At 68.3% G+C, this 50,915-nt stretch carries 51 protein-coding genes, 1 tRNA gene and 1 pseudogene; 22 read left to right on the top strand and 31 right to left on the bottom strand.

The window, feature by feature from the left end; genetic code table 11:
* Window positions 1-881 (bottom strand): annotated as a pseudogene (locus tag JO236_RS08590) (adenylate/guanylate cyclase domain-containing protein); the annotation flags it as partial.
* 341 nt (window positions 882-1,222) lie between these two features.
* Here JO236_RS08590 and JO236_RS08585 point away from each other — a divergent pair.
* Complete coding sequence (locus JO236_RS08585; RefSeq protein WP_293327340.1) at window positions 1,223-2,449, top strand: cytochrome P450; 1,227 nt, start codon at window positions 1,223-1,225, stop codon at window positions 2,447-2,449.
* Window positions 2,450-2,514: 65 nt separating this feature from the next.
* Here JO236_RS08585 and JO236_RS08580 read toward each other — a convergent pair whose 3' ends face one another.
* Window positions 2,515-3,966 (bottom strand): amidase, encoded by a 1,452-nt coding sequence (locus JO236_RS08580; RefSeq protein WP_293327299.1) that lies wholly within the window; start codon window positions 3,964-3,966, stop codon window positions 2,515-2,517.
* Between the two features lie 148 nt (window positions 3,967-4,114).
* Here JO236_RS08580 and JO236_RS08575 point away from each other — a divergent pair, with 148 nt between their 5' ends.
* Complete coding sequence (locus JO236_RS08575; protein ID WP_293327297.1) at window positions 4,115-4,918, top strand: mycofactocin-coupled SDR family oxidoreductase; 804 nt, start codon at window positions 4,115-4,117, stop codon at window positions 4,916-4,918.
* Here the strand turns inward: JO236_RS08575 and JO236_RS08570 are convergent, their stop codons facing one another.
* Entirely contained in the window at window positions 4,919-5,629 is a 711-nt protein-coding gene (locus JO236_RS08570; protein ID WP_293327295.1) for a C39 family peptidase, read from the bottom strand. It abuts the gene before it with no gap.
* 237 nt (window positions 5,630-5,866) lie between these two features.
* Window positions 5,867-5,950 (bottom strand) — tRNA-Tyr (locus JO236_RS08565).
* A gap of 69 nt (window positions 5,951-6,019) precedes the next feature.
* Here JO236_RS08565 and JO236_RS08560 point away from each other — a divergent pair.
* The 3 genes from JO236_RS08560 (at window position 6,020) to JO236_RS08550 (ending at window position 9,197) form a co-directional block, all read left to right on the top strand.
* Window positions 6,020-6,511 carry a YajQ family cyclic di-GMP-binding protein gene (locus JO236_RS08560; protein ID WP_293327293.1) on the top strand — a complete coding sequence of 164 codons (492 nt, stop codon included), beginning with the start codon at window positions 6,020-6,022 and terminating at the stop codon, window positions 6,509-6,511.
* Window positions 6,512-6,632: 121 nt separating this feature from the next.
* Complete coding sequence (locus JO236_RS08555) at window positions 6,633-8,120, top strand: flavin-containing monooxygenase (protein WP_293327291.1); 1,488 nt, start codon at window positions 6,633-6,635, stop codon at window positions 8,118-8,120.
* A 51-nt stretch (window positions 8,121-8,171) separates the two neighbouring features.
* Window positions 8,172-9,197, top strand: coding sequence for an NAD(P)H-dependent glycerol-3-phosphate dehydrogenase (locus JO236_RS08550; protein WP_293327289.1), 1,026 nt, complete (start codon window positions 8,172-8,174; stop codon window positions 9,195-9,197).
* A 16-nt stretch (window positions 9,198-9,213) separates the two neighbouring features.
* Here the strand turns inward: JO236_RS08550 and JO236_RS08545 are convergent, their stop codons facing one another.
* From JO236_RS08545 to grcC1, 3 genes are all read right to left on the bottom strand, one after another.
* Window positions 9,214-9,570, bottom strand: a complete 357-nt coding sequence (locus tag JO236_RS08545) for a type II toxin-antitoxin system HicB family antitoxin (RefSeq protein WP_293327287.1) — start codon at window positions 9,568-9,570, stop codon at window positions 9,214-9,216.
* A gap of 191 nt (window positions 9,571-9,761) precedes the next feature.
* The gene (gene htpX, locus JO236_RS08540) at window positions 9,762-10,622 is read right to left on the bottom strand and encodes a zinc metalloprotease HtpX (protein ID WP_293327285.1); all 861 of its coding nucleotides are present in this window, start codon (window positions 10,620-10,622) and stop codon (window positions 9,762-9,764) included.
* A gap of 95 nt (window positions 10,623-10,717) precedes the next feature.
* Window positions 10,718-11,734, bottom strand: coding sequence for a nonaprenyl/(2E,6E)-farnesyl/geranylgeranyl diphosphat synthase (gene grcC1, locus JO236_RS08535; protein ID WP_293327283.1), 1,017 nt, complete (start codon window positions 11,732-11,734; stop codon window positions 10,718-10,720).
* A 15-nt stretch (window positions 11,735-11,749) separates the two neighbouring features.
* On the opposite strand from grcC1, the gene menJ reads away from it, so the two are divergent.
* Both menJ and JO236_RS08525 read left to right on the top strand, forming a co-directional pair.
* Window positions 11,750-12,976, top strand: coding sequence for a menaquinone reductase (gene menJ, locus JO236_RS08530; RefSeq protein ID WP_293327281.1), 1,227 nt, complete (start codon window positions 11,750-11,752; stop codon window positions 12,974-12,976).
* A gap of 73 nt (window positions 12,977-13,049) precedes the next feature.
* A complete protein-coding gene (locus JO236_RS08525; protein WP_293327279.1) occupies window positions 13,050-13,385 on the top strand; it encodes a DUF732 domain-containing protein in 336 nt (111 codons plus the stop codon).
* A 4-nt stretch (window positions 13,386-13,389) separates the two neighbouring features.
* Here the strand turns inward: JO236_RS08525 and JO236_RS08520 are convergent, their stop codons facing one another.
* The 7 genes from JO236_RS08520 to JO236_RS08490 form a co-directional block, all read right to left on the bottom strand.
* Window positions 13,390-14,082 carry a demethylmenaquinone methyltransferase gene (locus JO236_RS08520; protein ID WP_293327277.1) on the bottom strand — a complete coding sequence of 231 codons (693 nt, stop codon included), beginning with the start codon at window positions 14,080-14,082 and terminating at the stop codon, window positions 13,390-13,392.
* Window positions 14,083-14,177: 95 nt separating this feature from the next.
* Window positions 14,178-15,323, bottom strand: a complete 1,146-nt coding sequence (locus tag JO236_RS08515) for a glycosyltransferase family 4 protein (protein ID WP_293327275.1) — start codon at window positions 15,321-15,323, stop codon at window positions 14,178-14,180.
* Between the two features lie 78 nt (window positions 15,324-15,401).
* Complete coding sequence (locus JO236_RS08510; protein WP_293327358.1) at window positions 15,402-15,950, bottom strand: DUF3592 domain-containing protein; 549 nt, start codon at window positions 15,948-15,950, stop codon at window positions 15,402-15,404.
* Between the two features lie 2 nt (window positions 15,951-15,952).
* The gene (gene menD / locus JO236_RS08505; RefSeq protein ID WP_293327273.1) at window positions 15,953-17,590 is read right to left on the bottom strand and encodes a 2-succinyl-5-enolpyruvyl-6-hydroxy-3-cyclohexene-1-carboxylic-acid synthase; all 1,638 of its coding nucleotides are present in this window, start codon (window positions 17,588-17,590) and stop codon (window positions 15,953-15,955) included.
* 159 nt (window positions 17,591-17,749) lie between these two features.
* A complete protein-coding gene (locus JO236_RS08500) occupies window positions 17,750-18,538 on the bottom strand; it encodes an alpha/beta fold hydrolase (RefSeq protein WP_293327271.1) in 789 nt (262 codons plus the stop codon).
* Window positions 18,535-19,452 carry an o-succinylbenzoate synthase gene (locus JO236_RS08495; protein ID WP_416362194.1) on the bottom strand — a complete coding sequence of 306 codons (918 nt, stop codon included), beginning with the start codon at window positions 19,450-19,452 and terminating at the stop codon, window positions 18,535-18,537. The genes JO236_RS08500 and JO236_RS08495 overlap by 4 nt, the downstream gene beginning before the upstream one ends.
* A 50-nt stretch (window positions 19,453-19,502) precedes the next feature.
* Window positions 19,503-21,107 carry an amidohydrolase gene (locus JO236_RS08490; protein ID WP_293327267.1) on the bottom strand — a complete coding sequence of 535 codons (1,605 nt, stop codon included), beginning with the start codon at window positions 21,105-21,107 and terminating at the stop codon, window positions 19,503-19,505.
* A 79-nt stretch (window positions 21,108-21,186) separates the two neighbouring features.
* Between JO236_RS08490 and fadD8 the strand changes: the two genes are divergently transcribed.
* From fadD8 to JO236_RS08435, 11 genes are all read left to right on the top strand, one after another.
* Complete coding sequence (fadD8, locus tag JO236_RS08485; RefSeq protein ID WP_293327264.1) at window positions 21,187-22,788, top strand: fatty-acid--CoA ligase FadD8; 1,602 nt, start codon at window positions 21,187-21,189, stop codon at window positions 22,786-22,788.
* A gap of 127 nt (window positions 22,789-22,915) precedes the next feature.
* The gene (locus JO236_RS08480) at window positions 22,916-23,371 is read left to right on the top strand and encodes a nitroreductase family deazaflavin-dependent oxidoreductase (protein ID WP_293327261.1); all 456 of its coding nucleotides are present in this window, start codon (window positions 22,916-22,918) and stop codon (window positions 23,369-23,371) included.
* A 4-nt stretch (window positions 23,372-23,375) separates the two neighbouring features.
* Window positions 23,376-24,062, top strand: a complete 687-nt coding sequence (locus JO236_RS08475; RefSeq protein WP_293327259.1) for a hypothetical protein — start codon at window positions 23,376-23,378, stop codon at window positions 24,060-24,062.
* Window positions 24,059-24,961, top strand: coding sequence for a 1,4-dihydroxy-2-naphthoyl-CoA synthase (locus JO236_RS08470; RefSeq protein ID WP_293327256.1), 903 nt, complete (start codon window positions 24,059-24,061; stop codon window positions 24,959-24,961). Before JO236_RS08475 ends, JO236_RS08470 begins: the two co-directional genes overlap by 4 nt.
* Window positions 24,962-25,068: 107 nt before the next feature.
* A complete protein-coding gene (locus JO236_RS08465; protein ID WP_293327254.1) occupies window positions 25,069-25,476 on the top strand; it encodes a VOC family protein in 408 nt (135 codons plus the stop codon).
* A 119-nt stretch (window positions 25,477-25,595) separates the two neighbouring features.
* On the top strand, window positions 25,596-26,828 hold the full coding sequence (locus JO236_RS08460; protein ID WP_293327252.1) for an inorganic phosphate transporter: 1,233 nt from the start codon (window positions 25,596-25,598) through the stop codon (window positions 26,826-26,828).
* Entirely contained in the window at window positions 26,825-27,124 is a 300-nt protein-coding gene (locus JO236_RS08455) for a hypothetical protein (RefSeq protein ID WP_293327250.1), read from the top strand. The genes JO236_RS08460 and JO236_RS08455 overlap by 4 nt, the downstream gene beginning before the upstream one ends.
* Window positions 27,125-27,179: 55 nt before the next feature.
* Complete coding sequence (locus tag JO236_RS08450; protein WP_293327247.1) at window positions 27,180-27,482, top strand: DUF3349 domain-containing protein; 303 nt, start codon at window positions 27,180-27,182, stop codon at window positions 27,480-27,482.
* 59 nt (window positions 27,483-27,541) lie between these two features.
* Window positions 27,542-28,627, top strand: a complete 1,086-nt coding sequence (gene menE / locus JO236_RS08445) for an o-succinylbenzoate--CoA ligase (protein ID WP_293327355.1) — start codon at window positions 27,542-27,544, stop codon at window positions 28,625-28,627.
* A 5-nt stretch (window positions 28,628-28,632) separates the two neighbouring features.
* Window positions 28,633-29,985 carry a hypothetical protein gene (locus JO236_RS08440; protein WP_293327244.1) on the top strand — a complete coding sequence of 451 codons (1,353 nt, stop codon included), beginning with the start codon at window positions 28,633-28,635 and terminating at the stop codon, window positions 29,983-29,985.
* 6 nt (window positions 29,986-29,991) lie between these two features.
* Window positions 29,992-31,248, top strand: a complete 1,257-nt coding sequence (locus JO236_RS08435; RefSeq protein WP_293327242.1) for an APC family permease — start codon at window positions 29,992-29,994, stop codon at window positions 31,246-31,248.
* Between the two features lie 50 nt (window positions 31,249-31,298).
* Here JO236_RS08435 and JO236_RS08430 read toward each other — a convergent pair whose 3' ends face one another.
* Genes JO236_RS08430 through JO236_RS08420 form a run of 3 tightly spaced genes read right to left on the bottom strand, consistent with a single transcriptional unit; the run spans window position 31,299 to window position 34,275 of the window.
* Window positions 31,299-31,973: a TIGR04282 family arsenosugar biosynthesis glycosyltransferase gene (locus JO236_RS08430; RefSeq protein WP_293327239.1), complete on the bottom strand. Its 675-nt coding sequence runs from the start codon at window positions 31,971-31,973 to the stop codon at window positions 31,299-31,301.
* The gene (locus JO236_RS08425; protein WP_293327352.1) at window positions 31,970-32,638 is read right to left on the bottom strand and encodes a glycosyltransferase family 2 protein; all 669 of its coding nucleotides are present in this window, start codon (window positions 32,636-32,638) and stop codon (window positions 31,970-31,972) included. Before JO236_RS08425 ends, JO236_RS08430 begins: the two co-directional genes overlap by 4 nt.
* Complete coding sequence (locus JO236_RS08420) at window positions 32,635-34,275, bottom strand: hypothetical protein (protein ID WP_293327236.1); 1,641 nt, start codon at window positions 34,273-34,275, stop codon at window positions 32,635-32,637. Before JO236_RS08420 ends, JO236_RS08425 begins: the two co-directional genes overlap by 4 nt.
* 304 nt (window positions 34,276-34,579) lie before the next feature.
* On the opposite strand from JO236_RS08420, the gene JO236_RS08415 reads away from it, so the two are divergent.
* Window positions 34,580-36,202, top strand: a complete 1,623-nt coding sequence (locus JO236_RS08415) for a hypothetical protein (RefSeq protein WP_416362193.1) — start codon at window positions 34,580-34,582, stop codon at window positions 36,200-36,202.
* Between the two features lie 13 nt (window positions 36,203-36,215).
* Here the strand turns inward: JO236_RS08415 and JO236_RS08410 are convergent, their stop codons facing one another.
* From JO236_RS08410 to JO236_RS08400, 3 genes are read right to left on the bottom strand one after another with little or no spacing between them, the layout of a single operon-like run.
* Window positions 36,216-36,596, bottom strand: a complete 381-nt coding sequence (locus JO236_RS08410) for a hypothetical protein (protein WP_293327233.1) — start codon at window positions 36,594-36,596, stop codon at window positions 36,216-36,218.
* 11 nt (window positions 36,597-36,607) lie between these two features.
* On the bottom strand, window positions 36,608-37,684 hold the full coding sequence (locus tag JO236_RS08405) for an NAD-dependent epimerase/dehydratase family protein (RefSeq protein WP_293327230.1): 1,077 nt from the start codon (window positions 37,682-37,684) through the stop codon (window positions 36,608-36,610).
* Window positions 37,681-38,457: an S-methyl-5'-thioadenosine phosphorylase gene (locus JO236_RS08400; RefSeq protein ID WP_293327226.1), complete on the bottom strand. Its 777-nt coding sequence runs from the start codon at window positions 38,455-38,457 to the stop codon at window positions 37,681-37,683. Before JO236_RS08400 ends, JO236_RS08405 begins: the two co-directional genes overlap by 4 nt.
* Window positions 38,458-38,491: 34 nt before the next feature.
* Between JO236_RS08400 and JO236_RS08395 the strand changes: the two genes are divergently transcribed.
* Window positions 38,492-39,358: a 1,4-dihydroxy-2-naphthoate polyprenyltransferase gene (locus tag JO236_RS08395; protein ID WP_293327223.1), complete on the top strand. Its 867-nt coding sequence runs from the start codon at window positions 38,492-38,494 to the stop codon at window positions 39,356-39,358.
* A 13-nt stretch (window positions 39,359-39,371) separates the two neighbouring features.
* On the opposite strand, the gene JO236_RS08390 is transcribed toward JO236_RS08395, so the two are convergent.
* From JO236_RS08390 to JO236_RS08380, 3 genes are all read right to left on the bottom strand, one after another.
* Complete coding sequence (locus JO236_RS08390; RefSeq protein ID WP_293327220.1) at window positions 39,372-40,646, bottom strand: HNH endonuclease; 1,275 nt, start codon at window positions 40,644-40,646, stop codon at window positions 39,372-39,374.
* A gap of 70 nt (window positions 40,647-40,716) precedes the next feature.
* Window positions 40,717-41,292 carry a Clp protease N-terminal domain-containing protein gene (locus tag JO236_RS08385; protein WP_293327217.1) on the bottom strand — a complete coding sequence of 192 codons (576 nt, stop codon included), beginning with the start codon at window positions 41,290-41,292 and terminating at the stop codon, window positions 40,717-40,719.
* A gap of 4 nt (window positions 41,293-41,296) precedes the next feature.
* The gene (locus tag JO236_RS08380; protein WP_293327215.1) at window positions 41,297-41,524 is read right to left on the bottom strand and encodes a helix-turn-helix domain-containing protein; all 228 of its coding nucleotides are present in this window, start codon (window positions 41,522-41,524) and stop codon (window positions 41,297-41,299) included.
* A gap of 148 nt (window positions 41,525-41,672) precedes the next feature.
* Between JO236_RS08380 and fabH the strand changes: the two genes are divergently transcribed.
* Complete coding sequence (gene fabH, locus JO236_RS08375) at window positions 41,673-42,689, top strand: beta-ketoacyl-ACP synthase III (protein ID WP_293327211.1); 1,017 nt, start codon at window positions 41,673-41,675, stop codon at window positions 42,687-42,689.
* Here fabH and JO236_RS08370 read toward each other — a convergent pair.
* A complete protein-coding gene (locus tag JO236_RS08370) occupies window positions 42,686-43,063 on the bottom strand; it encodes a DUF4229 domain-containing protein (RefSeq protein ID WP_293327209.1) in 378 nt (125 codons plus the stop codon). The two genes, fabH and JO236_RS08370, sit on opposite strands and share 4 nt — an antisense overlap.
* 47 nt (window positions 43,064-43,110) lie before the next feature.
* On the opposite strand from JO236_RS08370, the gene JO236_RS08365 reads away from it, so the two are divergent.
* A complete protein-coding gene (locus JO236_RS08365; protein WP_293327207.1) occupies window positions 43,111-43,263 on the top strand; it encodes a hypothetical protein in 153 nt (50 codons plus the stop codon).
* A 24-nt stretch (window positions 43,264-43,287) separates the two neighbouring features.
* Here the strand turns inward: JO236_RS08365 and JO236_RS08360 are convergent, their stop codons facing one another.
* The 7 genes from JO236_RS08360 to hemL all read right to left on the bottom strand — a co-directional run bounded on the left by JO236_RS08360 (window position 43,288) and on the right by hemL (window position 50,666).
* Window positions 43,288-44,622 carry a MinD/ParA family ATP-binding protein gene (locus tag JO236_RS08360; protein WP_293327204.1) on the bottom strand — a complete coding sequence of 445 codons (1,335 nt, stop codon included), beginning with the start codon at window positions 44,620-44,622 and terminating at the stop codon, window positions 43,288-43,290.
* Window positions 44,623-44,677: 55 nt separating this feature from the next.
* On the bottom strand, window positions 44,678-45,652 hold the full coding sequence (gene ccsB / locus JO236_RS08355) for a c-type cytochrome biogenesis protein CcsB (protein WP_293327201.1): 975 nt from the start codon (window positions 45,650-45,652) through the stop codon (window positions 44,678-44,680).
* Window positions 45,649-47,208: a cytochrome c biogenesis protein ResB gene (resB, locus tag JO236_RS08350; protein WP_293327346.1), complete on the bottom strand. Its 1,560-nt coding sequence runs from the start codon at window positions 47,206-47,208 to the stop codon at window positions 45,649-45,651. The genes ccsB and resB overlap by 4 nt, the downstream gene beginning before the upstream one ends.
* A gap of 125 nt (window positions 47,209-47,333) precedes the next feature.
* On the bottom strand, window positions 47,334-48,104 hold the full coding sequence (locus JO236_RS08345; RefSeq protein WP_293327199.1) for a cytochrome c biogenesis CcdA family protein: 771 nt from the start codon (window positions 48,102-48,104) through the stop codon (window positions 47,334-47,336).
* Window positions 48,101-48,727, bottom strand: a complete 627-nt coding sequence (locus tag JO236_RS08340; RefSeq protein WP_293327196.1) for a TlpA disulfide reductase family protein — start codon at window positions 48,725-48,727, stop codon at window positions 48,101-48,103. Before JO236_RS08340 ends, JO236_RS08345 begins: the two co-directional genes overlap by 4 nt.
* On the bottom strand, window positions 48,724-49,332 hold the full coding sequence (locus JO236_RS08335; RefSeq protein ID WP_293327193.1) for a histidine phosphatase family protein: 609 nt from the start codon (window positions 49,330-49,332) through the stop codon (window positions 48,724-48,726). The genes JO236_RS08340 and JO236_RS08335 overlap by 4 nt, the downstream gene beginning before the upstream one ends.
* A complete protein-coding gene (hemL, locus tag JO236_RS08330) occupies window positions 49,332-50,666 on the bottom strand; it encodes a glutamate-1-semialdehyde 2,1-aminomutase (protein WP_293327190.1) in 1,335 nt (444 codons plus the stop codon). Before hemL ends, JO236_RS08335 begins: the two co-directional genes overlap by 1 nt.
* Window positions 50,667-50,915: the final 249 nt, after the last annotated feature.

The following is a 50,915-nucleotide window of genomic DNA, read 5'->3' as shown; positions in this document are numbered from 1 at the left end:
AGGACGTGTTCGCAGTTGTCGACCACGAGCAGCCGCACTCTGCCTTCCAGCGCCGCGGCCACACTCTCGCGCACACTCATGCCGGCCTGTTGGGTGATGCCCAGGACCGATGCCACGGCATCGGGCACCGCCTCCGGGTCAGTTACCGCGGCCAGCTCGAAAAGCCATATCCCGTCGGGGAATTCATCGGCCAGACGCGCAGCGGCCTCGATCGCCAGGCGGGTCTTGCCCACTCCGCCCACCCCTGTCAACGTCACCAGCCGATGTGTGCGCACCGCCGTCTGCACCTCGGCGACCGCCGCGGCACGCCCCACAAAGCTCGTCTGCTGCGGCCGCAGATTTCCCGGATTGGAATCGGGCGCGCGCAGCGGGGGAAAGTCGGTCCGCAAGCCGGGCGCGCAAACCTGGTATAGCCCAACCGCGCCCGGCACATCGCGCAGCCGTCGAGATCCCATCCCAAGCAGGTCTACTCCGCTGAGCAGGCGAGCCGTCGAGTCGGCTAGCAGGACCTGACCGCCATGTCCGGCCGCCATCACCCGGGCGGCGCGGTTGAGCACCGGACCGAAATAGTCTGCCTCCCGCAGCTCCGCCTCCCCGGTCGCCAATCCCATCCGAACCGGCAACTCCAGCGCGCGCTGGGCGGTCACGGCGGCATCGACCGCACCCTTTGGCGATGCGAACGCTGCACACACGCCGTCACCGGTGTGCTTGAACAACCAACCGCCGTGTGCCTCGATCACGCTGCGCAACAGCTCGTCATGAGCGGCCAGTGCAGTCCGCATGCCATCGGCGTCGGCCTCCCACCGCCGGGTCGAGCCTTCGATGTCGGTGAACAGAAACGTCACGACACCCGAGGGCGCACCCGCCGCGGACACTCGCACAGAATCTCACAAAGATCGGCGCGTAGGCGCCCAAACCATCGCGACAAGACATACCAACACCTCACAGGCTCGGATGTTGAGAGAGCTCGGCGCGCTTCGTTGACACCCCGTGGCGGTGGCCATACATTGTTGAACAGTTGTCAGCGGCTCAAGTCCCGCGTGGCTGCACTGCAATGAGGCAGGTGAGCGATTGAGTCTGGAACCCTTCGCCGCGGCCATCGTTGCTTTCTGTGTCTTTCGAACCCGGCGCAATCCACTGGGCCATCACACCTGCCGGACTGTCACGCCCGATGGCCGGCACCACGCAGCCCGCGGCGTAGCTCAAGACTGAGGAGACCGCCATGGTTGTGAGCACCGCTCCCCCAAGCGTTTTCGACGCCGAGCTGCCGACGCTGGCCTACCAGCACACCGAGACTCCCGCGGAAGTTTATCCGAGGATTCAGGCGGCGCAGAAGCTGGCCCCCATCGCGATGGGCCCGTTCGGGCCCGAGGTGCTCTCCTACCAATTAGTCCGTTCCGTCTTGCGCGACAACCGTTTCCAGATCTCGCCGGGCATGAATCTCGCCGTGCAGGGCGTCACCTCGGGCCCACTGTGGGACAAGGTCACCAACAGTCTGCTGTGTCTGGAAGGGCCCGCCCACCAACGGCTGCGCGCCCTGGTATCCAAGGCATTCACACCGCGCGCCACCGCACGGTTGCACGACACGATAGACACCGTGTTGAACGATCTGATCGATCGTGTCGCCGAGGCGGGACACTGCGATGTCGTCGCCGACATCGCACGCCCCTACCCGGTACCGATCATCTGCGCGCTGCTCGGGGCGCCCCGCGAGGATTGGCAGCGGTTTTCACGGTGGGCCGATGACGTGTTCAAGGCGTTCAACTTCAATTTCGTTGCCGCCACAGAAGAGTCGATCGTCATGCGCGCATGGGGCGAGCTCGACGAGTATGTCGACGACATGGTCGCCCGGCGTCGAGACACCCTGACCGACGATCTGCTTTCCGACCTCATCCGCGCCGAGGATGACGGCGATCGTCTCACCCACGCGGAACTCCGCATGCTCGCGGCGGGCCTGCTGCTGGCGGGGACGGACACCACGCGTAACCAGGTCGCCGCATCGATTCAGGTGTTGTGCGAGCATCCGGACCAGTGGGAGCTCCTCAAGGCGCGCCCGGAATTGGCGTTCCGGGCGGTCGAGGAAACCATGCGTCATTCGCCGATAGCCGGGGGCACCATGCGCGTCTTGGCCGAGGACGTCGAACTAGGCGGTTGCCTATTCCCGGTCGGAACGATGGTGCTGGTGAATACCGCTGCGGCCAACCGGGATCCAGCGGTCTACGATCACCCGAACCGCGTGGACATCACGCGCGAGGGAGCGCCGGCCATATTGACGTTCGGCGGCGGCGTGCACTACTGCCTGGGCGCCAACCTGGCCAGGCTCGAGATCGCCGAAGCCTTGCGGATTGTCGCGCAGCGGCTGGTCAACCCACGAATCGCGGGGCCGGCGCCATGGAAGCCGATGGTCACTCTGAGCGGACCGATAAGTCTGCCCATCAGGTTCGGCTAGGCCGCTTCGGGCGGCCGCGGTGTTGCTCGTCGGTCGGCAGCAGGACGGCGGTCACCACCTGCATGTCAGGATCGGATAGGCGGCGGAGGCTGATACGACGCCCAGGGGTGCGCCGATTCCAGTTGGGCGGCAACGCGAATCAGCACGTCTTCCCGACCGTAGGCGGCGGCGAGCTGAACACCGATCGGCAGACCTTCGGCGTTGCGGTGCAGGGGCAGGCTGATCGCCGGCTGGCCGCTCATGTTGAACGGCGGTGTGAACGCGGCGAACTGCCCGGCGCGACGCATCGGTGCGGTCGGATGCTCGGGGTCGTTCTCGAATTCGGTTAGCGGCAAAGGCGGTTCGGCCACCGTCGGGGTTAGCAGCAGGTCCCAGCCGCCGGCCCACCACTGCTGCAGCGCACGCCGGAAGGCCCAACCTTCGGCCTGGGCGATGGCATAGTCGACGGCGGTCAACCGCCGCGCCTGCTCGACGAGCGCCCAGTTCACCGGCTCGATCTCCGCTGCGGTTACCTCACGCCCGATCGTCTCGCCGATCCCGCGCGCCGCCAGCGCCATCTGCGTCGCCCACTGGGCCATGAACTTGTACGGCAGCGTCGTGTCGGCAAGACATGCCGGCCACGCTGGCTCGACGACGTGTCCAAGGCCCTCAAGCATCGACGCCGCGGAGCGAACCGCCGCGATGCAGTCATCGTGCAGGAACTCACCGCGCGGGTGGACGTCGAGCAACCCGACGCGCAACCGACCGGGGTCGGCACCGACTTCATCGAGGTAGGGCCGCTGCGGCGGCGGCGCGATCACGCTGTCGCCCACGCCGGGGCCGCGGACCGCGTCGAGCAACCCCGCCGTGTCGCGCACGGTGCGGCTCAGGCCCAGTTCGACCCCGAGCCCGGCCTCGGAGCGCGTCGGCCCGACCGTGATCCTGCCCTGGCTCGGCTTGAGTCCCACCAGCCCGCAGCACGATGCCGGGATGCGGATGCTGCCACCGCCGTCGGACGCGTTGGCGAACGGCACCATTCCGGCGGCGACGGCGGCTGCGGCGCCCCCACTCGACCCGCCGGGTGTGCGCGCCAGCGCCCACGGGTTGCGGGTAGGTCCCCAGGCCAGCGGTTGTGTGGTCGGCAGGCTGCCCAGTTCGGGACTGTTCGTCCGTCCGGCTATCACCAGACCGGCCGCTTTGAACCTGGCCACCAGGGTGGTATCGGTGGTGTCGATCTTGGCCGCCTCTTTCAGCGCGATGTTGCCGTTCGACAGGGTCTGACCGGCGAAGCTCGTATAGAGGTCCTTGAGCAGGAATGGGACGCCGCGGAACGGCCCGTCAGGCAGGTCCGGATCGGCGGCGATCAACCGGGCATGCTCGAACCACTCGATCACCACGGCGTTCAGCGCGGGGTTCGATTGTTCGATCCGCTCGATCGCGGCGTCGAGGAGTTCGCTCGGCGCGACCTCGCCCTTGGCCACCAGCGCCGCCTGGTCGATGGCATCCATCCAGCGTGTCTCGTCGGCAAGCGCGGTCATGGCTCCCGGTTTACCACGACCGCTCCTCGGTCCGAGGCGGGCGTTGCGGTGGTGCCCGGTACGGCTGAAGACCCCGGCGGCCGGTCCGTCCTGGCCGCGGTCGCGGGTGTGATCGGGTGACGCGGCACGGCTGCTAACGTCGCCGTTCATGGGAGCCTTGGACGGACGGGTCGCCTTGATCACCGGAGGCGGTCGAGGTCAGGGACGCGCACATGCGTTGACACTGGCGGCCGAAGGGGCGGACATCGCCGTCGCCGATGCGCCCGGTCCGATGACGGACCTGACCTACCCGCTGGGTACCGAGGACGACCTACGTGAGACTGCCAAGCTGGTCGAAGAGCTGGGCCGGCGCTGCCTGCCGCTGGGCCTCGACGTGCGCGATCCGGCCCAAGTCGGCACCGCGGTCGAGCGGACGGTGCAGGACCTGGGCAGCCTCGACATCGTTGTGGCCAATGCGGGCATCGTCAGCACCGGTCCGCTGGTCGACGTCAGCGACCAGGTTTGGCAGCAGCTGCTGGATACCAACCTGAGCGGCGTTTTCCATACTTTGCGGGCAGCGATACCGGTGATGCAGCGCCAGCGCTTCGGCAGGATCGTCGTCACCTCCTCGATGGGCGGCCGGATGGGAATCCCCGAGTTGGCGGCGTACAACGCAACCAAGTGGGGGGTGATCGGGCTGGCGAAATCCGTCGCGTTGGAGGTCGCCAAAGAGGGCATCACGGTCAACGTCGTTTGCCCGACGACCACCCAGACACCGATGGTGCAGCCCGCCGACACCGACGACGTTCCCGACGATTTGGTGCGCCGCATGATGCGGGCCAACCCGATACCTCTGCCGTGGCTGCAACCCGAGGACGTCAGCCGCGGAGTGCTCTACCTGGTTTCCGACCCCGGGGTGATCACCGGCAGCGTCCTCGAGATAGGCCTCGGCGGCAGCGCCCGCATCCACTGACTATTTAACTTTGACGGTGTCGGCGGTGACAACGAGCATGTTGTTGCTTGTGGCCCAAGCCTTTTCGAAGGTGGCGAGGGGGACCTGCTCGTCGCGGCCCGTGTCGATGCCGCTGTCGTTGAGGTGCACCACACCGGCCTGGGTGTCGATGCCGGTCACCACAACCGCGTGGTCGGGGTCGGTGGTGTCCCCGGACATGTTCCAGATCGTTTCGGCGTTGACGCCGGCGATTACAGCGTGGCCCTGGGCCAGGTACTGCTCGAGCGCCGTCAGCCCGGTCGCCAGGCCGGTCTGGCTCTGCGTCTTGCTGTCGGTGAGTGTCGCCTTGACGTTGTAGTGCGCCAGCAGCTTGGGCAGGTCCTCGGGTGAGATGCCCATGCCGATCGAGATGGGGCCCGAATGGACGGTGCTGCGCATGGTGGCCGACGCCGCCCAGATGGCCGTCTCAGAGGGTTCGCTGCCCGTCATCTGCCCGACCACATCAGCCGCGGACATCGGCCCGCAGTCTTCGAGGTGCTGGTGGCGCCACCACTGGGCGGCCTCGGTCGGGTTGCCGTACAACGTGGAGCCTTGGGTGGCGTTCGGGGCCGGGCTCTGCGGGGCGGCATGGGCCGCGCCGGCGAATCCGACCAGTGCAGCGGCGGCTGCCGCGGCCAGCAGCCCGGTTTGGCCGGCCTTGCGGGCCGCGGCGACGATCTTGTTGTTGATCATGGTTTTCGGTCCTTTTCTCGAGCCGCGCGGCGGCGTGTCGGTGCGTCAAGAAAAGGTTCTGCGGCGGCCCTTAAAGGATCATCGGCGGAAACTTGGCGCGCAGCTCACGGACGTTTTTGTCGGGGTCCGCCGGTGGTCCTCGCTCGGCGTCGCCGACGTAACGGCACTGCGAAAAAATCGCTTGAGATTCGCGGTGCGGTTACGCTCGCGCACCGGTGATCACACTCTCTGACGTGGTGGTGGCAGGTACTGGATTCGAACCAGTGAAGCTTTCGCGACGGATTTACAGTCCGCTCCCATTGGCCGCTCGGGCAACCTGCCGCCTAGCAGGGTACAACGAGCGGGTAGACAGGGCACAAACCGCTGGCACGCGAAGAAGGGACGGATCTAGTGGCGGATTCATCGTTCGACATCGTCAGCAAGGTCGAGCATCAGGAGGTCGACAACGCGCTCAACCAGGCCGCCAAGGAGCTGGCCACGCGCTTCGACTTCCGCGGCACCGACACCAAGATCGCGTGGAAGGGCGACGAGGCCGTCGAGCTGACATCGTCCACGGAGGAGCGGGTCAAGGCCGCCGTCGACGTGTTCAAGGAAAAACTGATCCGCCGCGACATTTCGATGAAGGCCTTCGACGCCGGCGAGCCGCAGGCCTCCGGCAAGACCTACAAGGTCACCGGCACCATCAAGCAGGGCATCAGCAGCGAGAACGCCAAGAAGATCACCAAGCTCATCCGTGACGAGGGGCCCAAAACCGTCAAGACCCAGATCCAGGGCGACGAAGTGCGCGTCACCAGCAAGAAGCGCGACGACCTGCAGGCCGTCATCGCCATGCTGAAGCAGGCCGACCTGGACGTCGCACTGCAGTTCGTCAACTACCGGTAGGCCGCGCCCAGCGTGAACTGAGGGTGAAAATCCGCGGCGATTCTCGCCCTCACATCACGTTCGGCGCACGTTCGGGCCGCGCGGCCGAACCGGGTTCCCAGCGCCGGATAAATTCGATGACATGAGCCATCAGAACCCCGCCAGCGACTCCCTCGATGTCCTCATCGTCGGGGCCGGCATTTCCGGCATCGACGCGGCGTATCGAATCACTGAGCGCAACCCGCAGCTCACCTACACCATCCTGGAGCGGCGCGCGCGGATCGGCGGCACCTGGGATCTGTTCCGCTATCCCGGCGTGCGTTCGGACAGCAGCATCTTCTCGCTGTCCTTTCCGTTCGAGCCGTGGACCCGCAGGGAAGGCGTCGCTGACGGGGTCCACATCCGCGAGTACTTGACCGCCACCGCGCACAAGCACGGCATCGACCGCCACATCCAGTTCAAAAGCCTTGTGCGCTCGGCGGACTGGGATTCATCGACCGACACCTGGACGGTCACGGCCGAGGAAGAAGGCACCTGGCGCCGCTACCGCAGCCGGTTCTTGTTTTTCGGCAGCGGCTACTACAACTACGACGAGGGGTACACCCCCGACCTCCCCGGCATCGAGCGGTTCGCAGGCACCGTCGTGCATCCGCAGCATTGGCCGGAAGAGCTGGATTACGCCGGCAAGAAGGTGGTCGTGATCGGCAGCGGCGCGACCGCGGTCACGCTGATCCCGTCGATGGCAGAACGCGCCGAAAAGGTGACCATGCTGCAGCGCTCGCCGACCTATCTCATGGCGGCCTCCAAGTACAGCAAGGTCGCCGCCGTCGCCCGTAAAGTGTTGCCTCGCAGGGCCGCCCACGAGGCCATCCGGACCTACGCGGCATTTACGGAGGCGGCGTTCTGGTTCCTGTCCCGCAAGATACCCGGGTTCGTGAAGTGGCTGCTGCGACGCGTTGCCACCAACAACCTGCCCGACGGCTACGACATCGACACCCACTTCAAGCCGCGGTACAACCCCTGGGACCAACGGATGTGCCTCATCCCCGACGCCGACTTTTACACCGCGATCACCCAGGGCCGCGCCGACGTGGCCACCGACCACATCGACCATTTCGACGCCACCGGCATCGCGCTTAAATCGGGTGCGCACCTCGACGCCGACATCGTCGTCACCGCGACCGGCTTGCAACTGCAGGCCCTCGGCGGCGCCACGATCAGCATCGACGGCACCCAGATCAATCCCGCCGACCGGTTCGTCTACAAGGCGCACATGCTCGACGACGTGCCCAACCTGTTCTGGTGCGTCGGGTATACGAACGCGTCCTGGACCCTGCGCGCCGACATCACCGCCCGGGCGACGGCAAAGCTGTTGGCACACATGGCCGCTCACGGCTATACGCACGCCTATCCGCATCTCGGTGACCAGGCGATGGCCGAGAAGCCGTCCTGGGACATCCAGGCGGGATACGTCAAACGGGCGCTGCATGCGCTGCCCAAGTCAGGCACCAAGCGGCCGTGGAATGTGCGACAGAACTATTTCGCCGATGCGATCGACTACCGCTTCGACCGCATCGAAGAGGCGATGGTGTTCGGTCGCGCCGCCGACCGCGCGCCGTTGGCCGGGTAGCTCCGGGTGAATCGCTACTAAATCTCGAATCTCGGCAATAGGGTGACTTCCATGGCAGCTGAGAAGCGCGAACCCAACGTCGTGGTCCTCGGTGGCGGTTCGTGGGGCACCACCGTGGCATCCATCTGCGCGCGGCGCGGGCCAACCCTGCAGTGGGTGCGCTCCGAGGCCACCGCCAAGGACATCAACGAAAACCACCGCAACTCCCGCTATCTGGGCAACGACGTCATCCTGAGCGAGACGCTGCGCTCCACCACCGATTTTTCCGAGGCCGCCAGCCGTGCCGACGTCCTGGTCATGGCTGTGCCGTCGCACGGATTCCGCGGTGTGCTCACCGAACTCAGTAAGGAACTGCGGCCGTGGGTCCCGGTGGTGTCGCTGGTCAAAGGGCTTGAACAGGGCACCAACATGCGGATGTCCCAGATCAGCGAAGAGCTGCTGCCCGGCCATCCTGCGGGCATCCTGGCCGGGCCGAACATCGCGCGCGAGGTGGCCGAGGGGTATGCCGCCGCGGCGGTGTTGGCAATGCCGGACCAGCATCTGGCCACCCGGCTGGCGGCGTTCTTCCGGACCCGGCGCTTCAGGGTGTACACCAGCGACGACGTCGTCGGCGTCGAGATGGCGGGCGCGCTTAAGAACGTGTACGCGATCGCGGTCGGAATGGGCTACTCGCTGGGGATCGGCGAAAACACCCGCGCCCTGGTGATCGCCCGCGCCCTGCGCGAGATGACCAAGCTCGGCGTGGCGATGGGCGGCAATACCGAAACCTTCCCCGGATTGGCGGGCCTGGGCGACCTGATCGTCACCTGCACCAGCCAGCGCAGCCGCAATCGCCACGTCGGCGAACAGCTGGGCACCGGCAAGGCGATCGACGAGATCATCGCATCGATGAATCAGGTAGCCGAGGGTGTCAAGGCCGCCAGCGTGATCATGGAGTTCGCCAACGAGTTCGGGCTGAACATGCCAATCGCACGCGAAGTTGACGGCGTGGTCAACCACGGCTCGACCGTCGAGCAGGCCTACGCCGGCCTGGCCGCCGAGGTCCCGGGCCATGAGGTGCACGGCTCGGGGTTCTGATGGCGGCGCGACTCGCCTAGTCGTACGGGAACGTCCCCAGGCCGCCGCCCAGTTGGCGATCGGCAAGCTTTTGAACCACCAAGTGATTCATCGAAATTCGTTGTTCGGCAGCTTCGCTGGCCAGCCGCGCGTGCAACTGTGGTGACGTTCTGACGACGATTGTGCCGCTATAGTTTCGTTCGGCGAACGGTTGGGGAGGTGTTTCACCGCACGCTTGCATGGCATCGACGAATTCGTCGACGGCTGTTTCAATCTCGGTGATGGCTCCCTGCCTCGTGGGCGCTTGCCGAACCACAGTGGGCAACTCGATACATCTCGCGAAATATTCCTCGTACTCCGGCGACCATTCCACGCGGTAGGTGTAGTGGTTCACGGGGGACTTGATAACACGCAGCGCAGCGTACTCGAAAGTCAGTCGCGCCGGGACCATGCGGTGTTTTGCAAACTCGATAGCACATCCGCTAGCAGATCTGAGAACGCACGCATGGTCGACAGACCGGAAAGCTGGTGTCCGCCCGCATCGCGCGTCAACCAGGGCACCGTGCTAGCTCCGAAAGCGCTCCCTTACCCCCGAGCCATCGCCTCCAAGCGCCGAATGCGGTCCTCGATCGGCGGATGCGTCGAGAACAGCGATCCGATGCGCTCGCCGGCGCGGAACGGGTTGGCAATCATCAGGTGAGCCTGGCTGGCCAACTGGGGCTCTGGCGGCAGCGGCGCGGCCTGCACTCCACCGGAGATCTTGCGCAGCGCCGACGCCAAGGCCAGCGGGTCGCCGGTCAGCACCGCGCCGGACTCGTCGGCCTGGTATTCGCGGGAGCGCGACACCGCCAGCCGCACCACGGTCGCGGCGACAGGGCCGAGCAAGGAAACCAGAAGCAGCGCAAAGGGATTCTCGTTGTCCCGGTCGTTGCCGAACATCCCGGCGAACATCGCTATGTTGGCCAGCGCGGTGATCACCCCGGCCAGCGCGCCCGCCACACACGAGATCAGGATGTCGCGGTTGTACACGTGCGAGAGCTCGTGGCCCAACACGGCGCGCAACTCACGTTCGTTGAGCAACTGCAGGATGCCGGTGGTGCAGCAGACCGCGGCATTGCGCGGATTGCGGCCGGTGGCGAAAGCGTTCGGCGCGGCGGTGTCGCTGATGTACAGCCGCGGCATCGGCTGATGTGCACCGGTGGCCAGCTCCCGCACGATCCGGTGCATCACCGGGGCCTGCAGCTCGGAGACTGGTTGCGCATGCATGGCGCGCAGCGCCAGCTTGTCGCTGTTGAAGTAGACGTAGACGTTCATCCCGACGGCGAACAGCGCCGCCAGAACCACGGCCGTCCGGCCGAACAACGCCCCGACCAACACGATCATCGCGGACATACCAACCAGCAGGACGAAGGTCTTGAGCCTGTTGGCATGGGGATGCCAGGTCATCAGCTGTGTCCTCCTACGAACACCCGGTCTGCGGGATTATCGCCACTTCAACGCCTCGGAGGGCGCTTAAGGTTCCACAGCGGTTCCGCCGGACGTTATCCCTGTCGGCTGACCGTGTAATCGACGAGGGCCGCAAGCGCGCGCCGGCCCGGGACGTCGGGCAATAAGTCCAGCTCCTGCTGCGCTTGTTCGGCGTATTGCGCCAGGACGTCTTTGGCTTTGGCCATGCCCGGTGACGCCCGCAGCAAGGTCAGCGCCTCGAGCACCGCATCGTCGTCCTCGACAGGGCCGCCCAGCAGCTCGCGCAGCCGCACACCGTCGGGCCCGGTTTCCCGCAGCGCATACAGCATCGGCAGGGTAAGCACCCCTTCCCGCACGTCCGTGCCGGGCAACTTGCCCGACTCGTCGGGTTCGCTGTCGATGTCGATGATGTCGTCGGAGATCTGAAACGCCGTGCCCACCAGGCCGCCGATCCGGCTCAGCCGGGCAACCTGCTCCTCGTCGGCGCCGGAGAACATCCCACCGAATTGCCCGGCCGCAGCGATCAGGCAGGCCGTCTTCTCGTACACCACCTTCAAGTAGTGCTCCACCGAATCGACCCCTTCGGCTCCTCCTGCTAAGCCTCGGGTCTCGCGCATCTGACCGGTGACCAGCTGCCCGAACGTCTCGGCGATCAGCCGCACCGCTTCCGGCCCGAGCCGGGCAACCAGCCGTGACGCCGTGGCGAACAGGTAGTCGCCGGCCAGAATGGCGACGTTGTTGCTCCACCGCACGTTGGCGGTCGGCGCACCGCGGCGCACTTCCGCCTCGTCCATCACGTCGTCGTGGTAGAGCGTCGCCAGGTGCACCAGCTCGATGACGGCGCCGGCGATGGTGACCTCGATGGCGTCCGGCTTCGGTCCGATCTGCGCGGACAACACCGTGTACAGCGGCCGGAACCGCTTGCCGCCGGCCATGAACAGGTGCAGTAGCGATTCGGTCATCACATCGTCAGCGCTGCGCAGCTCCGTGTCCATGAGCTGCTCGATCCGCGCGACGCCCGCACGCACGGTCGCAGCAAGCGCGGCATCGCCGAAGTCGACGCCCGCGACCACCGTCGCCGGAGTACCCACCCGACCAACATACTGGTGAACGTGAAGACCGGAGCTGACCTGGTGGTGGTGGGCGCGGGCCCAGCGGGTGCGGCCGCCGCCGCGTGGGCGGCCCGAGCGGGCCGCGACGTGCTCGTCATCGACTCGGCCAGCTTCCCCCGCGACAAAGCCTGCGGTGACGGGCTGACGCCGCGCGCGGTGGCCGAGTTGCAACGGCTGGGGCTGGGTGACTGGCTGGACGGCCGCATTCAGCATCGGGGCTTGCGGATGAGCGGATTCGGCGGCGAGCTGGAGGTGGACTGGCCGGGCCCCTCGTTCCCGCCGTACAGCAGCGCGGTGGCCCGCCTGGAGTTGGACGACCGGATCCGCAAGGTGGCGGAGGAGTCCGGGGCGCGCATGCTGCTCGGAACCAAAGTCATTGCCGTTAACCATGATTCATCGCGACGGGTCGCATCGCTGACGCTGGCCGACGGCACCGAAGTGGGCTGTCGCCAGCTGATCGTCGCCGACGGCGCCCGGTCGTCGCTGGGCCGCAAGCTGGGCCGGCGATGGCATCAGGAGACCGTGTACGGAGTCGCCGCCCGCGGTTATCTCGCCACCGCACGCAGCGACGACCCCTGGCTGACGTCGCACCTCGAACTGCGCTCCCCCGACGGCGCGGTATTGCCCGGCTACGGCTGGATTTTTCCGCTTGGCAACGGCGAGGTGAACATCGGCGTGGGAGCGTTGTCCACAACGCGGCGCCAAGCGGATCTGGCGCTGCGACCACTCATCTCCTACTACACCGACCTGCGCCGCGACGAGTGGGGCTTTGCGGGGCCGCCCAAGGCGGTGGCATCGGCGCTGCTGCCGATGGGCGGCGCGGTCTCGGGGGTGGCCGGGCCGAACTGGATGCTGATCGGCGACGCCGCCGCCTGTGTCAACCCGCTCAACGGCGAAGGCATCGACTACGGGCTGGAGACGGGCCGGCTGGCCGCCGAGCTACTGGACTGCCGAGACCCGTCGCACGTGTGGCCGTCGCTGCTGCAGGACCATTACGCCCGCGGATTTTCGGTGGCGCGCAGGCTGGCGTTGCTGTTGACCTTCCAACGGTTTCTGCCCGCGACCGGACCGATTGCGATGCGCTCCACGACGCTGATGACCGTCGCCGTGCGCGTGATGGCCAACCTGGTCACCGATGACGATGCCGACTGGGTGGCACGGGTCTGGCGCGGCGGGGGGCGGGTGTCCCGGCTGATCGATCGCCGACCGCCATTCAGCTGACCCGACCTCGCACCAGCAACTGAGCGAAATCTTGACCGGATATCTAGCTGTACTAAGTGGTATAGTCCCACGAATGATGGCAAAGAGGCTGGCTCCTATCCTCACCATGGCGGCCGCCGCTGTGGCGCTGGCCGCACCGGCGCAGGCCGACGACTACGACGCCCCGTTCAACGCCCAGCTGCATACCTACGGCATCTACGGCCCGCAGGACTACAACGCCTGGCTGGCCAAGATCAGCTGTGAACGGATCACCCGCGGCGTGGACCACGACGCGTACAAATCTGCGACGTTCATCCAGCGCAACCTGCCGCTGGGCTCGACTCAAGGCCAGGCGTTCCAGTTCCTGGGCGCGGCGATCAACCATTACTGCCCCGACCAGGTCGCCTTCATCCAGCGGGCCGGCACTTAACCCGTCAGCGGCCTGGCTTATAGGCCGCGTGCAACGCCACTATGCCGCCGGTGAGGTTGCGCCAGCGCACGGCCGACCATCCCGCCCGTGAAATCTGTTGAGCCAGCGTCGCCTGGTCGGGCCAGGCTCTGATCGATTCGGCAAGGTAGACGTAGGCCTCTGGATTGCTGGACACCGCTTGCGCCAATCGGGGCAGGGCCCGCATCAGGTATTCCTTGTAGACCGTGGCGAACGCTGCGTTGGTGGGCGTGGAGAATTCGCACACCACAAGTCGACCGCCTGGCCGCGTCACGCGGGCCATCTCGCGCAGCGCCGCCTGCGTGTCGACGACATTGCGCAGGCCGAAACTGATTGTCACACCGTCAAATACATCGTCGCCGAAGGGCAGCCGGGTGGCGTCGCCGGCAACCTTGGGCACCGTGCGCGCAACGCCGGCGGCAAGCATGCCCACCGAGAAGTCGGCCGCCACACACCACGCCCCGGACTTCGTCAGCTCCGCCGTGGAAACCGCCGTGCCGGCGGCCAGGTCCAGCACCTTGTCACCCGGTCCGATTCGCAGCGCCGAGCGGGTGGCCCGCCGCCAGTACCGGTCCTGGCCGGCCGAGAGCACGGTGTTGGTGAGGTCATAACGGCGGGCGACGCCGTCGAACATCGACGCGACGTCTCGGGGGTCCTTGTCCAGGGCCGCGCGATTCACGACGTCGACGCTACCTGCCCCGCGACGAAGCGGCCCGCAGGGTGTGTGGCCCTCATCAGCGCCAGCTCGGCGAATCGGGTCGGCTAAGGCTCGCGTTACGCCCGGCGCCGCCAGGTGGTGCGTGCCCGCTTGGCGGGCGACAGCACCGCCTCGTAGTGGCCAAGCAGTTCGTCACAGATGACGGCCCAGCTGCGACCCAACACGCTGCGCCGAGCCGCCAGCGAATAGCGATGGCGCTCCGAGAGCAGGTGCACGACCGCGTTGGGCAACTGCGCCTCGAACTCGTCGACGGGCAGCAGCAATCCGGTGCGGCACGGGGTGACCAGATCGCGTGGCCCTCCGGCGTCGGGCGCAATTACGGGCAGCCCCGACGCCAGCGCCTCCTGCACGACCTGGCAGAACGTCTCGTGCTCACCGGAATGCACGAACACGTCCATGCTGGCGTAAGCCTGTGCGAGCTCGTCGCCGTACAGGGCACCGGTGAAAAGCGCTGTAGGCATTGCCGATTGCAGCTTCGCCCGGTCGACGCCGTCGCCCACGATGACGATCTGCAGCTCGCTGTTGTGCGCCAGTACCGCCAGCCGCTCGACATGCTTTTCCGGGGCGAGCCGACCGACAAAGCCCACGATCGGCTTGCCCTGTGGCGACCACTGTCGACGCAACGCCTCGTTGCGTGCCGACGGCGCATAACGGATGACGTCGACTCCACGCGCCCAGCGGTAGACACGTGGGATACGCTGTGCAGCAAGCGATTCCATGGTCGCGGTCGACGGCGCGAGGGTGCGGTCGGCGAGACCGTGCAAGTGCCTAAACCATGCCCACGCAACCCGAGTCGTCGTCCCGATGCCGTAGCTGGACGCGAAACCCGGTACGTCGGTTTGGTATACGGCCACCGTCGGCACGCCAAGACGACGGGCCGCGCGGACCCCGCCGTAGCCGAGCAGTGCGGGCGAAGCCAAATGCACCACGTCGGGATCGAATCCGCGCAGCACGTTGAGCATGCGGGGGGTTGGCACTCCGAGTGGCAGGGTGGTTACCTTCGGGAAAATGCGTGACGGCACCCGATGCACTCGGATGCCGTCGTGAATTCGGTCGGCGCGGGGTTCACCCGGTGGGTTGTCGGGTGCGATCACCAAGGCCTCGTGACCGGTTCGACGCAGGTGTTCAAGTAGCCGGACGACGGAGTTGCTGACGCCGTTGACTTGCGGCAGGAAAGATTCCGCGACAATCGCAACGCGCACAACGCCACAGTGCCAGCGAAGGCTGTCGCAAAGGTTGCCTACGGGCATACGGGACACGAAATCTGCAGGTTGGCGCGCTCAGGACGCCGATTCGGCCGCAGCGTTTTCCGACGTAGCGCGCCGGTACAGGCGCTTGTCCAGCCCAGCCAGCACGAGCAGCACGATCGCTGCCGCCAGCCACGCCACCACCGCGATCGAACCCGCCGGGATGATTGCCAATCCCGCGTTGCGGTGCTGCACTCGGACCAGGTTGGGATCCCTCTTGTTGTATTCGACGTAAATCCGCATGCCCTCGACCAATTCAGACGGGTACAGCACGCCGAGTTCGGGCCGATAGGTGACGCGTTCGGGGGTGACGAACTCGATGGTCGAACGCCGCGGCCCGGCACTGAGCACTTCGGCCTGTGCCACACCCATATTCCGTTGGATCGCAAGGTCGTCGCGCCAGGCTCCGGCCACCAATAACACCGACTGCAACGTCACCAGGGCCGCCACGACAAGGACGGCGATTCGCGCCCAACGCAGCGCAATTCGCCCCCGGGTGTTCGGCAGGTCTGCACTGGTGCCACGAATCAACAACCGCCACAGTGCCTTTGGTGTCTTTGAAGTCTTTGGCGTCTTTGGCAGAGTCACAGCGCTGCCTTGATGGCGGCGTGCAACTGCCGTAATGACGATCGGTCCGCCTTGACCTCCAACACCCGCATGCCGGCACCGGGCTCGTCGAGCGCCGCGCCGAGTTCGTCGACCTCGATCTGGCGGCTTTCCACGTGGTACGCGCGACACAATGCGCCCACGTCGACGTCGTGTGGGGTGCCGAAGATTCGCGACGACACGTCGGAGAATCTGGGGTCGCCCTGCTCGAGCAGCTCGAAGATGCCACCGCCGTTGTCGTTGGACACCACGATCGTCAGCTGTTGGGGCGTCGGCTCGGTGGGGCCGATCAGCAGGCCGGAACTGTCGTGCACGAACGTCAGGTCGCCGATCAGCGCGATGGTGCGGCCGCGGTGCGCACCCTCGTGGGCCAGAGCGGCCCCGATGGCGGTGGATACGGTGCCGTCGATCCCGGCCACCCCGCGGTTTGATCGCACCCGAATGCCGCGCGGGTTCAGGCCGACCAGAGCGACATCACGGACCGGGTTGGATGCCCCGAGGACCAATTGGTCGCCGGGCCGCAGCGCGTCGGACACCGCCGCCGCGACGTGCAGGCCGGTGGTGAGTGGGTGGGCGCCGAGTTGACTGCGGACCGCAGCGTTGGCGTGCCGGTTCATTTCTGCGCAGCGGCGCAGCCAGGCGGGATGCGGCGTCCCGGCAGTGACCGCCCTAGTGCCGGTGGCCTGCGAGTTGCCGGACACGTCGGGCCAGCGCGGCCCGGTCGTCAGCGCGTACACCGGGACTTCCGCGTCGGCCAGCAGCGCCGATACCGGGCGGTGCAGTGTGGGGCGGCCGAGCATAATCACCTGCTTGGGCCGCAGCAGCGGCAACGCCAGCGGGTGCAGGGGGTTTTCTGGTGCCGGCGCGGTGGGCTCGGCGACAGTCGGCAACTCGGCCAGGGGGGGGTGCACGCCGGCGCCGTGCCCGGCGATGACGACGGTGTCGGCCGACACGTCGATGTCCAACGGCTGGTCGAAGGTGACCGGCGGCGTGTAGGTCCACGGTTTCCCGTCGGGCCGGCCGTGCGGGACAACCGCGTCGTCGCGCTCGGGGTCGGGCACCAGGGGCTCGCGCAGCGGGATGTCGAAGTGCACCGGACCGGCGTTGGCGGTCCGAGACCCCTTGGCCGCCACTAATACTCGGCAGGTGACCGAACGCCAGGTCGCGTTGAGGGCGGCCACTCGTTCCGGGGTATCCTCGGCCAGACCCAGACTGATGGTGGCCCGCACCTGGGTGCCGAAGTAGCCCAGTTGTTCCATGGTCTGGTTGGCCCCGGTGCCCAGCAATTCGTACGGCCGGTTGGCCGAGAGGACGATCAGCGGCACCCGGGCGTAGTTGGCCTCCACCACCGCCGGACCCAGGTTGGCCACGGCGGTGCCCGACGTCATCGCGACACACACCGGCGCTTCGGCCGCGATGGCCAGCCCGATGGCCAGGTAGCCGGCGGTGCGCTCGTCGATGCGAACATGCAGCCTGAGCCGGCGTTGGCGGTCGGCGTCCTGCAGGGCGAACGCCAGCGGGGCGTTCCGCGAACCCGGGCACAACACCACGTCGCGAACGCCGCCGCGGATCAGCTCGTCGACGACCACGCGGGCCTGCGTCGTCGAGGGGTTCATCTGTACAGGGTGTCACAGCCCCGCGGCCGGTGGTGTCGTGTTACATCCGCCACGACGGGGTCCGGGCCCCGGCGTGGCCGCAGGGGGATGTCTCCTCTTGGCCCGGCTGGGAGCGACAAGCAACGGGGCGACGCGGAAGGCCTCTCGCCGCTGCACGCATTAGGCCCGTGCGCCGGAGAAGAACTGCAGCGCCGCGGCGTTGACGGCCTGCGGCCGTTCGAAGAATCCGAGGTGGCCGGCGTCCGGTATCTGCAGGTAGCGGCCGTTAGGCAGGGCATCGGCGACCTCGCGCCCCAGGTATGGCGGGGTGACCACGTCGTCGGAGAAGCCGATCACCAGCACCGACGCGGCGATGCTGCGGTACGCCGGCAGCCGGTTGGTCAGCGGCGCCACGTCCAGCTGGCAGCGCAGTCCCGGGGTCTGCTTGATCGGCCACATGGAGAACATCGCGATCCAGTCGCCGACGGCCGTGTCGTCGTTGAGTGTCTTGCGTGAAAAGCTTTCCAGCAAGCGGTTTTTCGCGTCGTTGGTAAGCGGAAGGCGGGTGCCGGAGTCGTAGAGATCGGCTTCCGACTGGTGGAAGAACTGGCGGGCCCGGTCCAGCCGGCCACGGGTGGCCATCAACACGGCGGAGCTGACCAGCTCGGGCCGCACCACCATGAGCTCCTGGGCGATGAACGAGCCCATCGACACGCCGACGATGCGAACGGGGCCGGCGCCGAGCGATTCGATCAGCGCCGCGGTGTCGGCGACCATGGTCTGCGTGGTGAAACCTTCGGCGTTCTCGCTCGCCCCGATCCCGCGATTGTCGAAGGTGACGCAGCGATATCCCGCCGCCAGGAAGGCCGGGACCTGATGGGGGTGCCAGGTACGTCCGGCGCCGCCGCGGCCGGCGATGAAGACAACCGGCTCACCGGTCCCCTTGTCGTCGTAAGCCAGGTTGATCACCCGAACGACGCTACAAGCAGCGGGTAGCAAACCTTGATTCGGTCGATCCACCACTGCCGCCGCTGCGTCGGCGCGGCCAGGGCCTGCAGCCGCGCCGGATCGGGCGCCACCGAGACGACGGGCAGGCAGCCGTCGACCGGCACCGAGGGCTCGGCCACGTCCTCGACGAACAGCCCGCCGGTGCCCAGCCCACAGGCGTGCTGCAGCTCGGGCAGCGCTGCGGCGGCGATCAGACCGCGGCCTATACCCACGGCCGAGTCGAGCGCGCTCGACACCACGACGGGGATGTCGATCTGCGCGGCGATGTGAAGCATCGCCGAAACCCCGCCCAGCGGGGCAACTTTCAGCACCGCGACGTCGGCGGCGCGGGCGCGCACCACGGCCAGCGGGTCGGTGGCCTTGCGGATGCTCTCGTCGGCCGCGATCGGCACGTCCACCCGGCGGCGAAGCACGGCGAGTTCGTCGACGGTCGCGCAGGGTTGTTCGATGTACTCCAGCGGGCCGTCGGCGGTCAGGGCGGCCGCGGCGTCGGCGGCCTCCTGGACGCTCCAGCCGCCGTTGGCGTCCACCCGCACCGTCGGGACCAGTTCGCGCACCGCGTTGACCCGGTCGACGTCGTCGGCCAGGCTCTGCCCGGGTTCGGCGACCTTGACCTTGGCGGTGCGGGCGCCGGGAAAGCGGGCCAGCACCTCGGGCACCTGGGCCGGTGTGACGGCCGGGACCGTGGCGTTGATCGGGATGCCGTCGCGTCGCACCGGCGGCGGCCGCTGGTATGCGGCCTCGATGCCCGATGCCAGCCAGTGGGCCGACTCGTGCGGCCCGTATTCGACGAAGGCGCCGAACTCCCCCCAGCCGGCCGGGCCCTCGATCAGCGCGACCTCGCGGATGGTGATGCCGCGGAAGCGCACCCGCATGGGCAGCGCCACCACGCGCAGACGCTCGAGCAACTCCTGCAGATCGGGCGTCACCGCTGGTAAACCCGCTGCCCAGCCAGGAAGGTCGCGCGGACGTCGAGATCGGCGATCTGTTCGGGTGGCACCGTGCGGGGATCCGCAGACAGCACCACCATGTCGGCGTACTTGCCGATCTCCAGGGAGCCGATGACGTCGTCGGCGAACAGCTGCCAGGCGGCGTCGATCGTTTGCGCACGGACGGCCTGCTCGACCGTCAACCGTTCCTCGGGGGCCAGCACCCGCCCGCTTGGCGCCACCCGCGTCGTGGCGACGCTGATGTTGCGCAGCGGTTCCTCGGGCGTGACCGGCGGATCGTTGTGCAACGAGATGCGCATGCCGGTGGCGACCGCGGATCCCGCCGGCATCCAACGGGATCCGCGTTCCGGCCCGAACAGTCCGTCCACAATGATGTCGCCCCAATAGTGGATCTGGTCGACGAAAATGCTGCAGGTAACGCCCATATCGGCGGCTCGCTGGAGTTGGTCGGGGCGGATCGCACCGACATGCTCCAGCCTCAGACGATGGTCGTGGCGCGGATTACGTTGCAGCGCTTCTTGATACACGTCAAGGATGGTGTCGACGCCGGCGTCGCCTTGCACGTGACACGCCATCTGCCAACCCAACGGGTAATAGGCGCCGACGATTTCGCTGAGCTGCTCGCGGGTGTAGTTGGCGCATCCACAGGAGCCGGGTTGTACCCCGATGGCGCGGGTGGCCGCCGTGTCCAGGTAGGGAAAGGACAGTGCGATATTGCCGACCCACGGCGAGCCGTCCACCCAGATCTTGATGCCGACCTGGCGCAGGATGTCGTCACCCTGGCCGGGCGTGGCGGTGGTGGACATCTGCGCGTTGGAGATCTCGTAGGTGCGCAGGCGGACCGTCAAGTGCTCGCGCAGCTGCTCGATCACCGGCCCGAAGGCTGGGTCAAACGCCATCTCCGAACACGTCGTCAGGCCGGCACGGTTGAGCCGGGCGCACTCCGCGAGCAGCATCGCCGGGTAGTCGCTGGGCTGGATCGCGCCGCGCAGCAGCGGGAACACCGCGCCGATTTCCTCGGCCGTGCCGTCCAATTCGCCACTGGCGTCGCGGCCGTAGCTGGCCCCCTTGGGATCCGGCGTGTCGCGGTTCAGCCCGTTGAGCCGGGCGGCGTGCGAGTTGAAATACGCTTTGTGCCCGGAGTTGTGGATGATCACCAAGGGCCCGTCGGGCGCGATGTCGTCGAGCCAGGCCAGCGTCGGCTGCGGAAGCCCGGCCTGCAACAGCGGATCCCATCCGTTGAGGTAAGCCCCGACCGGGCCGCTGTGCACGGCCTCGCGGCGGACCGCGTCGACAACGTCGGCGGCCGCGCTCAAAGTGACGGGTCGGATGTCGACGATCCGGTCGGACAGGGCGACCGCCTCCATCAGTGGATGACCATGTGCCTCAACGAATCCCGGCATGAGGCAGCCATCACCGATGTCGATCGTCCGCGTGTGAGCCCCGATGAGTTGTGCGACGTCGGAGCGGTCACCGAGGGCAACGATGCGTCCGTCGGCCACGGCGAGTGCCTGGGCAGTGGGCCGTGCGTCGTCGACGGTGAGAACGGTTCCCGTGATGACGAGATCAGCCGCTGCCATACGCCAAAACACTAGCCGGGCGACGCGTGGCGCCGAGGGTGCACCCGAGCCGAATTGCAACACGTTCTAGTCTTGCCACATGAGTGACGAGCTGTTGCGCAACCCGACCCATAACGGCCACCTGTTGGTGGGGGCGCTCAAGAGGCACAAGAACAGGCCGGTGCTGTTCCTCGGCGACACCACGCTGACCGGTGGTCAGCTGGCCGAGCGGATCAGCCAGTACATCCAGGCGTTCGAGGCGCTGGGTGCCGGCACTGGTGTCACAGTCGGCCTGCTGTCGCTCAACCGTCCAGAAGTGCTGATGATCCTGGGTGCCGGCCAGACCCAGGGTTATCGCCGGACCGCCCTGCACCCACTCGGCTCGCTGGACGATCACGCCTACGTGCTTTCCGACGCCGGGGTCACCTCGCTGATCATCGACCCCAACCCGATGTTCGTCGAGCGCGCGCTGGGGCTGCTGGAGAAGGTGGACTCGCTCAAGCAGATCCTGACAATCGGCCAAGTGCCGGAAGCGTTGAAAGACGTGGCTGTCGACTTGTCGGCCGAGGCGGCAAAGTACGAGCCGCGCCCGCTGGTCGTCGCGGACCTGCCGCCGGACCACATCGGCGGCCTCACCTACACCGGCGGCACCACCGGCAAGCCCAAGGGCGTGATCGGTACAGCCGGGAACATCGCCAGCATGACGTCGATTCAGCTTGCCGAGTGGGAATGGCCCGAGCACCCGCGGTTTTTGATGTGCACGCCACTCTCGCACGCCGGTGCGGCCTTCTTCACGCCCACGGTGGTCAAGGGCGGCGAGATGGTGGTGCTGAGCAAGTTCGACCCGGCCGAGGTACTGAAAACCATTGAGGAACAACGTATTACGGCTACCATGCTGGTGCCGTCGATGCTGTACGCGCTGATGGACCACCCGGATTCGCACACCCGGGACCTGTCGTCGCTGGAGACGGTCTATTACGGCGCGTCGGCGATCAACCCGGTGCGGCTGGCCGAGGCGATCCGGCGGTTCGGCCCGATTTTCGCCCAGTACTACGGGCAGTCCGAGGCGCCGATGGTGATCACGTACCTGGCCAAGGCCGATCACGACGAGAAGCGGCTGACGTCCTGCGGCCGGCCGACCCTCTTTGCACGCGTCGCGCTGCTCGGCGAGGACGGCAAGCCGGTGCCGCAGGGCGAACCCGGCGAAATCTGCGTCAGCGGGCCACTTTTGGCCGGCGGCTACTGGAACCTGCCGGAGGCGACGGCCAGCACATTCAAAGACGGCTGGCTGCATACCGGCGACATGGCCCGCGAGGATGAGGATGGCTTCTACTTCATCGTCGACCGCGTCAAGGACATGATCGTCACCGGCGGCTTCAACGTCTTCCCCCGCGAGGTCGAGGACGTGATCGCCGAGCACGCTTCGGTTGCCCAGGTGTGCGTGGTCGGCGCGCCCGACGAGAAGTGGGGAGAGGCCGTCACGGCGGTGGTGGTGCTGCGCGCCGACGCCGCGCGCGACGAGGCCGCGGTCGAGGCGATGACGGCCGAGATCCAGGCCGCGGTCAAGGACCGTAAGGGTTCGGTGCAGTCGCCGAAGCGGGTGGTGGTCGTCGACGCGCTGCCCCTGACCGGGCTGGGCAAGCCGGACAAGAAGGCCGTGCGCGCGCAGTTCTGGGAGGGCGCCGGCCGCTCCGTCGGCTGACGGTCCGCCGAACGTGACGCTGTGGTCGCCTTCTGCCGGTCCGGACTGTGGGGACGACATCCCTCCCACACGGCAACGAACCGTTCCCGCAGGAGCGCTCGGGGCACTGACGGGTAACGTCGCCGGTATGGCCAGTGGCAAACCAATCAAGCCACCGTGGTGGCTGAAGCCGGCGAACAAGGTCTTCATCCAGCTGACTCGCCTCGGCATGAGTTTCGGGGGCGAGAGCCCGGTCGTGTTGACGGTCCCGGGCCGCAACAGCGGCGCCCCTCGGTCGACGCCGGTGACGCCGATGACGCTGGATGGTCAGCGGTACGTCGTCGCGGGCTTCCCGGGCGCCGACTGGGTGCGAAACGTCAGGGCCGCAACCGAAGTCACGCTGAGCCGCGGCCGCAAACGCGAGCGCGTGCGGATGGTCGAGCTGTCCGCCGAGGAGGCCAAGCCGGTGCTGCGGGCATTTCCGACCGAGGTTCCCACCGGCGTCGGCTTCATGAAGCGGTCCGGGCTGGTCTCCGACGGCCGTCCCGACGAATTCGAAGCGCTGGCCGGCACCTGTGCGGTGTTCCGTTTCGACCCGGCGTAGTCGCATGGTCCGGGTGCTGCTGGCCGCGGCGCTGGCCGCGTGCGCAAGCCTGATACCCGCGGTGCGGTCGTCCGCTGCCGCGGGTTGCGCGCCGGGCGGCACACCCCCGCCGTCCGGCGCCGCACAGCGCCAGGTTGGCGATCTCGACGGCGACGGCCAGCCGGACACGTTGTGGGTCGGACAGTTGCGGACCGACGACGGCGCGATCAAACGACTCGTCGGGGTCACCACGGCCAGCGGCGCGAACTCCGACGTCCGCATCACCACGGCCAGTCCAATGCCGTTGTCCGCCTTGGCTGTTGACGCGCAGCAGGACGGCCAGCACCAGATCATCGTCAGCGACGGCCGCGGCGCGCGGCTGTATGTGTTCGCCGACTGCCGGCTGCAGACTGCCGTCGACAGTCAGGACGTGCCTTTCCTGTTCGACCTGCAGAATCTGCGGGGCCACGGCACCGGGGTCGGCTGCAGCGACCTCGGTAGCGGTCCCCGTCTGGTCGGCCTGCAAGCCCTGGAAACCAGGGACCAATGGACAGTGCGCCGCACCGAGATCGACCTGAGCGGCACCCTGGCCACCATCGGGCGATCCGATACCCTGACCGCCACTTCCGCGCAGGACCCGGTGGTGACATCGGCGCAGACGATCAGCTGCGGCGACCTCACCATGAGCCAGGACGGAGTTCAACAGCCTTGAGTGACAACCCCTTTGACGCCTCGGCATGGCGGCCCGTCGACGGCTTCGCCGAGCTGACCGACATCACCTATCACCGTCATGTCACCGACGCGACCGTGCGGGTGGCATTCGACCGGCCCGAGGTGCGCAACGCGTTTCGGCCACACACCGTCGATGAGCTGTACCGGGTACTCGACCACGCCCGGATGTCACCCGACGTCGGCGCGGTGCTGCTGACCGGCAACGGGCCGTCGCCCAAAGACGGCGGCTGGGCGTTTTGCTCGGGCGGCGATCAACGCATCCGGGGGCGCACCGGCTATCAGTACGCGAGCGGAGACACCGCGGACACGGTTGACGTGGCGCGCGCCGGGCGGTTGCACATCCTCGAGGTGCAGCGCCTGATCCGGTTCATGCCCAAGGTCGTCATCTGCCTGGTCAACGGATGGGCCGCCGGCGGTGGGCACAGCCTGCACGTGGTGTGCGACCTGACGCTGGCCAGCCGTGAGCATGCCCGCTTCAAGCAGACCGACGCCGACGTCGGCAGCTTCGACGGCGGGTACGGCAGCGCATATCTGGCGCGCCAGGTTGGTCAGAAGTTCGCCCGCGAGATCTTCTTTCTGGGCCGCACCTATACCGCCGAGCAGATGCACCACATGGGCGCGGTCAACGAGGTGGTCCCGCACGCCGAGCTGGAGCGGGTGGCCGCGCAGTGGGCAGCCGAAATCAATGCGAAATCGCCTCAGGCACAACGGATGTTGAAGTTCGCCTTCAACCTGCTGGACGACGGGCTGGTGGGCCAGCAACTGTTCGCCGGTGAGGCCACCCGGCTGGCGTACATGACCGACGAGGCCGTCGAGGGCCGAGACGCCTTCCTACAGAAGCGCCCCCCCGATTGGAGCCCGTTCCCGCGCTACTTCTGAGGCCGGCCGCCGAGCCGGGGGCACCGCCGACAAGCGGCACTGACCCGAGCCCGCCCGGCGGGCCAACCCTGCGCAGCCGTTGCGGCCGGGCGTGATAGACACGAGCGATGGAAATTCTGGCCAGCCGGACGCTGCTCCGGCCGGCGGACTACGAGCGGTCACTGAGCTTCTACCGGGACCAGATCGGGCTGGCGATCGCCCGAGAATACGGAGCAGGCACAGTGTTTTTCGCCGGGCAGTCACTGCTCGAGCTGGCCGGCTATGTCACCGAAGCCACACCGGACCATTCCCGCGGCCCCTTCCCCGGCGCGCTGTGGCTGCAGGTGCGCGACATCGCGGCGACCCAGGCCGAGTTGCGGGGACGGGGGGTGTCGATCGCGCGGGAGGCGCGGCGCGAACCGTGGGGTCTGCACGAGATGCACGTGACCGATCCCGACGGAATCACGCTGATTTTTGTCCAGGTCCCCGGCGACCATCCGCTGCGCCGGGACACCCGCGGCGACCGCCCCAAGTGAACCCCGCCGAACGCCAGGTTAACGGCTAGGTAACATCTGGCGACGACTCTCGTTTCACCTGCATTTCGCCTACTCCTGCATTCGACAACCTAATCCTCAGACGACCAGAATCAGGGCCTGTGAACATAGACTTGTTCCTCTTGATCATTGTCGTAATCACGGCACTCGCATTCGATTTCACCAACGGATTTCACGACACCGGCAACGCCATGGCGACCTCCATCGCCAGTGGCGCGCTGGCGCCCAAGGCGGCCGTCGCGCTGTCCGCGGTGCTCAACCTCGTGGGCGCGTTCCTGTCCACCGCGGTTGCTGCCACGATCGCCAAGGGTTTGATCGACGGGCACGTCGTCACGCTGGAACTGGTGTTCGCCGGCCTCGTCGGCGGCGTCGTCTGGAATCTGCTGACCTGGCTCCTCGGCATCCCCTCGAGTTCCTCACACGCGCTGATCGGCGGCATCGTCGGTGCCACCATCGCCGCCGTCGGCGCGCACGGGGTGATCTGGAAGGGCATCACCTCCAAGGCGATCATCCCGGCTGTCGTGTCCGCCATCCTGGCCATCGCGGTCGGGGCGGTGGCCACCTGGCTGGTCTACCGGATCACCCGCGGCCTGCAGGAAACGCGCACCGAGGCCGGGTTCCGGCGCGGCCAGATCGGTTCGGCGTCGCTGGTGTCGCTGGCACATGGCACCAACGACGCACAGAAGACGATGGGCATCATCTTCCTGGCCCTGATGTCCTACGGCGCGATCCCCAAGAACACCGCCGCACCCCCACTATGGGTGATCGTGGCCTGCGCGCTGGCGATGGCGACGGGCACCTACCTAGGTGGGTGGCGGATCATTCGCACCCTGGGTAAGGGCCTGGTCGAGATCAAGTCGCCGCAGGGCATGGCTGCCGAATCATCTTCGGCCGCAATCATTCTGCTGTCCGCGCACTTCGGCTACGCGCTGTCCACGACGCAGGTCTGCACCGGCTCGGTGATGGGCAGCGGCCTGGGCAAGCCGGGCGGCGAGGTGCGCTGGGGCGTGGCCGGCCGGATGGGGGTTGCCTGGCTGGTCACCCTTCCGCTGTCCGGACTGGTCGGCGCGATCACCTACTGGATCGTGCACCTCATCGGCGGCTACCCGGGCGCGATCATCGGGTTCTCGCTGTTGATCGCGGTGGCCGCCACCATCTACATCCGGTCGCGCAAGGTCAAGGTCGACCACAACAACGTCAACGAGGAGTGGGAAGGCAGCCTCACGGCCGGCCTCGACGGGACAGCCGACGCGAAAACACCGTCCGGTCCCGGCAGCGGGTCGCCCCGGTCGGGCTCCGATGACGACTCTGTGACCGCGGGGAGTTCCTCATGAGTCACTTCAGCGAATGGTTCAACTACCAGGCCTCCCTGAAGATCCTGCTCTTCAGCATGCTGGCCGGTGCCGCGCTGCCCGGGCTGTTCGCCCTCGGGATCCGGTTCCAGGCCGTGGGGACGGGACACGCCGGCCCCGACGGCTCCGCATCGCAGAAAAACCCGGTGCTGCTCGCGCTGGCCTGGGCGATCTACGGGCTGGTATTCGTCGTAATCCTGTTCGCGTTGCTGTACATCGCGCGCGACTTCATCGCGCATCAGACGGGCTATCCCTTCCTCGGAGCCAAAGTTAAGTAGCATTGGATCGTCGTCCACCGCAGTGCCGATCCCCCCTCGTGGAGCGGAGAGCCTAGTGAACCGATTCCTGAATTCGGTCGTCTCGTGGTTGCGCGCGGGGTATCCCGAGGGCATCCCGCCGACCGACACGTTCGCGGTGCTCGCGTTGCTGTCGCGCCGGCTGACCAACGACGAGGTCAAACTCGTGGCCCGTGACCTGATGCAGCAGGGCGATTTCGACGACGTCGACATCGGCGTGTTGATCAGCAAGCTCACCGACGAGCTGCCGGCACCGCAGGACATCGACCGGGTGCGCACCCGGCTGGCCGCCAAGGGCTGGCCGTTAGACGAGGTGCGCGACAACGGAGAGCACGCATAGCTGTCCTGCGTGCGCTGAGCGTCACCCCTGGCTGCGCCGCCGGACCACTGCTGTCCGCCCTGGAAGGCGTCCTGGCTGGCCGCGATCCCGCGCTGGTCGCGCTGCCCCCCGCTGACCGGGAATCCGCAGCCGCCTTGCGGGTGGGCGAGGCGATCGACGACGACGTGGCCCTGGTGGTGGCGACGTCGGGCACCACCGGCACGCCGAAGGGGGCCTTGCTGACCGCTGCCGCGCTGACCGCCAGCGCGGCCGCCACCCACGAACGGCTCGGCGGGCCGGGCAACTGGCTGTTGGCGTTGCCGCCACATCACATCGCCGGGCTGCAGGTGCTGGTCCGCGGCGTGCTCGCCGGTGGTGTCCCGGCGGAGCTGGACCTCAGCGCGGGATTCGACGTCACCGCGCTGCCGGACGCCGTGCGCAGGCTGGGCGCCGGTCGCCGATACACCTCACTGGTCGCGGTCCAGCTGGCCAAGGCGCTGGCCGACCGGGCCGCCGCGGGCGCGCTGGCCGAGCTGGATGCCGTGCTGCTCGGCGGCGGCCCGCCACCGCGACCCGTCCTGGACGCCGCCGCGGCCGCCGGGATCAGGGTGGTGTGCACCTACGGGATGAGCGAGACCGCCGGCGGCTGCGTGTACGACGGGCTGCCGCTGGACGGTGTACGGCTACGGGTGTCGGCCGACGGCCGCATTGTGCTGGGCGGCGCGACGCTGGCCAAGGGCTACCGCAACCCGGTTGACCCCGACCCTTTCGCCGAGCCCGGCTGGTTTGTCACCGACGACATCGGCGCCCTGGACTCCTCCGGCGCGCTGACCGTGCTGGGCCGCGTCGACGACGGGATCAGCACCGGTGGATTGACCGTGCTGCCGCAGGCCGTCGAAGCCGCGCTGGGCAGCCACCCGGCGGTCAGTGACTGCGTCGTCTTCGGCGTTGCCGACGACCGGTTGGGCCAGCGGGTAGTCGCCGCGGTTGTCCTGCGCGACGGTTGGGATGAGCCCACGCTGGAGGCGTTGCGCGCACATGCCGCGACCGCCGTGGACCTCACCGCCGCGCCCCGCGAGCTACATATCGTCGACGCGCTGCCGCGCCGCGGCATCGGAAAGGTCGATCGCGCGACCCTGGCGCATCGGTTCGGTTCAATAGGCTGAGCATCGTGACGGTTGCGCGTCGGGAGGTGCCGGCGGTTGCGGTCGCGGCTGTCCTGGTGGCGGCCGCGTTCGTACTGCCGCGCATGCACTGGGGAGTCGATCCGCGGCGCGATGTCGGCCTGGAGCAGTTCGGCACGCGTGCCGGCGCCGCGCCGATCTTCGGCTATTGGGACGCCCACGCCGGCTGGGGCACCGCCCCGGCGATTCTGCTTGCGGCGGCCGCAGTGCTCTGGGGATCCGCGATGGCGCGACGGCTTCCGTGGCGGATGCTGACGTTGGCCAGCTGGGCCACCGCCGGTGCGTGGGCGTTTTCGCTGGCGATGATCGACGGTTGGCAACGTGGCTTCGCCGGCCGGCTCACCACCAAGGACGAGTACCTGTGGGAGGTGCCCCACATCGCCGACATCCCGGCCACCCTGCGCACATTCGCCGGCCGGATCGTCGACTTCCAGCCCAACTCCTGGGTCACCCATGTGTCGGGACACCCGCCGGGCGCATTGCTGACCTTCGTGTGGCTGGACAGGATCGGGCTGCACGGCGGCGCGTGGGCCGGGCTGCTGTGCCTGCTGGTCGGATCCAGCGCGGCGGCGGCCATGCTGATCGCCGTTCGCGCGCTTGCGGACGAGTCGACCGCGCGCCGCGCCGCGCCGTTCGTCGCCGTCGCGCCGACGGCAATCTGGATCGCGGTCTCGGCCGACGGCTACTTCGCCGGGGTCGCCGCATGGGGTATCGCGTTGTTGGCATTGGCGGTACACGCCGGGGTTCGGTTTCCGGCGCTCGCGGGGGCCGGCGCGGGCCTGCTGCTGGGCTGGGGCGTCTTCCTCAGCTACGGCCTGATGCTGATCGGGCTGCCGGCGTTGGCGGTATTGATGTCGGCACCCGGCTGGCGGGCGGCGCTGCGGGCAGTGGGCCCCGCGGTGCTGGCCGCGGTGACTGTGGCGGTGGTCTTCGCCGTCGGGGGGTTCTCTTGGTTCGAGGGCTATCATCTTGTGCAACAACGCTATTGGCAGGGGGTCGCCAAGGACCGACCCTTCCAGTACTGGTCATGGGCCAACTTGGCGTGCGTGGTATGCGCGATCGGATTGGGTGCCGTGGCCGGTCTGAGCCGGGTATTCGACGTTGCGGCTCTGCGTCGGCGGTCCGGTTTGCATCTGCTGCTGCTCGCGATGCTGGCGGCCATCGCCTGTGCGGACCTGAGCATGCTGAGCAAGGCTGAGACAGAGCGCATCTGGCTGCCGTTCACCATCTGGCTGACCGTCGCACCCGCCCTGCTGCCATCGTGGTCGCACCGGATATGGCTGGCCGTCAACGCCGTTGGAGCGCTGGTGCTCAACAGCATCATCTTCACGAACTGGTAGGCGGGGATGGAAGACCAGCCGGGACTGGTACGTCGGCTCGGCATGACCGACGCGGTGGTACTCGGGCTCGGATCGATGATCGGGGCCGGTGTGTTCTCGGTGTTCGGCCCGGCCGCGCGGGCGGCCGGCGCCGGCCTGCTGATCGGACTGGGGGTTGCCGCGGCGATCGCTTACTGCAACGCCATCGCGTCGGCGCAGCTGGCCGCGGTCTATCCGACGTCGGGCGGCACATACATCTACGGGCGCGAGCGCCTCGGCCCATGGTGGGGCTTCATCGCCGGGTGGGGGTTTGTGGTCGGCAAGGGCGCCTCGTGCGCGGCGATGGCGCTGACCGTCGCCAGCTACGCGGTTCCGGAACCGCAGTGGGCGCGACGAACCGTCGCGCTGGGTACGGTAATACTGCTGCTCGCACTGAACTACCGCGGCATCACCAAGACCGCGATCCTGGCGCGAATATTGTTGGCGTGCACGCTAATTGCGCTCGCCGCGGTGGTCATCGGAATCGCGCTAGCCAAGCCGGAGCCGGCGCAGCTGATGCACTGGTCTACGGGCACCGGCTATGGCGTCTTGCAGTCAGCCGGGTTGCTGTTTTTTGCCTTCGCTGGTTATGCGCGGCTGGCAACGATGGGTGAAGAGGTCCGTGATCCGGTCCGCACCATCCCAAGAGGTATAACTCTCGCCTTGGCGATCACGGTTGCGATTTACCTGGTCGTCGGGATGGCCGCGCTGCTGGCCGCGGGACCCGATCGGCTCGCGCGTGCCGCGGCACCGCTGGCCGAGGCCGTCCGCGCCGTAGACGCCCCGGCGCTGGTGCCGGTGATAACCGTCGGTGCCGTGGTGGCCAGCCTCGGGGCGCTGCTGGCCCTCATCGCGGGGCTAGGGCGCACCGTGCTGGCGATGGCTCGTCATCGGGATCTCCCCGGCTGGCTGGCGGCAGTTCATCCGCGCTTCCGGGTGCCGCACCACGCCGAGGTCGCAGTGGGGGTGGTCGTGTGCATCCTGGTGGCCACCGTCGACCTGCGCGGGACGATCGGCTTCTCGTCGTTCGGGGTGTTGATCTACTACGCGGTCGCCAACGCGGCCGCCTTCACGCTGCCCGCTGCCGATGGAACGTGGTGGCGCCGCATCCTGAACATCTGCGGCCTGGGCGGCTGCCTGCTGCTGATCGCCACCTTGCCGTGGCAATCGGTGATTGCCGGGCTGGCGGTGTTCGTCGTCGGGATCACCGGGCGTGCCGTGGTATTGCGCCGACGCACAAGGTAGGGCAACCGAGGGGCGCTGACGGGCTGCATATGCGCGTATGGCTTGCGTGCCTAGAGTCCAGCAGCGCGGGTGGCCCGCGCGAACCGACTCCGCGGATCGCAGGCACTACGGACCGCGGCGACGTCGTCGGCCACATCGAAGTCTGCCAGTCGCGGTGCCAGCGTGACTTCAATCCCGTTGTCGTTCAACGCCTTCAATGTCAGTTCCCCCGTTTCGGGGTGGGACATCCTGACGGTGCGCAAACACTCGGCCGCCGAGGGGGTCCGCACCCCGAGCACCCACCAGCCGCCGTCGTCGGCCAGGCCGAGCACTGCGGGCGCCCCGTCGAGCAACGGCCGCGCGCACTCGGCCAGCAGCTCACCGGTCACCTGCGGGGTGTCCATTCCGATTTGCAGTATCGGTTGACTCGCGAAGGACTGGCCTGTGTCGGCGTACGCGTTGGCCAACCGCTCGGCGAAGTCGTTGCCGCGCTGCGCGATTACCGTGAAGGCCTCCAGTCGCCGCCGGATCTCGGCACCGCGGGAAGCACGGTTCAAGTCGCCGGTAAGCGCCACAACCCGCGCGGCCACGCGCGCAGCGGCCACGGCGTCCAGCGTGTCGAGCAGCGCGGCCGAGGCGATATCCGCGCCGGCCCGATCGCCGACCGTCGCGGCAAGCCGCGTCTTGGCCCGGCCGGGCTCCGGCGCCTTGGCGACCACCAGCACGCTCACCGACAACGGACTCACGAGATCACCTTCCAGAAGTCCAGGATCGCGGTGATGCTGCCCCGCAGCGAACCGCTGACCTTGGACCTGCCGCCGGTTCGTGGGCCATAGCTGATGTCGAGTTCGACCACGCGCCAGCCCGCCGCCGCGGCGCGGACCAGGAGCTCGAGCGGATAACCCGAGCGCCGGTCGGCGACGCCCAGGTTCAGCAAATCGTCGCGGCGGGCCACCCGCATGGGTGCGATGTCGTGCACCGGCAGCCGGTGCCGGGTGCGTAGCCGCCAACTCATCACGATGGTGCCCACCCGGGCGACCCATGGCCAATGCAGCCCGGCTACCGGCCGCCGCCGACCCACCACCAGATCGGCGCCACGGTCGAGGGCGGCCACCAGCCGGGTCAGGTCACCCGCATCCATCGAGCCGTCCGCATCGATCACCGCGACGATCGGCGTGGTCGCCGCGACCACGCCCGCGTGAACCGCCGCGCCGTATCCCGCGCGGCCTTCGGCAACCACCCGGGCGCCGTGGCGGGCGGCGACCCCGGCTGTGTCGTCGGTGCTGTTGTTGTCCACCACCAGCGCCTGATAGCCCGACGGGATCGCCGCCAGCACCGCGGGTAGCGACTCCTCCTCGTCAAGACAGGGCAGCACCACGGTCACAGCCTCACCGGGCGCCGAGCTCGTCAGTGGTGGCCGCCGTGCGTCGGCTGCGGGTTCGCCGGCTGCTGCGGAGTCGCCGGCTTGGGGGCCGCCGTCTGCGTCGGTATCTGCTGCGTGTATGTCGGCTGCGGGGCCGCCGTCGTCTGCTGCGTCGGCGGATTCGTGTGCGTCGTCGGCGGGGCGGCCGTGGTCGGCTGCGTGGTGGGGGTGACGGCCTGCGTGGTCGGCGGGGTGGTCGCCTGGGTCGTTTGTTGTGTGGTGGGTGGCGTCGTTGTAGGCGGAGTCGTCGTCGGTGCAGTGGTCGTGGGTGGCGTCGTCGTCGGTGGCGTCGTGGTGGGTGGGGTCGTCGTGGGCGTCGTGTACGTGGGCACCGTCTCAGTCGGCTGCCCGGGCTGCCAGCCCGGGAACGGGACCGGAATGGGGACCGGCACACCCGGCGCGGCCGGCGTGGGAACGGGAACCTCCGGTATCCCCCCGGGCGATACCTGCTGCGGAACCGGCGTCTGCACCGCCGGAACGGTACCGCCCTGGAAACCCAGAGTGGGCTCATCGGCCGGGGGCGCTGGCACCGGCGCCTGTTGCTGCGTCGGCAGCAGCGGCATGAACTTCCCCGGCTGCGCGTTCTGGTGGCCCTGCACCGGCACGGACGCAGCGGTGGGCCGAACGGTGACCGCCACCGCGACCGCCAACGTAGAGAACCCGAGGACGGCAAAGGCGATCACGGCGTTTTTGATGAGCACGGAGCGTGAGCTGAGCCGCACGGGGCCGGTCACGGCCTCGTCGTCGTCAAACTCGCCGAAGTCGTCGAACTCGGCGCCTGCCAGGCCGTAATCGTCCGAGCCCTCGAGCGGGAGCAGTTGGTAGTCGCCGGACTCCGAATACGCCAGCTGGGGTTCCTGCTGAGCCCCCGTATGCAACTCGTCCGGCGGGATCAACCCGGTTGCATCGCCGGCGGGCACGGCCGGAGCTAGCGCAGTGAAGTCACCGGCCGACGCGGCGCCGGCCAGCCCCAACGACGCGGCGGCGGCTCCGGCCGCCAGCGCGGCACCGCGGGCGAGCGCAAAAGTAGGGTCCTCGGCAACCTCGACCCGCATCGTCTGCTCGGAACGCAGCTGATCGGCAATGTTGGTCGTCGCCTCCGACGAGGTGTCCACCAGGTAGATGTCTCCCGCGCCGCCGACCTCCCCACCCAGCCGCGCCATCATGGTGTCCAGCGTGGCGGTCGCGTCGGCGCCCACTGCCGGCCCCGCGGCCAGCACCGTCGGTGGCGCGTCCGGGTCGTCAACGGCCGGCGCCAACAGCGTCGCGTTCTCGTCGCTGACCAACAGCACCCTGGTGTCGCGCGCCGCGGGCCCCAGCAGGGCCGTCGCCGCCTCCGATTCCGACAGCGCCTGGACGTTCTGCACGCCGGAGTCTTCCAAAGCCCGCCGTAGCTCGTCGACCTTGACCTCGTCGGACCAGCACAACCGGGTGGCGACCAGCCGGTGGTTTTCTCCGGCGAGCAGTTGATTCGTTCCGGCGACGGTCTCGGTCAGGATTCCGACCGGGTTCTCCCCCAGCTCGATCACCGATTGATCGATCACGCCGCTACCAGCCCCGGCCGGCTCGATGAGCGCCAGGCGGCCGACCTCGCCCTCGATCGCAACCCCCAGTGCGACGTCCATCCGTTGCTCTCCTTCGCTTGGCGACCCCGCAGCCAGCAATGTCCAAGCATCATTACACTGCTATGAGCGCAGCGTAACCGCGTTTCCTAAGCGGCGGGACGCCCGTCGGGCAGCATTTCGATGGAATGCCTGTTCCCTGCCCCTGCCGCGCGGCCCGAACGGAGAATATGGTCGCAACCGAGCAGTGCCGTCAGCGCCGCGGGGTGCATCCTGGATGCAGAACCCAATCCGCGTCGACAACAACCGTCCTTGATCTCCGGGGGGCTTCGTGAGCCAGAACAGCGACGACACACCGACGGGGCCGATCGGCGCACGGGCCGCGCCGACGCAGCAGCTGCCTGCGCGCGCGCCCACCGCACCCACACCGCGATGGAACGGCGTGCGCGATCTCGTCACCGCCGCCCTGATTGTCGCCGCGGCGTTGTTGCCATGGAACCTGTATTTCGGCATCGGAATCCCCGGCAGCAACACCGCCCTGTTCGCGCTGCTCATCGCCGTGTCGGTGCTCGCCCTGGGCGCCCTCGTGGGTCCCTGGAAGTCGTCCAGCCGTGTTCGCTTGGTCCTCAACGCCCCCTACGTGCTGCTGGTGCTCGCCTTCGTGGCGTTCGACGTGTTCGAGACGATCCGTTCCGGGGGCACCGTGCACGTGCCGGGTGGTGTGGGGCCGGGGGCGTGGCTGGGGATCGCGGGGGCCCTGTCGGGCGCGCAACCGGCGATCACCGGCCTGGGCACAGAACATGAGGCGGACGATCGCAGCTTCAGCAGATGGCTGCGGGCCGCCCAGATCACCGGCTACGCCTCGATAATCGGCGCGGCGCTGAGCTTCGGTTTCAACCTGGCCTGGAGGATCACGTTCGCAATCCGCGGCTCGAACGGTTCGTCCGGATTCGGCAAGGAGAATGTGGCGGTCATCCTCACCGCGGTGGTGTACGGCGCGGTGGCGTTCGTCGCCGTGTTCGTCGCCTCGCGGTGGCTGCTTCGCGGCACCAAGGCCGGCCGCCTGGCGACCAGCGCGCTCGGGTTGTCGACGCTGGCCGCCGGGGTCATCGTGTGGCTCCTTCCCGTCGGCCGTGAGATCGACGCGTTCCATGGCATCGCGCAGAACACCTCGACGGCGGGGGTCGGATACGAGGGTTACCTGGCGTGGGCGGCGGGCGCGGCGATCTTCGCGCCGCGGACGCTGTTCGGTGCCTGGAGCGCGCCGCCGTCCGACCGGAGCGCGTGGGGGGAGGCGGCCCGAAAAGGCTTGGCGCTCATCGCCATCTGGTGCTTTGGGTCGGTGCTGATGAGGATCACCGACCTGGTCGTCGCGGTGCTGCTGAATTACCCGTACTCGCGGTATGACACCGTGACGCTGGCCGTGTTCGACGGGGCCACCGGGGTGCTGGCGATCTGGCTTCGAAGGACGCTGGCCAACACGAGTGGGTCCGCCAGACCGATCGCGTCGCTGTGCGGAGCGCTGGCCACCCTCACCATCGCCCGCGTGATCGTGGGCATCATGCTGGCGCCGCGGTTCGAGGCGTCCTCGGTGCCGCCAAACCCCGTCTACGGAAACAACCTCGCCCAGCAGATCACCAGCACGTTCGACGTCGTGCTGTGCGGGCTGGCGCTGGGCATCTTCGTCGCCGCCGTTATCGTCGGTCGCCGCAGACGCCGACCCGCGCGACGGCGCCCCGCTGCCCACGGCCGCGGCGGGACCGGACCCGCCAGGGCCGGTCAGGCGCAGCCGGGCGCTCGCGTCGCGCCGGCCGCAGCACCAACCACGAACTTTGCGGTCGCCGCCGGCGGCGAGGCACCGACCACGGTATTGTCCGCCCCGGGCGCCTCACCCCGCATCTTCCGCGCCGGTGAGTCCGCCACGCGGCAGATGCCCGCGCAAACGCCTGGCGCCGCGCCGAAGATCTATCGGCGGCCGGACGGCCCGTGAATTGCCCGGGCCGCTACCAGGGCATCGATTGATTGGCCAAGCTGAGCAACAGGTAGGCGCCGCAGACCAGGAAGTTCAACGCGACCAGCACCATGCCCGCGAAGATGAGCGAGTGGGTGCCGCGGCGCCGTAACCGCCGATATCTGGAGACCCGCATCTCGCCGGTAAGCCGGGTCGCGATCAACGCGAAGTTGACCCGCGTCCACTCCTCGTCCGCGACGTCCGCTCCGGCCGCGAGCTGCCGAAGACGTTCCGGTGAGGTTTGGACACCGACGCAGGCGAAGCTCCGGCACAGCTGTCGGGCTCGCCGACGACCAAGGGTCTGATCCCGCATCAGCAGCTGACGCGAAAGTCTTCCTCGTTCGTGACCCCAAGGGTTCGACGGGGTTGCCACATCGGGGGAGTTTAGTGGGCTGACTCTCGTTTGTCTCCGCTTACACGGCCCCGCAACGGTGCAAATGCAAACTCGCGCAGACCCTCGCGCGGAGCCACTTCCGCGCGGAAACCCAGCACCTCGGCGGCCCGCCCCGGATCGGCCACAATGTGGCGCACATCCCCGGCGCGGTACTGCCCGGTGACCACCGGTTGCATCTCGGGGCCCCGTGTTTCGCACAGCGCGCTGGCCACCTCCAGGATCGAGATCGGCCGCCCCGAGCAGACGTTGACGGCGGTAAAACTGTCGTGGCCGCCCGCTAGCAGGTCCGCGGCGGCGAGGTTGGCCGCGGCCACGTCGTCGACGTGTACGAAGTCGCGCATCTGACCGCCGTCTTCGAAGACCTTCGGCGGCTCACCCTTTTCCAATGCCGATCGGAAGATCGCGGCCACCCCGGAGTACGGGGTGTCGCTCGGCATGCCCGGGCCGTAGACGTTGTGGTAGCGCAACGCCACCACCGAGCCGCTAGTCGCCTCCGACCACGCCAGTGCGTAGTGCTCCTGCGCGGTCTTGCCGGCCGCATAGAGGCTGCGCGGCCGTAACGGGGCGTCCTCGTCGACCAACCGCCACGACAGCTCCTCGCCGCCGACCGGGCAACGGTGCTCGAAAGCCCCGGCCTCCAGGTCGGCGCGCCGCCGCGGCAGCGGGTCCACCTCGCCGTGTTCGGCGCAGTGATAACGGCCCTGCCCGTAGACGACCATCGACGACGCCAGGACCAGGCGGTCGACCCCTGCGGCGAACATCTGTGCCAACAGCACCGTGGTGGCGAAGTCGTTGTGGCCCGCGTAGACGGGCGCGTCGGCGGCGTCCACCCCGGCACCCACCATCGCCGCCTGATGACACACCAGATCCACGCCCTTGAGCAGGGGAGCCAGGGCGTCGGCGTCGCGGACGTCGACCCGGCGACACCCTTCCGGCAGCTGGGGGTTGGGGCCGTGCGCGGCGGGCAGCATCGCGTCGACGCCGACCACCTCGTGGCCCGCCTTGAGCAGCGCCTCGCTGATCCGGGTCCCGATGAACCCGGCCGCGCCCGTCAACAGCACCCTCACGGCAGCTCGATCGGTAACGCGACGCCCGTGTGCGCCTGGCAGTGCGTGCATGTGCGCTCGGCCGCGACCCGGCCGAGCGCGGTCCGCACCAGCGTCTTGAACGGCTCGATGTTCTGCTCGAACTGGGCGAACACGTCGACGGCTTTAACGCCCTCGCCCGCTTCGATGCCCGCGTCCAGATCTGTCACCAAAGCGATTGCTGCATAACATAATTCGAGTTCCCGGGCGAGTACGGCTTCCGGATAGCCGGTCATGTTAACCAGGCTGAAGCCAGCCGATGCGAACCACCGGCTTTCGGCCCGGGTGGAAAACCGCGGCCCCTGGATCACCACCATAGTGCCGCCGTCGACCACGCCGGGCAGCCCGGTGACCGCGGAGCGCAAGGTCGGGCAGTAGGGATCGGCGAAGTCGACGTGAATCGCACCGGAATCGAAGTAGGTGTCCGCCCGGCCGGTGGTGCGGTCCACCAGTTGGTCGGGCACCACCAGGGTGCCCGGACCGAGTTCGGGTCGCAGGCTGCCGACCGCGCACGGCGCGAAAACCCGCCGTACGCCCAGCGCCCCCAGCGCCCACATGTTGGCCCGGTAGGGCACCGTGTGCGCCGAATATTCGTGGCGCGCGCCGTGCCGCGGCAGGAACGCGACCTCGTGCTCCCCGACGGTGCCGACCGTGATCGAGGCGCTGGGCCGGCCGTACGGGGTGTCCACGGTGGTGTCATACACGTCAGAGTCAAAGAAAGTGTAGAAGCCGCTGCCACCGATCACTCCGAGCATCCGCCCATTGTGGTCCATGCGGCAGGATGCCTTGGTGGCCACTTTTGCGCAGTGGATTAACGGAGCGCGCCCGCGCACCCTGCCCAACGCGGTGGCGCCGGTCGTCGCGGGCACCGGCGCGGCCGCGTGGCTGCACGGCGCGGTGTGGTGGAAGGCGCTGCTGGCGCTGGCCGTAGCGGTCGCCCTGATCATCGGCGTGAACTACGCCAACGACTACTCCGACGGCGTCCGCGGCACCGACGACGAGCGGGCCGGGCCGGTGCGCTTGGTCGGGGCGCGGCTAGCTCGCCCTCGCGCGGTGCTGGCCGCGGCGGTCGTGAGCCTCGGCGTGGGTGCGGCGGCCGGCCTGGTGCTGGCGGTGTTCAGCGCGCCTTGGCTGATCGCCGTGGGTGCCGCCTGCATCGCCGGCGCGTGGCTGTACACCGGCGGGTCCAGGCCCTACGGCTATGCGGGCTTCGGCGAGGCCGCGGTGTTCGTGTTCTTCGGCCTGATCGCCGTGCTGGGCACGCAGTACACCCAGGCGCTGCGGGTGGACTGGGTGGGCGCGGTCCTGGCCGTGGCGACCGGGGCGCTGTCGTCGTCGGTGCTGGTGGCCAACAACCTGCGGGACATCCCCACCGACGTTCAGTCCGGGAAGATGACGCTGGCGGTGCGCCTCGGCGATGCCCGCACGCGGGTGCTGTACCAGGTGCTGCTCGGCAGCGCCGGGGTACTGACCCTGGTGCTGATGCTGGCGACGCCCTGGTGTGCGGTCGGGCTGGTGGCCACGCCTTTCGCCGTGCGCGCGCTGGCCCCGGTGCGATCCGGCGCCGTCGGGCCCGCGTTGATCCCGGTACTGCGCGACACCGGTTTGGCCATGCTGGTGTGGGCGATCGCGGTGGCATTGGCGCTCGCTTTCTAGCGCGTCCCCAGCGCTAGGCGGCGTGTCGCGCTAGGGCGACGCCGATGCGGATTTCGAGGTCGCTGAGGCTGACGACTTGGGTGCGGGGTGGGGCCCCGGAGCGGTAGCGCTTGCCCGTGGGTGTCGTGAATTGGGCGGTGTGGATGTGGTGTTCGTCGATGTTGGTGTCGACGCGCCAGCCGTCTGCTTGTTTGGCGTAGTTGCAGCTTTCGCAGAGCCCGATTCCGTTTTCGGCGGTGGTGGGCCCGTGGTGGGCCCAGGGTTGGGCGTGGTCGCGGTGGCGGATCGGGGCGTCGCAGTAGGGGGTGCGGCAGCGTTGATCGCGTAGCTCGATGAATCCGGCCAGGGCGCGGGGGAAGCAGCGGGCCCGCGATTCCATGGCTACCAGGGCACCCGAGCGCGGGTGGGCATAAAGCCGGCGCAGGGTGGCCCGTGAGCGTTTGTCGGTGACCGCGCTGGACACCATGGCGCGGGCCACCGCGGCGGGGATGGGTCCATAGCCGGTGATGTCGGCCGGCGCGCTGTTCCCGCCCAGCAGGGTCTCGTCGGAGAGCACCAGGTTGACCGCCACGGGCACCGGTGTGCTGGCCGCCCGGCCGGTGACCCGTTCGACCAGGGTGTCGGCCATCACCTGTCCGCGTGAGCGCCCGTCAGCGCAGGCATCGGCGGCGCGTTTGCAGGCCGCATAGACCGCCACACCCGCAGCGACCGGCAACAGCGCGGTCACATAGGTCATCGTGTCTGGGGCGGGGCGGATGGTCAGGGTGCGCTCGTGTTCGGCTCTGGCGGCGCGCTCGACGACGGCGTGCGGGTCGAGGCGGTAGGCGATCGCCTTGGCCGCCGCGGCCACCCGCGCATCGCCCATGCCGTCCAGGCCCGCGGGCTCGGCGCACAGTTCGGCGTCCAACACCGCGCGGTCTTCGACGGTGAGGCAGGCGCTTTCGCGCACGATCAGGGTGGCTCGCCACTCTGAGAGCGCCCCGGATTCCAGGGCGGCCAGCGTGTGCGGCATCTCGTGCACCAACGCTTTGGCAAATCCCAGATGCCGATTACCCCGGGCCGGGGAATCCCGGCGGGCCAGCGCGATCTCGCTGGCCACCCCGCGCCCACGCCGCAGCGCGGGCACCCCACGATCGGCCTCGGCGGCCCGCCGGGCGGTATCCAGGGCGGCCGCCGCGCGAGCCTGACCCGCCGCGGCCGCGGACTTGAGGCGCTCGAGCTCCGCGATGCGCTCGATGAGCGCCGACTCTCCGGCGGCCGGAGCAACCGCCAACAATTCTTCGAACATGTGTGCGAGTGTAAACGCACCCGGTGACAACCCGTTGCCGGTACCGAGGGACCTCCCGCGGCGCCGCTTCCTAGGCGGCCTTGTCCAGTAGCGCAAGGACCGCCGCGCGCAGTTGCGCGGTGTAGACGTGCTCGGTGATCAGGCCGACGGCCGCCTTGTCGCCGCTGCGCATGATGCCCAGCAGGAGGTGCTCACAGCCGATCTCGTTGTCCTTGTGGGCCAACGCTTCTCGCACCGCGAACTCGAGCGTCTTCTTGGCAGTGCGGGTGAACGGAACATGACCGCGGCGTCGGCGCCGTCGACCCGACTTATGCAGCGCGTTGTCGAACGCCTCGGCGCCAAAGGTGCGTGCCACATTGTCGCGCACGGCCCGAAGATCGATTCCGATGGCTTGCAGCGCTTCGGCGTCCTCGGCAAAATCCGGACCCGACTCGTCCACACCCGGCGCCGCCGCGACCAGTCGCTCCCGCACCACGTCGGGGGTCAAGCCGTAGCCGTTCAACACCGCGGACAGGTCATTCCCGGCGGCCTGCAGGATGCCGAGCAACAGGTGCTGCGGACCGATTTCGCGGATCCGCAGCTCGCGGGCCTCCTCCTGGGCGAGTACGACGGCAACACGGGCGTGCCGGGTGAAGCGCTCGAACATGGCGTTATCTCCTCCGGTTGTACTTCTGGTGCACGGCCTGCCGACTGACCCCAAGGGCCTCGGCAATGGCCTGCCAGCTCCATCCCTGCTCTCGTGCATTGGCGACGTGGATCGCCTCCAGCCGCTCCTGCAACCGCTGCAATGCACGCACCGCGCGCAGCCCGACGGCGGGGTCTGCGCTCGCCGCCTCATCGGCAGCCGATCCGATCCCCAGTTCGGACAGCTCACTCATGGATGTCAATCTAACTTGACACGCCTGGGCCGTCAAGCAAGCTTGACAACCGGGTCCCCTGAAACCGGTCCCGGGGCGAGCGGCGGAGACGACATGCCTACAGTCGTTGGGCGGGGGTGGCGCGAAGGCAGGACGGACCGAGACGGATATGAAACAGATCGCCACGGCCAGTGGGGCCAAGAGCGTCGGAATGCTCAGCGTCGGGGCGTACCGACCTGAGCGCGTCGTCACCAACGATGAAATCTGTCAGAACATCGACTCCTCGGACGAGTGGATCTACACCCGAAGTGGCATCAAGTCACGCCGATTCGCCGCCGACGAGGAGTCCGCCGCGTCCATGGCGATCGAGGCCGGTCGACGGGCGATCGCCAACGCCGGATTGTCCGCATCCGACATCGACGGCGTGATCGTGACCACCAACACCCATTTCCTGCAGACCCCGCCGGCCGCCCCGATGGTCGCGGCGGGGCTGGGTGCCAAGGGCGTTCTCGGCTTCGATCTCTCGGCGGGGTGCGCCGGATTCGGATACGCACTCGGCGTCGCGGCCGACATGATTCGCGGGGGCGGTGCCGCCAAGATGCTGGTGGTTGGCGCCGAAAAGCTCTCTCCCACAATCGATTTGCGTGACCGTGGCAATTGCTTCATCTTCGCCGATGGCGCGGCCGGGGTAGTGGTGGGCGAGACACCGGTTCAAGGCATCGGACCGACGATCGCAGGCAGCGACGGCGAGCAGGCCAATGCCATCCGCCAGGACATCGACTGGATCACCTTTGCGCAAAACCCAAGCGGCCCGCGCCCGTTTGTGCGACTCGAGGGCCCCACGGTCTTCCGCTGGGCGGCGTTCCGCATGGGCGACGTCGGTCGGCTGGCTATGGAGGCGGCGGGGGTCGTACCTGAGGACGTCGACGTGTTCGTGCCACACCAGGCCAACAGCCGCATCAACGATCTGCTGGTCAAGAACCTGCAGTTGCGACCGGACGCAATCGTCGCCAGCGACATTGAGCACTCGGGGAATACGTCAGCGGCATCCATACCGTTGGCGATCGCCGAACTCATGGAGATCGGCGCGGCCAAGCCGGGCGATCTGGCCCTGCTGATCGGATATGGCGCCGGCCTGACCTATGCCGCCCAGGTCGTGCGGATGCCGCTGCACAGCGACGCTTAGCCGACAGCCTCGTCGGACTCGTCGGACTCGTCAGGCTCGTCATCCGGGAAAGCTTCCCCACGCAACCGGGCCCGCAGCTTTTCGCGTTCCATGCGGCGACGCTCACCGGCGACCGCGAGCGAGGCGGTGGCACGTCGGCGCAGCGAGCCGAACACCCAAATGCCCAGCGGCATCGCGATAATCAGCGCGAACAGCGCCGCGACGACGAAGGGGAATTCGCCGATCCCGAGCACGCGCGCCACGCCGTAGATGACGCCGAACACCACCGCCACCAACAGCAGGCGGGCGCTCGCGTAGAGCGCAACGTCGACGACTACCCGGTCTCCTCGATCCCCGGTGGTCCCAGACGGGTTGTCGCTCGGCCCTTCTGACACGGGCTTGAGCCTACGGCGCAGGTATATTCGCTCCAAGGAGGTGTCGAGTGCTCTACCTGCTCCTGGTCCTGGTGTTGGGGACGCTGATCTACGTTGGCTGGCGCGCGGCGCGAGCACAGGCCCACCGACCGAAGACGCGCGTCATCGGACCCGACGACGATCCGGACTTCTTGCGGCGGCTGGGGCACGGGGACCAATAAGCAGCGAGGAACCAATAAGCCGCATCAGCTGAAGGTCGGGGCCCCGGGAAACCCGTCGGCCACAATTGCGGCGAGCTCGATCAGCGCTTCGCGCGTCGGCCGCTTCAACTGCTCCAGGCTGATCTCGGCGCCCTCCTCGAGGTGAGGATCGTGCGGCACCAACAGCACCGCGCGGCAGCGCCGCGCGAAATGCTCGATCACCTTTTGCATATCGACCTTGCCGGAACGTGGCCGCACCGCGTTGATCACCGCAATCGAGTTACGGACCAGGTCTTCGTGGCCGTGCGCGTCCAACCAGTCCAGCGTCGCCGACGCGGTACGGGCGCCGTCGATGGACCCGGAGCTGACCACGATCAAGACGTCCGCCTTGTCGAGGACCGACGACATCGCCGGGTGCAGCAGCCCGGGCCCGCAATCGGTGAGCACCAGGCCGTAGAAGCGCTCCAGGATGTCCATGGTCTTGGCATAGTCGTCGGCGCTGAACGCGTCCGACGCCGCCGGATCGCTGTCTGAGGCCAGCACTTCCAGTCCGCTGGGCCCCTGCGAGGTGTACCCGCGCACATCGCTGTAGCGCCCCACGCCTTCGGCGTCCCGCAGCAGGTGGCGCACGGTGGACGAGGTCTGTAACGCGACCTTGTGGCTCAGGGTGCCGCGGTCGGGGCTGGCGTCCACCGCAACCACTCGGTCGCCGCGGATGGCGGCGAACGTCGACCCCAGCGTCGCCGTGATCGTCGTCTTGCCGACGCCGCCTTTCAGCGAGAGCACGGCGATCCGGTAGGAACCCCGCAATGGCCGGTTGACCTGGGCAACCAGGTTGTTGTGGCGGGTGGCCCGTGGGCTCTCCCCCACGTTGATCAGGCGCCCGGAGAGCACGTAGAGCAAACGGCGCCAGCCCTCCGATGGTGGGGGCTTGGGCTGCCGCAGCAGCATGTTGGTGGACAGCTCGGGATACGGCGTGGGCGAGATGGGTTCCGGGCGCGGCGGGGCTTCTGCCACCCTGTCGGCCGGGCCGCCGTAGTAGGCGCCGTACGCCGTCGGGTCGATCCGCGGCACCGCGGTGGTCGGGGCCGCGTCCCAGGGCGGCAGGTCATCGGATCTTTGCGCAGCCGGCGGCGGCCCGGGCACGGGCGGCGCGACGGGTCCGCGGTCCGGGCCGGGCGGTCGACGCTCGGTGCGGAATCCCGCGAAGGCCCGAGTGGCCGGCTCGACACCGGACGGCGTGGGCGGTTCGCCCGGGTAAGGCTGATGCGGCACTTGAGGGGACACCTGGGGCGGCAACTGCGTGGTCGGGTGACTCCTGCCGTCGGCATCGATCTGCCTCCGGGCCGGTTCTGCACCCGCTGCTGGATGCTCGGACACGGGCGCTCCCCCTATTTTGCCGATTCTGGGTACTTCAGGCTTGAGTCTGGCTACTTCAGCCCACGCCCGCATACGAGTGCAAGCCGACCGTCACCAGGTTAACGAAGAACAAGTTGAAGACCATCGCCACGAATCCCGCCACGTTGATCCACGCCGCCCTCCTGTCCCGCCATCCCGCGGTTGACCTGGCATGCAGATACGCCGCGTAAATCACCCATGCGACGAACGACACAGTTTCTTTCGGGTCCCATCCCCAGTACCTGCCCCAGGCCTGCTCGGCCCAGATGGCGCCGAATATCACGCCGAAACCGAACACCGGGAAGGCGAAGATCGTGGTGCGGTAGGCGATCCGGTCCAGGGTCTGCGCGTCCGGGAAGCGTCGCACCGTCCGGGCCAGTGCGCCCTCGGTTTCCTGCTCACCCCACCGGGACGTGCGCAGCAGGAACAGCATGCTGGCGGTGCCAGCGACCAGGAAGACCCCGGAACCGAGGCTGACCACCGACACGTGAATCGGCAACCAGTACGACTGCAGCGCGGGCATCACCGGGGCGGCATTGGTGTACAGCCAGCGGCCGGACACCGTCAGCAGGATCAGCACCGGGACCAGTAGGAAGACCCACAGCGGGCGGTACTGTGGCCGGCGCAAAACGATCGCGCCGGCCACCAACCCGGAAATACAGGTCAGGTTGATGAACTCGTACATGTTGCCCCACGGGGGCCGCAGCGTGGCGGCGCCGCGCAGCACTATGCAGGCGAGCAGCAACCCGATGCCGAGGTAGACGACGGCCAGGCCGGCCCGCCCCACGCGTTCGTCGAACGGGCGCTGCGGCGTGCTCGCGACGATGCCCGGCGTGTCGCTGTCGCCGGTCACCGATCCGGCCGGCACGGCCGCCGGCTCGAGTTTGCGTCCCCGAACGTACGCGAGCTCGAAGGCAAGCAGCAGCAGCGCGACGACCAGCGCAACGACCGCCGAGGTGAACGCCCAGTCGGAGTATCTGGCCAGGCCGACGTTGACGTGTGTGGTGTTCACGAGAGGTCCCTTCCGGCCTTCTGCGGCAACCCGGTCGGTACGGGCGCGTCGGATTCGCTCAGGCCGGCCAGCAGCCGCTCGGTCAGCCTTTCGAACTCGTCGCCCCATCCGGAGTTGTCGGTGCGGGCCAGGCCGCCCAGCTCGACGCTCACCGTACCGCCATCGCCGGTGAGACGTACCCACACCCGGCGGCGGCGCACCAGCAGCGACACCAGCAGACCGCCCATCATCGTGATCGCGAAAACCAGCACCCAGGTCTGGCCGGGGTCGTGGGAGACCTGCAGGTTGACGAACGGGACGGCGCCGTCGAACCGGATGGTCGTGCCGGCCGCCGGCCCCTGGTCGAGCCGAACCTGTTCGCCGGCGCGCAGGTTGACCCGCTTTTCCCGGGTCAGCCGGCCCTGGTCGATCAGCCGGGGATCCAGGGTGAACAACGACTGGGGACGCCCGCTGTCCAGGCCGGTGTCGCCGCGGTAGATGTCGATCGCCACTGCGGGGGCGTCCAGCGCCGGGAAGCGCGACGACAGCAGGGTGCCGTCGAGTTGTTCCGTCGGGGCCAGCAAGCCCTGGATCGCGATCTCGTGTCTACGGCGTTCATCGAGGTTGGGATAGCTGCCTGCGGGCGGGTCGATGCGGGCCACGCCCGACGAGAGCAGGGTCTGCGGGTTGTCGGGGCGCCACTGCACGGTCGACGTGCGGGTCTGCCCGTCCGGGAACGTAACGGTGAAGCTGGGAGCGTAGCCGTGGCCCTGCAGATAAACCCGGTCACCGCCGGCCCGTAGCGGATGGTTGACCTCCAACCGGTAGGACCGCCAGTTGTTGGCCGTCAGGTCATTCCCCGATTGGTAATCGATGTCCGCCGCGAACGCGGTGGCTTGCCCCGACGGTAGGTAGTGCGCCTGAAAGTCGTTGACGCGCAGGCATATCGGGTGCAGTGACGTGCCGTCGACCGTATTGCCTGCGCGGAACGAGTCGAACGCCGCCGGCGACGCCGAGCAGAAGCCGGGGCCGCCGTCGGCGATCACGATGACGTTGCCCTCGTAGCCGAACAGCTTGCCGACGGCCACCGCGACCAGCAGGCCCAGCAGCGAGAAGTGGAACACGATATTGCCCAGCTCGCGCAGGTAGCCCTTTTCGGCGGACACCTCGACGGTTTGGCCGCTGTCTCGGGTGACCGTGCGCCACCCCCGCAGCCGACCCGCGATGGTGGCGGCCAGTTCGTGCGGGCCGCCGGCGGCCTGCGCCTCGACGTGCTTGGGTAGCCGGGCCAGGTTGCGCGGGGCGGCCACCGGTTCGGCGCGCAAGCTGCGGGCGTGCTCGACCATCCGTGGGGTCAGGCAGCCGACGAGCGAGACGAACAGCAGCACGTAGATGGCGGTGAACCAGAAGCTGGAGAACACATCGAAGGCCTGCACCGCGTTCAGCCAGGGCCCGATCGTCGGGTGCGCCCTCAGGTAGTCGTCGACCTTGCCGGCGTTGAGGCTGCGCTGCGGCAGCATGGCGCCGGGTATCGCGCCCAGCGCCAGGAGGAACAGCAGCACCAGCGCGGTCCCCATCGACGTCAGCGACCGCCAGGTGTTGCGCACCTTTGCCGCGAGCAGACGCAAAAGCCCCCAAAATCGCCGATTTTGGGGTGCTTTTGCGTCTGCTCGCGCCACCTCTGGCGCCACCTCCGGCGCGCTCAAATCGGCAGCCTCACATCGGAGACGACGGCGTCACGCAGCCAGGACACGAAGTCGTTCCACACCCCGGTGACCAGCGCCGCGCCGACGGCGATCAGCAACAAACCGCCGAACACTTGAATGCCCCTGGCGTGCCGGCGCAGCCAGGCCAGGCCCGCGACCGCCCTCGCCGAACCGAAAGCCAACGCGACGAACGGAATCCCCAGCCCCAGGCAGTAGGCGATCACCAGCGCGATGCCGCGCGGCACGTTGGCGCCCGCGGTGGCCGATGCCACGGTGATCACCCCGGTCAGCGTCGGCCCCAGGCAGGGCGTCCAGCCCAGCGCGAACACCGCACCCAGCAGCGGCGCACCCGCCACCGTCGTCAACTGCTTGGGGCTGAACCGGATTTGGCGTTGCATCGCCGGGATGAGACCCACGAATACCAGCCCCATCACGATGGTCAGCACGCCCCCGACTCGCTGCAGCAGCAGCTCGTTGCTGATCAGCGTGGTGGTCATGCCCAGCACAGCGACGGTGCCCAGCACGAACACCGTGGTGAATCCCGCCACGAACAGCCCGGCCGATCCCGCGACCCGCCACCGGGTGGCCGTTTTCACCGGACCCGTGCCCGCCTCGTCCACCCCGACGATCGCCGCGAGATACGACAGGTAGCCCGGCACCAGCGGCACCACACACGGTGAGGCGAACGACACCAGGCCCGCCAACACGCACACACCCAGGGCCACCAGCAGCGGTCCCGCGGCGGCGATTTGGGCGAACCCGGTCACTGCGGTCCCGGCAGGGCTTGCCCCGCCGCAGCGTTCTGAGTGGCGACCCGCTGCACCACCGGCTGCAGATCCTCGGCCAGCAGCTCGCGCAGAAACACCGCCGCGACCCGGTGCTGTCGGTCCAACACCAGCGTGGACGGGATGACGGTGGTCGGGTACTTGCCGCCGAACGCGATCAACGTACGCATCGGTGGGTCATAGATCGACGGATACCTCACATGCCGGTCGGTGACGAAGTCCTGCGCCGCCTGGCGGCTACTGTCGCGGACGTCGATCCCCAGGAAAGACACCCCCGAGCCCCGGGTGGCGTCGTACACCTGCTGCAGTTGGGTCACTTCGGCGCGGCACGGTCCGCACCATTGCCCCCAGACGTTGATGACGACAACCTGGCCCTGGAAAGGGCCGCCCGTGTCATCCAACGAAAGGGTGCGCGACGGATCCGCCAGATCCGGACCGGATAGCGACCCGGGGTGGCTGCGGCTGGCGGGCGGGTCGTAGAAAATGTCCGTCTTGCCGCCGGGCGACACAAACTCGAACGTGCCACCCTGGGCGACCGCATCGCGTCCGGAACATCCGGTCACCAGCAGAACCAGCATGGCGAGAAGCCACCGCCGGGCGGTCATGGCGCCGCCGGTTGGGCGTACTCGATGTCGACCAATCGCTCCCCGTCGTAGACCACAGTGGTCACCGACGCCAACGCGCACTGTCGACGCCGCGGGTCATGCCAGAGCTTCTTACCGGTTAGACGCAGCCGCAGCGTCCATACCGGCAGCTGATGGCTGACGCACACCGCCTCATGACCCGCCGCGCGCGCCCGCGCCTTATCGACGGCGGTCGTCATCCGGTCCGCGATCTGCGTGTAGGGCTCACCCCACGACGGCCGGAACGGGTTGCGCAGCTGCCACCAGAACCGCGGATCGCGCCAGGCGCCCTCGCCCGGGCCGATGCGGCGGCCCTCGAAGAAGTTCGCCGATTCGATCAGATCCGGATCAGTGTCCACAGGCAGGTCATACCGCGCGGCAATGGGCGCGGCGGTCTCTTGGGCCCGCTGCAACGGCGAGGCGGTCACCGCGACGATGTCTCGGTCGGCCAGGAAGTCCGCGACCGCCTGGGCCTGCGCCTGGCCCAGCTCCGAGAGGTGGTATCCGGGCAGGCGCCCGTAGAGGATGCCGTCGGGGTTGTAGACCTCGCCGTGACGCACCATGTGGATCCGGGTCTGTTCGGCCATCAGGGTATGTCCTCCCGCGCGGCGGCTTGAGCGGCAAAAGGAAGGGCTTCGGCGATGCGGCCGAACGCGCTGTCATCCAGGGCAGAGGAGACGAACCATGCCTCGAATGCGCTGCACGGCGGGTACACACCGGCATCAAGAAGAGCGTGAAAGAACGCCGGATAGCGCCAGGTCTGGCTGGCCCGCGCCGATGCGAAGTCGGTCACCGGCGCCTCGGCGAAAAATACGCTGAGCATGTTTCCGGCTCGCGGAATCTGATGTGGCACACCGGCATCCGTCAACGCATCGGACAGCAGCCCGGCGAGCCGGTCGGCGTTGGCGTCCAGCGCGGAGTAGACGGCGTCGTCGGCGGCCCGCAAGGTCGCCAGCCCGGCGGCCATCGCGACGGGATTGCCCGACAGCGTGCCGGCCTGGTACACCGGGCCCAGCGGCGCCAGCCGCTGCATCACGTCGGCGCGGCCACCGAATGCCGCGGCGGGCAGTCCGCCGCTCATCACCTTGCCGAACGTGAACAGGTCCGCGTGAACCGGATCGATTCCGTACCAACCGCTTCGGCTGACCCGGAAGCCGGTCATGACCTCGTCGACGATCAGCAGCGCACCGTGCTCGGCGGTAACAGCGCGCAACGCCGCGTTGTAACGGGGCGCGGGCGGGACGACGCCCATGTTGCCGGGGCTGGCCTCAGTGATCACCGCGGCGATCTGCTCGCCGAAGCGTGCGAATGTCTCGCGGACGGCCTCGATGTCGTTGTACGGCAACACGATTGTGTCGGCCGCCGCGGCACCGGTGACCCCGGGCGAGGACGGCAGACCCAGAGTCGCCACGCCCGAACCCGCGTCGGCCAGCAAAGCGTCCACATGCCCGTGGTAGCAGCCCGAGAACTTGACGATCTTGGCGCGTCCGGTGAAACCACGGGCCAGCCGGACGGCGCTCATGGTGGCCTCGGTGCCGGAGTTCACCAGCCGTATCCGCTCGACAGGAGCCACTCGCGCGATGATCTCGGCGGCCAATTCGGATTCCGCCGGCGTCGGCGCGCCGAACGACAGGCCTCCCGCGGCAGCTTTGGTGACGGCGTCGACAACAGCCCGGTGGGCATGCCCGAGGATCATCGGACCCCACGAGCAGACCAGGTCCACGTAGCGGTTGCCGTCGGCGTCGGTGAGCCAGCAGCCGCGCGCTTCGGTGATGAAGCGGGGTGTGCCGCCGACGGCCGTAAACGCACGCACCGGGGAGTTCACCCCGCCCGGAATCAGCCTGCAGGCGTCCTGGAACAGCTGCGCCGACGTCGTTGCGTGGCCCTTACGGCCCGCAACGGCGTGGTCGGTGCTGCCCATGCCGACCAGTGTCCCAGCCGCCCCAATGAGCTGCACTACAGGGTGTAGTTGCCGACCGGGTTGATGTCGGTTGGCGGCGCGGGTTGGATTACGGTGTGCAACTCCCTTCGAGCAGGCGGTGCTGTTCGCCAAGACCGGGTAGATGCGGATAACGGCGATTCGGGAGTGCTCGGTGCCGTTGGCCGGCTCCCCCGCTAACGCGATTGTCAACTTCTCCGGCCACACGGTTTCCTTGGTTGCTGTCGTTAC

The sequence above is a fragment of the Mycobacterium sp. genome, from assembly GCF_019247635.1.
GTDB lineage: Bacteria > Actinomycetota > Actinomycetes > Mycobacteriales > Mycobacteriaceae > Mycobacterium.
The sequence above is the reverse complement of the archived record's forward strand: the minus strand, read 5'-3'. Positions and strand labels throughout refer to the sequence as shown.

Coding starts and splice junctions, on each gene's coding strand:
- JO236_RS08400 (WP_293327226.1), bottom strand. CDS start 38,457: ATGCTCGGAGTGATCGGTGGCAGCGGCTTCTACACTTTCTTTGACTCT.
- JO236_RS08570 (WP_293327295.1), bottom strand. CDS start 5,629: ATGATCAACAACAAGATCGTCGCCGCGGCCCGCAAGGCCGGCCAAACC.
- JO236_RS08465 (WP_293327254.1), top strand. CDS start 25,069: ATGGAAATTCTGGCCAGCCGGACGCTGCTCCGGCCGGCGGACTACGAG.
- JO236_RS08495 (WP_416362194.1), bottom strand. CDS start 19,452: ATGCGGGTGCGCTTCCGCGGCATCACCATCCGCGAGGTCGCGCTGATC.
- JO236_RS08550 (WP_293327289.1), top strand. CDS start 8,172: ATGGCAGCTGAGAAGCGCGAACCCAACGTCGTGGTCCTCGGTGGCGGT.
- JO236_RS08580 (WP_293327299.1), bottom strand. CDS start 3,966: ATGACCGCGCTTGCCGACGAGACACGCTGGATGGATGCCATCGACCAG.
- JO236_RS08455 (WP_293327250.1), top strand. CDS start 26,825: ATGAGTCACTTCAGCGAATGGTTCAACTACCAGGCCTCCCTGAAGATC.
- htpX (WP_293327285.1), bottom strand. CDS start 10,622: ATGACCTGGCATCCCCATGCCAACAGGCTCAAGACCTTCGTCCTGCTG.
- JO236_RS08475 (WP_293327259.1), top strand. CDS start 23,376: ATGGTCCGGGTGCTGCTGGCCGCGGCGCTGGCCGCGTGCGCAAGCCTG.
- JO236_RS08335 (WP_293327193.1), bottom strand. CDS start 49,332: ATGGCCGAACAGACCCGGATCCACATGGTGCGTCACGGCGAGGTCTAC.
- menD (WP_293327273.1), bottom strand. CDS start 17,590: ATGAACCCCTCGACGACGCAGGCCCGCGTGGTCGTCGACGAGCTGATC.
- fabH (WP_293327211.1), top strand. CDS start 41,673: ATGAAACAGATCGCCACGGCCAGTGGGGCCAAGAGCGTCGGAATGCTC.
- JO236_RS08490 (WP_293327267.1), bottom strand. CDS start 21,107: ATGGCAGCGGCTGATCTCGTCATCACGGGAACCGTTCTCACCGTCGAC.
- JO236_RS08420 (WP_293327236.1), bottom strand. CDS start 34,275: ATGGACGTCGCACTGGGGGTTGCGATCGAGGGCGAGGTCGGCCGCCTG.
- JO236_RS08555 (WP_293327291.1), top strand. CDS start 6,633: ATGAGCCATCAGAACCCCGCCAGCGACTCCCTCGATGTCCTCATCGTC.
- JO236_RS08340 (WP_293327196.1), bottom strand. CDS start 48,727: ATGACCGCCCGGCGGTGGCTTCTCGCCATGCTGGTTCTGCTGGTGACC.
- JO236_RS08480 (WP_293327261.1), top strand. CDS start 22,916: ATGGCCAGTGGCAAACCAATCAAGCCACCGTGGTGGCTGAAGCCGGCG.
- hemL (WP_293327190.1), bottom strand. CDS start 50,666: ATGGGCAGCACCGACCACGCCGTTGCGGGCCGTAAGGGCCACGCAACG.
- JO236_RS08385 (WP_293327217.1), bottom strand. CDS start 41,292: ATGTTCGAGCGCTTCACCCGGCACGCCCGTGTTGCCGTCGTACTCGCC.
- JO236_RS08390 (WP_293327220.1), bottom strand. CDS start 40,646: ATGTTCGAAGAATTGTTGGCGGTTGCTCCGGCCGCCGGAGAGTCGGCG.
- fadD8 (WP_293327264.1), top strand. CDS start 21,187: ATGAGTGACGAGCTGTTGCGCAACCCGACCCATAACGGCCACCTGTTG.
- JO236_RS08575 (WP_293327297.1), top strand. CDS start 4,115: ATGGGAGCCTTGGACGGACGGGTCGCCTTGATCACCGGAGGCGGTCGA.
- JO236_RS08525 (WP_293327279.1), top strand. CDS start 13,050: ATGATGGCAAAGAGGCTGGCTCCTATCCTCACCATGGCGGCCGCCGCT.
- resB (WP_293327346.1), bottom strand. CDS start 47,208: ATGGGGACCGCGCTGGTGCTGCTGTTCCTCCTGGCGCTGGGCGCGATA.
- JO236_RS08435 (WP_293327242.1), top strand. CDS start 29,992: ATGGAAGACCAGCCGGGACTGGTACGTCGGCTCGGCATGACCGACGCG.
- JO236_RS08380 (WP_293327215.1), bottom strand. CDS start 41,524: ATGAGTGAGCTGTCCGAACTGGGGATCGGATCGGCTGCCGATGAGGCG.
- JO236_RS08585 (WP_293327340.1), top strand. CDS start 1,223: ATGGTTGTGAGCACCGCTCCCCCAAGCGTTTTCGACGCCGAGCTGCCG.